Source organism: Nitrospina sp. P1_D6 (assembly GCF_052156615.1).
Taxonomy (GTDB): Bacteria; Nitrospinota; Nitrospinia; order Nitrospinales; family Nitrospinaceae; genus Nitrospina.
On the sequence record NZ_JBQKUN010000003.1, the window covers coordinates 288358 to 344691 of the forward strand.

The following is a 56334-nucleotide window of genomic DNA, read 5'->3' on the forward strand; positions in this document are numbered from 1 at the left end:
GACGGGTCACACGTCACCGGCCCAAACGGATAAGCCATGAGTCCCTCCCACAAAACTCCAAAGCGAACCTTAGTATTGATACCCTGGCGCAGGCCGTGTGGGAGTGATTTGCTATCCCTGTCCCCCCTTAGGCTTTGCTCCTCTGAAAGCTCCGCCCGACTCGTCCCCGGCATTGCGTCAGATGGCCTTCACCACCCCCCACCCTGCCAGCCTGTTCCCTTTCACAGACGAAAAATCGTGGGAACAAGTCTTCGTGAGTATGCGAATTAAACTCCCATTTTCTTTGGAAGTCAACCGAAACCCGTTCCCTCATGAATTTGAAAATGGAGGTTAGAAACTTTACAAATTAAGGAATTACGAACTTAGAAGAACGGATATTAAATTGAACATATTGAAACAAAAGCAACAAACATCCTTTTCCCTTTACTCGACACCACCCCGATGTAGAAATGATCAGAATTCCCGTTGAATTCTTGTAGGAATTTTCTGATAATAAATAGGAGAAGTTCGCAATCACGCCCTGTTTCGTGGTAATCCCAACCCAAAAGGGGGAACTTATGATGCGTTTGCTTGCCACCATATTACTGGGAATGCTGGTCTGCACACCGGCCTGGGCCGGGAAGAAATCCGTTGAGTTGACCGCCTCCATTCCGGCCCACGAATGGAACTCCACCCGTCTCCAGAATGTCTACCAGGGATCGACCCTGAATTTTGAACTGACCAGCGATGAAGAAATCCGGGTGCTGTTGCTCGACAAGGAAGGGTTCCAGAAATACCCGCAAATCGACCGGGCGCTGTTCCAGTCGGTGGCATCCCATGAAATCAAGTTTTCGGTGATCACCCCGAAGAGCGGCGATTACTACCTGGTCGTGGACAACACTGCAGGCGACCTGCAAGTGCATTACCTGGCACGCATTGAGGCACGCACCAATGTCATGGCAGAGAAGAGTCCCCCCTGGGTGATGGCTCACCGTTAGGTTTCCTTCAAAGCCTGTCGCGAGGCAGGTGAGACCGGATTGAGCCCCCCGGACCGTCAGCCGCTATCAAAAAAACAAAACCCCCGCTTTTTAAAGCGGGGGTTTTTTGGTTGGGTCTTCGATCCGGCACCCTTAGGTGTTCCCCTTGATTGAAACAAAAACCGTGCTTCAGCGGGTTTCACCGTCCAAGGGCAGGCGGCCGAACCGCTCTTCGTATTCCGCGATGATTTTGTTCAACAGAACCAGGAGACGTTTGGCGGCAAACGGGTTGAGCACCATGCGGTCGCTGAGCTGAATCGTCACTTCATTGTCCTGCGGCACATTCCAAGTCTGGTTGGTGCCGAAGAAGATGGACACTTCCTCGCGCGTGCTGGATGCGTTGACCACATTGGCATAGGTGGTCTGCATTTTTGAATCGTCCCAGTTCAGCTTCAGGTTCTGACCGCCTTTTTTCTGCGCCGCTTGAGGACCGGTCCCTCCCGGGCTCGCCGCTTTCTTTTCTTCCGCCATACAACCTCCCCATGTTTTCAAGAATGATAACGTATGCCCAAACCAGTCACTGCTCTCAACAAGAAGGGGTTCGCAAACCGGGTGGTCCGCTTTTTTCGCAGGCAAAATTTTTTCGATGCGAAATTGCCGCGATGCAAAAGGTCGCGGCCCCAAAACAAAACAGGGACTGAAGTTTTAATTTAATACCATAAAGGCTGGATTCAATAAATACAAGAGTGGGAAAGGACAACCAGGAAAAGCCGTAAGCAGGCAGGGGCTCGTTCAGGCACCCTCTTCGATCAAGCCCGCTGAAATTCCACACCCAGAAGATTCTGGATGACCTCAAGAATTTCTTCCCTTTGGACAGGCTTTTTGAGCACGGCATGGCTGCCGCCAATTTCAAACATTTTCCGGTAATGGGTGAACGTGTAGGCCGACACCATGACAATTTTGATCTGGTCCTTGCCGAAGCGCTGGTGAATCTGCTCCACCACCTGCAGGCCGTTCATGTCCGGCATGCTGTAATCCAGGAAAATGATGTCCGGCACCCACTTCCGCAACCGGTCCATGGCCTTGCGTCCACTCTCCACAGACTGGGTTTCCACTTCGAGCGCTTCCAGCATTTCCACGAGGATTTGCGTATTGGTCTCATTGTCATCCACGACCAGCGCCTTCACCTGAAACCCGGCAGCCAGCCCGGTGACGGCATGCAGGGTGTCGTCCTTTTGCGGCAAGGGACCCTCTGCCGGCGGCAGGTCAAGGGAATAGTAAAAACACGATCCCTCCCCTTCCATCGAAACCACCTCCAGTTTCCCGCCCATGCCATCTATCAACCGTTTGCAGATGGCGAGTCCCAATCCCGTACCTCCCTTGCCTTTTTCACGGTCCACCTGGCCAAAGGGTTCGAATATCAGTTTCTGGTATTCGGCCGAGATGCCCGGCCCGGAATCCCGGACAGTGAAGTCGAACCGGTTCCCCTCCCCCTGCTCAACCTTCAATTCAACTTCTCCCTGTTCCGTGAATTTGATGGCATTCCCAACCAGGTTGATCAGCACCTGCCGGATTTTTGCCTGGTCCCCGCGCACTCCCACCTTTTCACCGAGGTTCATGCCCGTGACTTTGAGTTTGAGACCCTTTTGCTCGCAAACCCCCACATTCATCCTGACCACTTCCCGGATCATTTCGGCCAGATCGAAATCCTCCGTGTAAATTTCAAGTTTGCCGGCTTCAATCTTGGAAAGGTCCAGAACATCGTTGATGAGGGCCAGCAGATGCTTGCCCGAAAGGTAAATGGCCTGGATTTTTTTCTTTTGAAGGGGGTCCAGCCGGATATCACGCGCCAGGATCTGGGAATAACCCAGCACGGCGTTCAAGGGCGTGCGGATTTCATGGCTCATGGTCGACAGGAAAACGCTTTTGGCTTGATTGGCTTTCTCCGCCTTTTCCTGTTCCCTCTGGTATTCCGCCGTTCGTTCGCGAACCCGGTTTTCCAGTTCCTTGTTATTTTTCAACAATTCCCGGGCCATGCTCTGGAAGGCGCGGGACAACTCCCCCATTTCATCTGCGGATTGAGTGGCCACATTCACATCCCAATCCCCGCTCTCCAGTTTTCGCGCCCCTTCCGTGAGGGCCCGGACCGGGCGGGTGATCGACACCACAAAGATCCCTCCCAGAATCAAAAACAGGGTCAGCGCCAAAGCAAAAATCCATTGCAGCCGTTTTTCCAGATGACGGGAAGGAGCCAGCACTTCCCCGGCATCCATTTCCAAAACCAGCCCCCAGCCCAAACCTTCGGAGTCCTTCAGGCGGCGGGAAGGTGCAAAAGCCACCAGGGTTTGGGCTCCGCCTTCGTCCAGGTACATATACCCCGTCTGCCCTTTCAACAACCGCTCCACCGGAGTCCACGTGGCAAGAGGGGTGCCGAAAAATCCGGCGCCCTCTGCAAGCATCCCTACTGTTTCCTCGTTCGACAGGCTGGTCAAGATTCCCTCTCCATCCCTGTCCACCAGGTAATACTGGAAACTCTTGAAAGTGGAAATGCTCTTATAATGGTCGAGGATTTCACGAAGGGCATTGAGTTTCAGGCCCACCTTCAACACACCCAGCACCTGGTCGTCATCGACAATCCGGGTCGCCACGGATAGAGAAAAGGTCTTGGAACTGGCGTCAAAACCGATTTCATCCATCCAGATGTCCGGGCGATTCAATGAATGCCGGAACCAATCCTCGTCTGCCTGATAAAAATCACTGCTCTTGGGGTGGGCGGCGAAAATGACTCCATGCCGATTGGCGACAAGGATCTCGCCATACAGGCTTTCTTCAAATTTTTTAAGAAAAAAACGGATTTTTCTGGAGAAGACTTTGGAGAGGTCGTTTTTTAAAAGGTCATCGATGTGGGGATGCGGTTGCCCGCTCACCCAGGCCGACTCGATTTCCGCAATCTCGGATTCCGGATCGGAAAGGGCGTCGAAATATTCATTGGACTGCTGCGCCATGGCGACCACCCGTCGGTCATGGGCCAGTCGTTCAACTCCCTCTGTACGAAGTGAAATTTGGCTTTCAAGAAAGTCCAGATAAATCTGGGCCAGCCGGCTGGCTTCCTTGCCCGCCTGGTTGCGAAACGTTTCCTGGGCAAAGCTGAACTGAATGTAAACAACAATGCCCACACCCAGGGCAAACAGAAGAATGAAGGTGTACAGCTTTTGACCCAGTTTCATGGTTCCAGCCTCCTTTGATAAAAGAGCCGGTCGAAACTTTTTGCCAGGCCCGGTACGGGGCTGGATGGCTACCCGGTCAACGGGAAGAGTCCGCCGATGGTCAGGGATCGGGAGCCGATAAGCGGCAGTCTATTTAACTATAAGCCAAGGAAAGTTTGGTTTCACCCCAAATTTTTCAAATGAAACCCGGGGAGGAAAGAGAACAACCATCGGGGCAGATTCCGCCTGGTTTGCCGGGAGCAGAAGACAGGAGGTTCTTAATGATGCGGGGGGATCTTGTCCAGTTCAGCGGTGATGGAGGCTTTGTCACACGCCTCGGCCATGCGCTGCAATCGGGCGGCAAGTTTTTCTTCCTCCAGACCCATATGCGCGATCGCCGGGAGCAGTTTTTCGAAATCATCGAAAAGCCCTTTCGCCAGCGCCTCCCGCATCTCCTCCACCACCACGGTGGGAATGGAGAGTTGGGTGTACTCAATGGCCGGCTCCTCCGGCTCGCTCCCGTTCCCGTTGTCCTGGCAGCCGGCGACAAACTCCACGGACATGATACGACGGATGGCCTCCAGAAGCTCCTCCCGGACCAGCGGTTTGGAGATGACCGTGGTCACCCCGTTATCCAGGAACATTTTCTTTTCGTGATCCAGTGCGGAGGCTGAAACCATGACAATTCGATACCGGTCGGGGCCATGCCTGCGGGAGATCTGGCGAAGCATTTCCAATCCGTCCATTTCCGGCATGCGGTAATCAATAAGAAGAAGGTCGGGGTTCCATTCCTCAAGCACGGCCAGTCCCTCGCGCCCGTTCACGGCGATTCTGACTTCCATGCCGGCGCGCTGGAGTATTTCCTGCATGATGTCCAGATGGTTGGGGTCGTCATCCACAATGAGAGTGCGCAGGGATATTCCGGGTGCCAGGGTGACGTGTTTTTTCAGATCCGCCGGGCCCACCCTCGTTGGGCGCTCGGAGGGGGGCAGCGGCAGTTCGAAAGAAAACTGCGTGGGGCCGCCATTTTTAGATTCCAGCTTCATGTCCCCGCCCATCAGTTCCACCAGTCGCCTGCAGATGGCCAGTCCGAGGCCGACCCCACCCTTTTCCACACCCGCTTTCCCCTGCTCAAATATGCCGAACACGGCATCCTGGTTTTCAGGGGCGATGCCGGGGCCGGTGTCGATCACTTCGAACCGGTAAACGTCCCCCTCCGCCCGGGTTACCCGCAATTCCACGCGGCCCGATTCCGTGAACTTGAAGGCGTTGTCGAGCAGGTTGCTCAATACCTGGTGGATTTTCTGCTCGTCCCCGTACACAGGAAGGGGGCGATCCACATCGCCCGTGACCGCCCATTCCAGTCCCTTGCCGCGACACAAGGCCCCGTAACGGGAGTCCACTTCCCAGACCAGGTCATTGAGATTGAAAGGATGAATATGCAAATCTTCCTTGCGCGCCTCGATCTTGGAAATATCCAGGACATCGTTGATCAATTGCAACAGCCGCGATCCGGAATGGTAAATCCCCTTGATCTTCGCCTTTTGTTTGGAATCGAGTTTGGGGTCGCGGTCCAGGATCTGCGCATACCCGAGCACCGCATTGAGAGGGGTGCGGATCTCATGACTCATGTTGGAGATGAACAGGCTTTTGGCCTGGTTGGCTTTTTCCGCATCCTTTTTCGCAGCGAGAAGTGCTTCGGCCTTGGTCGAAACCTGTTTTTCCAGTTCCTCCAGGTGCAACACCAACTCGTCCGTCATGTTTTTGAAGGACAGGGAGATGTCCTGGATGGGCTCGGTCTCTGCCACCGGGCTTTCACGTACCGAATCGGATGGAACCCTTTCCCGACCGGGACGGACACGGGGCCGGGTGGTTCGCATGAGTTTTTCCGCGGGCTGAACGAAGGCGAAAATAAGAATCCCGCCCACGACCAGCGCAAGCAGAATCAGGACCCCCCATATGCCTCCCAGGCCCATGCGCAAAACGGATATCGGCTCCAGAACTTCTTTCGCGTCCATTTGGAGGATGAGGGACCAGCGGAGTCCGGAAACATTTTCAAAGTTCCGGGACCGCTGGTAGGTGATCAGAGATGTCTGCCCCCCTTTTTCCTGGAAATAATAACCGTTCTCTCCTGCAAGCACCCGCGACACGGGTTCCCACGAGGACAGGTCTTTTCCAAAAGGATGGATCCTTGCCGGACTCCTGCCGCCTGTGATGGAATTGGCCAGACTGCTTAAAATCACCGAGCCCTTGCCATCGACAAGGAAATAGTTGAGGGACTGGATGGATTCCTCTTTTTTAAACTGATCCAGCAGATTGCGGATGATCACAATGTGAAGGCCGGCCTTGATCATTCCCACAAACCGGTTCTCGTCGTCCCTCATGCGTACGGCCAGCGTTGTGGAAAAGGAATCGGTGCTCTCATCGAACGCAATGTCTTCCACATACACGTCGTCTTCCGACTTCAGTGCTTCCTGGTACCAGCTTTCGTCTGCCTGGTAATAATCCGTCGTGCGGGGGGAGGCGGCTATCAGCGCACCATACCGGTTGGTGGCGAAGATTTCGTTGAACACCTCCACGCCGTATTTCTTTTGCAGAAACCGGCGTTTTTCGGTGAAGGTTCGGGACAGGGGATTGTTCAGGAGAGTTTGGACCGTTTCGGTATCCTGTCCGGCCAGCCAGGCCTCGTCCGTCTGGCGGATGAAGGCGTCGCGGTCCGGCAAGGCGTCGAACTCCCGGTTGGATTGCTCGACCATTTCCATAATCGGCAGGCTGTGAGCCAGGATCTGGAGCTCCTCACCACGCATGAAAAGGATGCGGTTGACAGACTCCAGCGTGCTTTCGGTCAAATTCTGAATTTCGCCTGCAATGCGTTCCTTGATAATGGACTGGGAATGATTGAGAAGAAAATAACCGAGCATTCCAACCAGAACGCCCACCAGCGCAATCAGACCAAAGATCTTCCTGGAAGTATTCATTGGCAATGGTTCCCACCCCTTATTCGACGAACACCGGAGATTGCCCAAACGTCTCAAAAAAAAACTGAGGCTTCTTCGTTTTCCGACCACTTTGCTCTCGATCCACCTCCGAACCTTATTTGCATTGGCGGAACCTGTGAACACACGAATCCGTATTCCAAACGGATTTCTGCCTTTTCTCAATTACAAACCTTACCTTTATGTTATCTGAAAACCATCAAATTTTCTCCAAAAATAAGGTAAACAGAATATTTTTTATCTGACAAACCCCCTAATGTACCTTACTTCATAGCAATATAGTTTTGACCCAAAACCCAAAACCAAAAGGACTTCCGCTGATCCGGGAGTTCAATTATTCCGGTACTTTCTGTAAAACGGGTTTCAAGCGAACCGGTCATTTTGCAATGAGGTTTTTCTCAATCGACTTCCCGCCGACCTTCGTTTCGCCCATCATTCAGTTTCGCTTATCCGATATCGTGAAGATGCGGTCTAACCAGGGGACCAGAGGTTCGTCTTTAAATGGAAATTTCCCGGAGAGGGGCCTACTTTTATATAGGTGGAGCCTTTTAAATCAAAGGTTCCTTGTTGTGCGTGCGGGTAACAAATAACAATATCGAGGTTTGCCATGAACTCCAAAAAGCAATTCGACGAATTTTGGGCAACCATTCAAACGCGAATTCACCAGCATCCTGTCATCATTTACAACCCCTACTGCAAATGGTTTCGGCAGGGAACATTCACCCTCGAGGATCTGATTCACCTGTTCACGCAATTCGCCGTTTTTTCAAAATGGTTCCTGCTCGTGCAGATGATGCGCATGATGCACGCACCGGACCTGGAGGCGGAGGCGCACGCACGTTACATCCTGGCCAACGAACTGGGCGTGCACATCAACCCCGACGGCACCACCGAAAACCAGCCGTTCAAAACCCGCTGGGCCCACATCAACTGGTTGCGCGACACCGCCCAACCGCTGGGCCTGAACCCGGAACTGCTGGGAAGCTGGGACACGGCCACGCCTTCCACACGGCGTTTCATCCGCGGCCTGGAGGAAACCTACGGAAGCAAGGACGGGGAAGTCGGACGCGGTGCCAGTTACGCCATCGAAACCTGGGCGGCCTGGGGCATCGGCACCTCCGAGGAGGCCAACAACTTCTGGAAAGAACTGATCGGCGGACTCGAAATCTACAACGAAACCTGTCACGCTTACGGCGACCCCGCCATCCCGCTCGACTTCTTCGAGTTCCATTTCGACAGTGAGAAGGGACACGGCGACAACGTGCTGGAGGAACTGCAGCAGGCATTCCACAAGCCGGATTTTGACAACGAAAAGTTCCTGCTGGCGGGAGAAAAGGCGCTGGACGCGATCTACACATTCTGGATGGGGCTCGACCGCGACCGCCACAACCGGGAAGCCATGCGGAACCATTATCCGCTCGTGGTGGGAGCCTGAAACAGTTAGGACTACCGAAGTAAGCAAAGAAAATCAATCGGCTCGCGGGCGTGCCCCAACGGGCCGGTTTTTTCGACTTTTTGAAGGGCGCCTCACCCGCCCCGCACCGCCAGCCTGCGGCCGTACAGTTCTTCATATTCCGCGAGGCACCCGGCATTGACGATGACGTGCCGGTTGGCCGGAGGGGTGCCGGCAAAAATCCCGCGCACGGCCAGTTCCACCTTCTTGCCATTCATGGTTTTCGGCACCTCCCGCACCTGGAACATTTCGTGCGGCACATGCCGCGGCGATTCTTCGGTCTTGAGGGCATGACGGATACGCGCCTGCAGGGCATCATCGAGTTCCACCCCTTCCGCCAGCACCACGAACAGGAGAAGGCGGATGTCCCCCTCCTCCTCCACGCCGATCACCACGCTGTCCTGCACCTCCGGAAGGTTCTCCACCACACGGTAGATCTCCGCAGTGCCGATGCGCACCCCGCCCGGATTGAGCGTGGCGTCGCTCCGTCCGTACACGATCACGCCGCCTTCCCTGGTGATGCTGATGTAGTCGCCATGCACCCACACGCCGGGCACTTTCTCGAAATACGCACTGCGATAGCGCGACCCGTCCGGGTCGTTCCAGAACGCCACCGGCATGGAAGGCGCGGGCGAGCGACACACCAGTTCTCCCTGTTCACCAACTACGGGTTTGTTCCCGGGGCCGAGCGCCGCCACGTCCATGCCCAGCCCCAGGCACTGGATTTCTTCCTCGCGCACCGGAAGCATGGGGTTCCCCAGCATGAAGCAGGAGATGATGTCGGTGCCCCCGGAGATCGACGACAACTGCACATCTTTTTTGATGGCGCGGTACACGTAACGGAACCCTTCGCGGTCGAGAGGCGATCCGGTGGACAGGATCGCTTTCAGGCTGGAGAGATTTGCCCCTTTTCCCGGCTCCTTGCCCTGTTCCCGGTTGATGGCGAGATACTTCGGACTGGTGCCGAACACAGTGATGCCCGTCTCCTCCACCAACTGCCACAGTAAGTCGAGCGACGGGTACGCAGGCGAGCCTTCGTAGAGGACGATGGTCGCATGACGAGCCAGTGCGGAGACCAGCCAGTTCCACATCATCCAGCCGCAGGTGGTGTAATAAAACACCACGTCGTCGGGACCGATGTCGGTATGAAGCGCGTGCTCTTTATGATGTTGCAACAGCGTGCCGCCGGCCCCGTGCACGATGCCTTTCGGCAGGCCGGTGGTGCCGGAGGAATAAAGGATGAACAGGGGATCGTTGAAGCCCACCGGATCGAACCGCAATTCCACGTCGCCGCCCTCGCGCGCAAACTCCTTCCATAGAACCGTGGACGGAAGATCGAGCTTGGACGGGTCGTAGTCGGGATCGAGGTAGGGCACGACAACCACATCGCGCAGTCCGTTTATCTTCGGCACGAGTTGCCGCAGACGGTCGTCGAGGGAATGCGCCTTGCCGTTGTAAGTGTATCCGTCCACCGTGACCAGCACCTTCGGCTCCACCTGGCCGAAGCGGTCGAGCACGCCCTGCAAACCGAAATCCGGCGAGCACGAGGTCCACACCCCGCCCACCGCCGACGTGCCCAGCATGGCGATCACCGTCTCCACAATGTTCGGCAGGTAACCCGCCACGCGGTCGCCCTGCTCCACTCCCGCGCGGCGCAGCGCCGAGGCGAAACACGCCACCTGGTGGCGGAGTGTGTCGAAGGTCATGTGCGTGGTCGGGCGCGTCTCCGAGCGGCTGATGATGGCCGTTTTGTTTCCCGGACCTTTCAGCAGGTTCGCCGCGTAATTGAGTTCCGCGCCGTCGAACCACACCGCACCGGGCAGGATCTTCGAGGAAAGGGTCTGTTTCGGCGGGCGGGTGAGATCGATCCCCGACTGGCGCAGGTAGTATTCCCAGAACTGTTCGAGGCACTTCACCGACCAGCGGTGCAGGGTGGAATAGGTTTTGATGTTGAGATCGAATTCCCGGTTCACACCTTTCATGAACCGGGCCATGTGGGAATGCTGCACCCGTTGTTTAGAAGGCCGCCAAAGGATCGGGTTCATCACCGTCTCCTTAAAAAAAGTCGGATCAATCGCGTCACACCAGTTCGATCACCATCGCCGTGGCCTCGCCGCCGCCGATGCACAGACTGGCGCATCCACGCTTCTTACCCTGCGTCTGGAGCGCATTGAGCAGTGTAACCAGGATGCGTGCCCCCGTCGCGCCGATAGGATGGCCCAGAGCAATCGATCCCCCATGCACGTTCACCTTCTCCGGGTCGAGACCCAGTTGGTCGTGCACGGCAAGGGACATCGGAGCGAAGGCTTCATTGATTTCGAACAGGTCGATGTCCCGGATCTCCAGCCGCGCCGCCGCAAGCACTTTCCGGATGGCCTCCACCGGCGCCAGCGCGAAGGTGTCCGGCGACTGCGCGTGCGTGGCGTATCCCAAAATGCGCGCCAGCGGTTTGTGGTTGGCTGACGGCTTGCCGACGATCAACGCCGCCGCGCCGTCGCTCAGTTTCGCTCCGTTGGCCTTGGTGATGGTGCCGCCCGGCTTTTCGAACACCGGCGGCATCGAGTCGAACTGGTCCAGATTGTCGAGGTGCGGTTGCTCGTCGTGATCGACGGTCTGCGTATACGTCCGGTGCCATACGGGAACGGTCACCAGTTCCTTCGCCACGATGCCCTTGTCCATCGCCTTGCGCGCGCGGGTGTAACTTTCTTTTGCGTACGCGTCCTGCGCCTCGCGAGTGTAACCGAGACGGTGCGCGAGGATCTGGCTCAACTCACCCATGTGCCGGTTCTCATGCGGGTCCCACAGCCCGTCGTGGATCATGCCGTCCACCATGTGGGCGTTTCCCAGCTTGTGGCCGCGCCGCATGTGCGGCACGAGGAACGGCGCGCGGCTCATGTTCTCCATTCCCCCGGCGACAACAAAATCGGATTGATTCAGCCGGATCGATTGATCCGCCATCATCACCGCCTTCATGCCGGAACCGCACACCTTGTTGACGGTGGTAGCGCCGACGCTGTCCGGGATGCCGGAATGCAATGCCGCCTGCCGCGCCGGGGCCTGGCCCACGCCCGCGGTCAACACGTTGCCGAGGATCACCTCGTCGATGTCCTCACCCTCGAACCCGCCACGTTTGAGGGCTTCGCGGATGGCGAACGCCACCAGTTCCGGTGCGGGCACCGGCGCGAGGGCGCCGTTGAACCGCCCGATGGGCGTGCGCACGGCGCTGTATATGTAGGTGAAGGAGTTTTCCCGGCTCATTGGGGTGACCTTTCAGATGGGCCCGTCATTTTTTGACCGTGGGGCGTTCCATGCGGAACCGGTCGGTGGTCTTGGCATAAAAGTCCGCGCCCATCCGGCCGACGTTGTTGAGCAGTTCGGGAGGGATGCCCTTTTTCCACTCGATGGAGGAAAGGGATTCGGAAAGATAAATTTCACGCACGTCGCCCAGCACCAGCGTGCCCGTGCCCGCGCCGCTTCCCAAAGGCACCGTGCGGTTGAGTTCGCACACCAGTTGCACCGGGCTTTCGGCGATGAACGGCGGTTTGCCTTCCCCGCGCTCGATCACCGCCACCTCGGCTTCCTCGAACTCGCTGACGCCGTAGTCGAACGGCGCGGAGCTCAGGTTCGCCTTGTCCGCCGCCTCGTACGAAACCACACCCACCACGTACTCGCGCGTGGCCCTGATGTTTTTCAGCGTGTCCTTCTCCGATCCGTCGCGGTTGAAGAAAATGGAATTGGAGATCATCGGCGGGTTCATCGAACAGATGTTGAAATAACTGAACGGCGCGAGATTGCGTCTGCCGTCGGCGGAGATGCTGGAAATCCACGCGATGGGACGCGGCTGCACGATGGAATTCATCAGGTGGTACACATCCACCCAGAAATGGTCCGCCGGACGGATGGCGGCATAGCCGTTGTGTTGGGTCATTTGCGGGTCTCCTGCCAGCTTTTGGGATAATCCGGGTCTTCCAGCGCTTCGCCTTCCGCCGTCAATATCATCGGCGCGAAGGTATCGACCATCACCGCCTGCTCCTCGGTCTGTTTCGCCCCGATGGACCCCGCATACGCGCCGGGATGGGGTCCGTGCGGAATGCCTGATGGATGGTAGCTGATCGAGCCGCGCTCGATGCCCTTCCTGCTGGTGAAGTTTCCGGAATGGTAGAACAGCAACTCGTCGCAGTTGACGGACGAATGGTAGAAAGGACACGGCACCGCTTTGGAATCGAAGTCCAGAGGCCGGGGCAGGAAACTCATCACTGCGAATCCCCCGCCCGCAAACGTGAGGTGCGAGGTGGGAGGCAGGTGCACGCGGCCGGTTTTGGGCTGGATGGCGTCGAGGTTGATCGCGTACGGGTACACGTAACCGTCCCAGCCTTCCAGCCGGAAATAGTTCTCGGAATAATGTGTGCGCGTGAATGCGCCCTGCCGCTTGCGCACGATGGACACCGGCTCCTCGTTCTCAAACAGGTCGGAATCCCATTCCGGCAGTTGAAAACTGCGCTCGGAATACGGCGCGTCCATCTTGAACTGCCCCGCGTCGTGGCGGAACTCCGGGGGGATGTCGATGTCGCGTTTGCCCTCCACGTACAGCAGACCGGGAGGGGTGTCGAAGCGGAAGCGGTACGGACACGACCGCGGGATGACGAGGTAGTCGCCCGCGCGCAATCTTATTTTGCCGAACAGGCTTTGCAGTGTGGCTGCTCCCTCGTAAAGGAAGAACAGCTCGTCGGCGTCGTTGTTGGCGAAAAAGGTTTTCTCTTCTTTTGCCGGATGACACAGTCCGTAAGTGAGGTCGTCGTTGAATGCCAGCAGGGTGCGGCCGGTGATGAAATGCTTTTCCGGCTGAACCTGCCAGCCGCGGAAATGCCGTCGCTCCAAAAGCGCCTCGCCGCGCGGTGTGGGGCGCCCCCACGCCGCCTCGGTATAGACCTCGCGCATCGACTCGCCGGTCGGCGGGTGGTGCATGTATAGGATTGAATAAGGCTCTTCAAACCCTTCGCGCGTGAAGCAGTATTCGTTGAGCAGTTTCGATCCCGCGTAGTGCGCGGTGTGGTGCATGGGTGCGATGTTGCCCAGCTGCATGTAACGGAACATGAAGATTCAACCGACCTTGTGGGTCAGCCTCCCTATGTGTTCGATTTCCAGTTCAACCACGTCGCCACTGTTCAAAAAACGGTCGAGTTCCAGTCCGCATCCACCGCCCACGGTACCGCTGGCCAGCACGTCGCCGGGGTACAGCGTCTGGTACTCGCAGGCGAAGACGATGGCCTGCTCGAAAGTGAAATGCGACGAGCCGCTGTTGGCTTCCGTCAGCAATTCCCCGTTCACCCAGGCGCGCATGGTGAGGTTGCGCGGATCGGGAATTTCATCGGGCGTCACCATCCACGGCCCGAGCCCCGTGTTGAAGTCCTTGCCCTTCGCCGGGCCCAGCCCGACTTTCATGACTTCCGCCTGGAGCGCGCGCGCGGAAAAATCGTTGACGATGGTGTACGCGCCGATGCAGTCGGTGGCCTCCTTCTCCGAAACGCCGCGGCATTCCTTTTTGAGGACCACGCCCAGTTCCAGCTCGAAATCCTTTTTCTTCTCACCGGGGGGAAAGGTGACGGTGGTGTTGTGTCCGCTGAAACAGCGCGGCGAACCGTTGTACCACACCGGGTACTGGTACCATTCCGGCACCATCTCCAGTCCGCGCTTGCTCCGGGCGGTCTTGACATGCTGTTCGAACGTGTAGAAATCCATGAACGCCCCGGGTTTTTCCACCGGCGGCAGTAGCGTGACCACTTCCAGCGGCAGGCCGGGTTGTTCCACGATTTTGCGCAACAGGGAATCGCCTGCATGCAGGGCGCTGAGCGCCTCCACGGTATTCATGCCGATCAACGGGAACACGTGGCCTTCATGGAGCAGGCCGTCGTGAGACGGCTGCCCCGGTGCCACATAGCGCAACAGCTTCATGAAACCGACTCCTGCATTTCGATGGCCTCGAACAGGGCGCGGAAGTTGCCCTCACCGAACCCGGGATGTCCGCACCGCTGAATGATTTCGAAGAAAAAGGGACCCGCGTTTTCTTCGTGGTACAGACCGGACGCGTCCTTGAGGAAAATCTGAAGCAGGTAGTCGCCGTTATCGCCGTCCACCAGGATGCCCGCTTTTTTCAGGTCCCTGATCTCTTCCCTGATTTTACCGATGTTCTGTTTGGCGATGCGTTCCGGAAGCATGTCGTAATAGGTATCCGGCGTGTCGAGAAATTCAATGCCGCGGGCCTTCAGCGTCTCCACCGTTTCCAGCAGGTTGTCCACCGCCAGCGCGATGTGCTGGATGCCCGCGCCGTGGTTGCGTTCGACGAAGGTCTGGATCTGCGACTCGTTGAAGTGCGGGTACAGCGGTTCGTTGGTGGCGAACTTCACCTGCGAACCCGGGTCGTACATGACCTGCGACGACAGTCCCGTGCCCTTGCGCCCGGACCGGGTGTCCGGTGTGTGGAACGACACGCTCCAGAATTTTTTGAAGTCCAGCACATGCTCGAAAAAATTATAAACCGGGTACAGCGTACGGGCGTTGATGGTCATGTGGTCGATAATCTTGAAGGGGGACCGCTCCGCCGGGGGATGCGACACCTTCTCGAACATGGGAATGTCTTCCTCGTTGCCCGTGACTTCGAGAAACGTGATTTCCAGAAACCCGATGGGGGTGGCGATGGTCACGAAGCGGTGGCGGCTGTGGCCCGCTTCCACCACCTTTTCCGGATGCACGAAGGTGGCGTGATGCTCTTTCAGGTAATCGACGGCGCGGTCGAGGTCTTCCACCTGCAGGGTGACGTTGCGGATGCCGGGGCAGAGGATTTTGAGGTACTGCGCGGTGTAGCTGTGGTTCGACAGAGGCGTCGAGACCATGAGGCGAACGTCATTGGCGGAAAAATAGATGGCCTTGCTTTTGAACCGCTCCTCCCATTGAGGGGTGGACCGGTGGGTTTCCACGAGGCCCATCTTCTCGATGTAAAAGTTACGGCTGCGGTCGAAAAAGTCGACCACGAATTCCACCGAAAAAACCTTTCGGATGCCTAATTGGGAAGCTGTGTCCATGTTGCGACTCCGTTGGAAGTGAACCCATACAACCTTCTTATGAATATAGGTCCCGGAAAACCGCTTGGCACTTAATATTTAGATGAGGATCCATGCAGGAGGGATTCGCAATTATCCACGGATTAAGAAGCGATTATACAAATCATTTTCAGCATGCCTCTGTACGGGGCGGGGAACTTTCATCGTGGAGGTTTTATCCGGCCGGGGTGACCGTGACAGGGAACGGTTTGTCCATTGAGGATAATATTTGCTATTTGGCTTCAATTGCCCGAACCTGTTTTGAAAGATTCACACCGAATCCTTGCCAGCCGTTGTATGAGATCCTACTTAACGCATCCATTTTGCGCGCCCGCGGCTTTGATCGGGCTCTATGCCCTCACGCGCCTCTATTCCCTTCTGGGCCTGCCGATGGTGTTCGATGAAGCCATTTACCTGCGCTGGGCCGACATCATCCGGAACGATCCTGCTTCCCTGTTTGTCTCTGCGGTGGACGGAAAACCGCCTTTCTTTTTCTGGCTGAACGCAATCACGCTGGGCTGGTTCGACGACCTGCTCGTCTCATCGAGGATGATTTCAGTGGTGGCCGGGGGACTGGCTGTAGCGGGGCTGTGGCGGATCGGTGCGCTCCTTTTCTCCCGCCACACGGCGGGACTGGCCGCGTTCATTTACCTGTCGCTGCCCCTGGTTTTGACTCATGATCGTCTGGGCCTGACCGACGCCCTGCTTGCGACATTCGTCATCTGGACGGTTTATGCCGGGTTGCGCCTGGCCAGAGATGACAGGCCTTCCTGGCGCTGGACATTTGCGCTGGGGATGTTTGCGGGACTGGGGTTCCTCACCAAAACACCGTTGTTGATGTTTCTCGCATTGCCCGTGATGGCGGTTTTTTTGTTCAACCATCCCCGCAACCTCGAACTCTGGATACGGCTTTCGGTGAGCGGTGTGGTTTTCGGACTCCTGGCCCTGCCGTTCCTTCTGCATGAACCCGATTACCTCTTTTCCAATGCAAGCAAGGTCCTGCATCACAAGGTTCCTTTACTGGAAACTCTGGCTGCGGTTCTCACCTTCGACCATCCGCGGCTTCTGCCCCACCTGAGAGAACTGTTTGAGGTGGGGCTGTTGTACATCACGGTTCCGGTTATGATTCTCGCGGTGATGGGAACGGGAGTGTCCCTGCGTACTCAACCCAGAACCGCGGCGTTTCTCCTTCTGTGGCTTTTTCTGCCAACGGCTGTGTTCCTGATTTTGGCCGAAGTGGCCTATCCGCGCTATTTCCTGGTGGGCGTGCCGCCGCTCGCAATCCTGACTGCGGAAGGCCTGCGTTGTCTCATGCGGTATGTCCATGAAACCCTGAAGCCGCGTTCTCCGCTTGTGGCGGGGACGGCCGCCATTGCACTGGGAGTGGCCTGCCTGATTCCGGCCTGGAAGTGGAACATCCACTACCTCACTGAACCGGAAACAGCCGCCTGGACCGAACTCGACCACTGGCAATACGTCCGGTATCCCCAGGGACCCTATGCCGTCACCGATGCGGTCCACTTCCTCAAGAACGAGAGTCGCAACGGACCCATTGCCGTATTCACCACGTTCAAGCTGGGCATTCCAAGCGACGCGCTCTATATGTATCTCAAGGACCAGCCGGGGATCGATCTCTATGAAGCGTGGCGTCCGGTCTCGTTTCCCCACTCGCTGAAGAGCGCGCGGGAATTCGTCACGGTGTCTTCCAAATACCAGCCGAAGAAACGGCGGGTCGTTCCCGTTCAGGAATTGGAAGGCAAACGGCTTTACTTTGTCGGCAGCTTGAGGATGTTTCCGCTGGACCGGGTTGTGGAGAAAAACCCGGAATTGCGGCTGGTGAAGTTGTACGACGATATGGGGCCGTATGAGGTGTTTTCGTTCGCCATTTTCGAATGGCCCGGTGGAGTGTCCTCTGCAATGGCAGAGTTGAATTCCCGTTCCTGATCTCAACCGGCAGGCGGCAAGGGGAGGTGCGGTTCAGGGCTCTGCGCTTACCGCATCAGAAACACAGGGCCGGGTTGGCCTCGGCAAAAAGCGGGTCCGAGCATTGGGGAAGCGGTTTTCGGGGCGTTTCGTTTTTCTGGCCGGATTCCTCCCCGGCGCCCGGTTTGGCATCGGATGGGTCCTCCACCCCCTTGGATTCGAGGTCGGCCACCGGCTCACAGGTGGAACCGGACTCAGGATGGTCCATCTTTGAGGACGCCATCTCCTGGCATTCCGGAGTGGGATCGGTTTCAGACGATTTCGGATCGGCATACAGGGGTGAAACGGCCAGACACAACAGGGCGGTCACCATGACAAAAACCTTCACCTTCCGGGCCGTTGCGGCGTTCATGGTTTTCTCCTGGCGAAAGTGTCCATGATACGGGCTTGAGGTCCTCTGGGAGGACTCATTCGGTTGAAACCGGAGGCGATTCCTGTTTTGAGTTCAAAGCCTCCAGCTTGTATTTTTCGATCAGCGCATCCACCTGGTTGCGGAATGCATCGGACTTGACCAGTTCCTGGCTCCACTCGTTGCCGGCCAGCCCGGCTTCCCGGCTGATGAGGGGCATCTTCTGCTTCCATTCTTCCCAGAACGGGTTTTCGAACATACCTATGAGTTTTTTGATCACCTCATGGGACATGTGGCTGTCGTATACCGGCACCACGCGGTCGATGAGATCCTTCATTTCCTCGTCGCCGACAAGGCCGTAATAATCCTTCCAGAACGCGTCCGGCACTTTGGGATAAGCGGAGGCGATCATGGTCCCGTAGGCATCGAGAACGCCTTCCTTCATGTAGTCCAGTTGCTTGTAGATTCCGGAGACGCGGAGCAGTTTGCGGATATCGCGTTCTTTTTGCGGATCAATTTCCGCCTGCACCGCGCCCAATCCAAAAAAACCCCAAAACGCCACCCCCGCCATGAGTCCGATTCCGTTTTTGATCCAGTGCATAGAGAGTCTCCCGCTTCATTCCAAGTGGAATTTCATTATACGGGATGGGTCACCAGCCGGGCCAAAATAAAAACCCGGCACCCATAAAGGGCGCCGGGCAGATATAGTTACTGCATTTTACCTGAAATTACATGCAAGCCGGATTGAAAGGATCCGAACCATCGCAGGTTGCCGAAGGCTGAGGCTCGGGTTCCGTAGCGGTCGGAGCCGGCTCGGTTGTGGTCGGGGCCGGTTCTTCCACCGGTTCCGGAGTCGGAGCGGGCGGCGGTTCGGTATTTCCAGGTTCACAGGCAGCCAGGCGGGATTTGTGATTCGCCTTGGATTTGGCCTTGTCACTGGCCTTGTCACAGGCTTTGCTCTTGGCGGCTTTCAGTTTGTTCGCCATCCGCTTCCAGGCTTTCTTATGTTTGACCTTCTTTTCTTCAGGGGCGTCGTTCCACATTTTATTTCCCCAGGCCTTCACCTTCACCACCATGTGCTTGAAGGATTTCCAGCTGGCATCGTCACCCCTGTCCGACTTGTGGGCCAGGGCCGTGCCAGTCATTCCAAGGAAACTGACGAAAAACGCGATCATCATGCTTGCGATGATTTTTTTCATTTGGGGTTCCTCCGTTTTCTTTTTGAAATCTGGTTTACCCTTACTCTACAAATTGATTTCCTTTACCCCTGTTTATTCCAGATTCGTGCCAAAATTCGACAAGTTCGGCATCCCCCATTCGCTCCTGTTATTTTTCAATTGTTTTAGGTTAATAAGGCCAAAAACGGCACAACTTTTATCGGCATCCCGTAACAACCTCTGACAAAATTTGTCAGATTTTTATGATTTTTTGCACGGATCCCGGCCCATTTGGCCTTCCTAGCCTGGAAAACGGGTTCCGATGGCGTTTTCCCAAACAAAATCCACGGCCTCGCCGCTTGCCAAACCGCAAAGGGGGAACATATTGAAGGGTATGCATACACAGGATTCCACCTGTTGCCCGGCAAGGGAGAGGGGCCAGGGCGGAGAAACCAACCCACCACACTCAGGAGGGAGTTGGGTTATGAATACAAAAACAAATTGGATTGCAGGGATCGTAATGGCCGCATGCCTGCTGGTTCCCGGGCTGGCGGCGGCTCAGGAAAGCAGCACCACGCCGGCTACAGTCAAAATGACGGTGATCAAACCCGGAGAAGCGCAACGATGCAAAACGGACTTCATCGTGGAAAACATGGCGGGAGAGACAGCCGATCTCAAGGTGGTGCTGGGACACAAGGTCTATGTCGATGAATTGCTGAACCCGCAGGAACGCCGCGCATTCAGCCTGCCGGGAACCTTGCTGACGGCAAAATTTCATGGCCACGATATCCCGAAAAACGAGGATGAGGCAGTCATTATCAATCTCGGGCCGAAATCTGACATCCGGCTTCGCTGCATTCAACTGCCGGAGAATCCCAAGCCTAAAAAGGATGAGCTGGCCGTATTTAAATAAACCGGCGCTCCGCAATTCCGGGTGAGCAGGAAAATCCTTTCCCGAAACCTGTTCGTCCCGGCCCTGGAAACAAGGGCCGGGACCGGGTTTCTTTGTCATACATCCACTGCATTTTGAGGGTATTTTTTAAGCAGGTCCTCGAATACCCGGTCGCGCACCGGTTCCATTCCCCAGCCAAAGCGGTCTTCCGCTACCAATAATGATTCCTCTTCCGACTCCGGATCGCGTTTGAGGGCAAAACGGATGCCCGGGTAGTTGGCGTAGGAACGCCTGACTCCGGACGATGGAAAGTTGGCTTTCTCAAAGGAAAGCACCCGATCCCAGCTCAACCACTCTCCGGTACGCGGGTTTTTCACCTGCAGGACATCTCCTTTTCGCCGCAGCCCGCGGATGGAACACAGGTGAAACAGCCTGGAAAAGATCTGGTGGGAAAGACCGAAGGCGGCAATGACCAGAAATACCAGCGCCCATAACTTGTCACCCGCAGCCCAGAGAATGCCACTCATCAATCCCGTCACCAGCGAGGCCAGAACGACGCCCATATGGAACAGGTTGAAGGTGGCGAGCAGGATAGTCAGAAAACTGTAGCCTGGGTAGCGGTTCAGGAACATGGGTATGGAGGGTGTGATTTTTTGAAGTAGACCGTCCCGGCAGGGCCCGTTGTTTTATTCTTGCAGAAAACACAGGAAAGGTCTAATGGCTTTTCCCCGGAAGGAAGGGGACCTTCTTAACAGCACCGGGGAAACGAATCAGGAAGAAGGTGCCTTTCCGGACAACCACTCGAAGTATTCACCAAACTGCGAAAGTCGATGCATCCCAGGCATGCCTTCTGGGGCCCCCGCTCCCCCAACGATCAGTTCCACGCTTGGGGACAAGCCTTTTCTCAATTCAGTGAGTTGCGATTCCACTTCGCTTTGGGGCATCCATGAAGATACGCTGACAGCCAGAAGGAGGGCTCCGGATTTTCGAGTGGCATCTTTGATATCCTGCACAGGCGTGTCGGCTCCCAGGTACAGAATCTTGAAACGGGTGAGCGCGGTGATGACCGCGCACATCAACAGTCCCAGACGGTGTGTCTCCCCGGGCAGGGTGGTGAGCACCACAATGGATCCCTCCTTGCGGTCATTGAGCGTGCGCCATTTGTCCGCAAGAAAATCCGATAACCTTTCCGACGCGAAGTGCTCCTGGGAAACAGTGAGCTCTCCCATGGCCCAGCCCTGACCCAGACGTTTCAGGAAAGGACCCGCATAATCGAGTACGAATGACAAGGGACCCTGCCGCCCCCACTCTTCGTGCAAACTCTGGGTGAGGCTGGCTTCGTCGTAAAGATGCACGGCCCGGATCCATTTTTCGACAATGAGGTTCCTGCTTGCCTGCCCGGACGTCGCATTCTCCATAGCCGGAGAAACCCTGGAAGCCCTGCCGGGCCCGACCCCAAGTAAGGCCTGCAGTTCTTCCAGGGAAGCTCCCACCACTCGTCCGGCACGGAATCCGGAATCCAATGCCTGCGCCACCGCCCTCAGCCGGGGAACTTCATCCCGCGGATAACGGCGGTGCCCCGAAGGAAGGCGGTGCGCCTGGGGCGTCCCGTACCGCTTTTCCCAGATGCGGAGGGTGTGGGTGCTGATCCCTGTCAGTCGCGACAGTTCTCCGATCGGTATCCATTGGGCAATTTCGCTCATGGCATTCATTTTTCCAGTTCCTTCCTTGTCCTTCAACAATGCACGCGCACGGTCGAATTCTTGCTCTCGTTCCGAACCTGGGCAACGTCATCCATGTTCACGGTTTTTCCCAACTGCTTGGCAAAAGACAGGCTTTTCCTCATCGAATACAACCGCTTTCCGTTGCCTGTGATGGCATCGGTGCTGAACCTCTCGATACCAAGATCAACCCGCACCGTCGCTCCCGTCTCTGAATCGTTTTCAATCACAAAATCATTCTGGCAGCTGGTGACCCAGCCGGGCTTGAGAAGCACGGTGCTGTTGGGTCCATGCATCCATTCGTAACCACCGGTTTTCGTTTCGCTGGCGGGGGCTTTCACCGAAGGGGCAAGAATCAGGGCGCACATTATCATGATCGCAAAACTTTTTCTAATCGTATTCATGGCTGTTCTCCTCTTATCAAAATTGGTTGAATTCATGCTGCTTTCCTGCCATGCGGACCGGTCAGAACCGGTCCGCGTTGTTGGATACCGGACGCTCGGCGACCACCCTGCCCTGCAGTTTCCGGTGCACCAACAACCCACCGGAAGTGCGCATGGCCATGTAGGGCAGGTTCATGATGTCCGCCTGGAACGCATCCCCGATGCGAATGCCATACTCACCCAAAAGGGTGTGCTCGAACTCACTCAATCCAACGAAGGCCGGGCCGGATGTGCTGTTGAGACGATCCATTATTTTTTCGTGGGTGGTGTTGCCGAAAGTCCACTCAATGTGGCGAACGGCATGATCATGTCCGGCATGGCTCTTCCTTGCATTCTTCATCATGAAGGCAGCCCCTTCCAATTCACGAACCGGGATGGTCTCGGTTGCGGCGATGCGGCTCATGTCGGCAATATCCAATATGCGGAGACCCATCGTGGTCCGCTCCACGTTCAACACGTGCCCGTTGTAATGACTTTTGAAACGGTTGTTCACCTTGATCCCGTAGTGATCGAACTTTCGTTGCTCGAACTTGGAGAGACCCAGCGTTCCCAGAGACTTCGCGGCCTGAAAACTGCGGTCGATTTTGGCCTGTATGGTTTTGGAAAATTCCCACTTCACCGGAATCGTGGAATGGTTGTGCACCGTAGAGGCCCAGGCGGTGCCGGACATGGAAAGAACGAGGGAAAAAAGGGCTGCTGTTTTTTTTATCTGGTGGAAGCGTTTCATGGTGTACCTCCTGATTCAAAATCCCGTTTACCTGTCTTAATCGATTCACACGTTTTGATTATTTGTCTAATCTCAATATTAGACAAATAATTAGTTTTGTCAATATTTATTTAAACAAAAACAAAAATTTTGTCTAAATAAATTACAAACAATTGATTTAAATATAATTATTTTTGAAAAATAAGGAGGAAACCGGGATTTTTCACGTAAACGGCGGGCTTGTTCAAAAAGAATCAGTTAAAAACTTAGACAAATACCTGGGATGGAAAAACCGTAGAGGTAGAGGAGGAGGTGGAGAAGTTCAAGGGGAATGGAAGAAATGAGGTCAGGATTCTTCCGCGGGGGTCAAGGCGGAGGCCTGGGCGACGTCCTGAAACAATTTGAGAGCCTTTTCGCGCTGGAGGGCATGCTCCACAATCGGGTCCGGGTAGTCCTTACCCAGGCGGCATCCGGCTCTTTCCTTTTCGGAATCAGGTGCGTCGTGTGGCCAGTGGATGTGGGTGTTGGAGAACGCGGCCAGTTCCGGCACGTTTTCACGGATGAAGCGTCCTTCCGGGTCGAAGTTCTGGGATTGGGTGACAGGATTGAAAATGCGAAACCACGGCTGGGCGTCGCAACCGGTGGAGGCGCACCACTGCCAGCCGCCGTTGTTGGAAGCGAGTTCGAAATCGAGCAGATTTCTTGCGAACCAGGCTTCGCCCTTACGCCAGTCAACGAGCAGGTCCTTGACCAGAAACGACGCCACCACCATGCGCAGGCGATTGTGCATCCACCCGGTCCGGGCGAAGTGCCGCATCGCCGCATCGATCAAAGGATAACCCGTCTCTCCCGCGCACCATTTTTTGAAATGGGATTCTTTTCCCGGCCAACGGATGCTGTCGTATTCGGGACGGAATGCGCCGCGAACCACATAGGAATAGCGGTCGAGTATGGTCTGGTAAAAATCACGCCAGATCAATTCCGACAACCATGTTCGCGCGCCCTCATTTTTTCTGCCCATGGCATTGCGCACGAGCTCCCGAATGGATATGGTGCCGAAACGCAGGTGCACGGAAAGGCCTGATGTTCCGTGCTTCACGGCGGGGAAGTCGCGGTCTTTGTGATATCGGTGGATGTGTTTCTGAAATTTCCTCCAGGCGGCGCGGGCTCCCTCCTCCCCCGGTTGAATCCACAGGTCCTTCTCCTTGAAACCAAGGGATTCGAGGTCCCAGGGTTCGATCCATTCCTTGAAAACTTTTGCCGGTGCCAACCGTTTCAGGTTTGCCTTTTCCTCCGCCACCTGTTCCGGGCGCAGTGTCCCCAGCCAGGCATTCTTATACGGGGTGAATACCTTGAACGGCTCCCCCTGCCGCGTTGCGATGTCCGGATATTCGAACACAACCTGATCCATATAAGAATGAAACGCCACATCCCAGATCTTGAGTTTCTGTTCGACTATGCGGTCGCGTTTTCTGGCGTAAGGATCATAGTCGCGGTTGGTGAACACCGCATCGACTTTCAATTCCTGGGCAAGACGGGGAATGTCCAGCACCGGATCGCCGTGGCACACCAGCAGGTCGGACCCTTTTTTAACCAGCCGCGCCTGCATTTCTTTCAAGGAATGATGAATGAAGGTGACCCGCCGGTCATCCTTGTCTTCCAGTTTGCGCAGGATGTTGGTATCGAACACAAACACGACGATCACTTCGCGGGACTGACGGGTGGCAGCTGTAAGCGCGGTGTGATCCCGAATACGAAGGTCACGCCGGACCCAGCATAAGGCTCTTTGGTAAACGGCCATCATTGGATTTCCGAATTTTTCACAATCTTCCCATTGTATCCCGTGAAGACCGGGTTTGTGGGGATAATTTGAAGGGAAGCGCCCGCTCAGGCTCAATTTCTGGAAATGAGGTAGTCCCGCCCGGCCGCAAGGGGTCTGGATATCGTGGACGTGGTGCCGTCGTTCCAGCGGATTTCCACCCGGCTGACGGAATCGTGCGCGCCCAGTCCGAAATGTGCGAACGCCGCGTCAAACGAGTGAAACCCGCCCCCGGCACGGATTTCCCGCATCTGGTGGCGGCCGCCTTCCGGCCCGTAATGGAGGGTGATGCGGCAACCGATGCAGTTGCGGTTGCCCTGCCCATCCTCGAGGCGGAAGCTGATGCTGTTCTTTTCGTCCTCGCCGTTGATGTGAACTTTGAAAGGCCCGTACAGCGTATTGACCACCAGATCCAGGTCGCCGTCGCGGTCGAAATCGAGGTAGGTGTAAGTGGAGCTGTGGTCGAAGTCCTGCAGTCCGAACTCCTCCTCCGCCGGGAGAAAGGTTTTGCCCTGCTGGTTGTGGAAGAAATTATTGGACGTGTATTCCTGCGTGATCAACACGCCGTTTACCACGTAAAGATCCTGCCACTCGTCGTTGTCGAGGTCCACCCAGCGCGCGTTCCAGCTCCATTCCGCCGTGGTCACGCCCATCGCCTCAGAAACATCTTCCAGGGTCTGGTCCTCTTTCCCTTTCAGCATGACGTTGGACATACTGCGGAAACGAATCTCTTCGTCGCGGTTGTACTGTTTCCAGTCTGCCTCAAAATACAAATCGCACATCTTGTACCCCAGCACGTGGCCGGGATCGATCTTGTCGCAGAGCGCGGGATCGTCGTTGCGAGTGGCAAGGAGGGCCATGCGCGTCACCATGCAGTCGCCGATGTCGCGCCGGTTGCCAAGCACACTGCACCGTTGGTGTATGTCCTGTTTTTCCGGATTGAGCAGGGTGACGAGTTGCATCAGGGTGTCGCACTCCCGGCGGCCCAGCACCTGCGTGCCTCCATCGCAGAAGGTTCTGCCGCGTTCCTGCATGAACGTTCCGAAAATGTTCGACACCACATCGATGCCCCGGCTCATGCCGATGTTCGCAAGGTACAGGTCCGGCAACAGGTCGTTGTCGATGTCCCCGGTATCCATGCTCATCGTGTTTTCGGTGGTGATGGGGATGACACCGTCCTGCCGTCTGATCTTGCGAAACGCCCCGCCGCCTTCCCCGAAGTAATACGTATCCGCCACACGGTAGTCGTTGCCCACCGTTAGGTCCTGCACCGCGTCTCCGTTCAGATCGGTGAACAGCACGGTGTGGGTCTGACCCGGGATACCGGGAAGAGGTTTCACTTCAAACTTCAGGTTGTCGTTCAGCACCAGTTGATTGCCCGCGTTGGTCACGGGGGTGCGGGTGAGGATGCCCAGATGGTAATTGCCGTTGGCAATGTCGAGAAATCCGTCCCCGTTCACATCGGCGAATGCCAGGGCGCTGGTCAGCACCGTGTCCCCGTTGGGGACACGCAGCACCTGCGGCACGTTGCCGCGCTTTCCAGGATTCAGCCACAGGTAATTGCCCTCGTCAAAGGTGGTGACGAACACGTCCAGCCATCCATCGTTGTCCATGTCCACCGCCGCCACACTGATCGCTTCTTTCCCCGCGATCACCCCCAGCGGCACATCCAGTTTTTCAAACCGCCGTCCATCCAAATTCTGATAAACCTCAAAGCCGTTGTTGGTGGCCGCCACCACGTCCACCCAGCCGTCGCGGTTGAGGTCGCCGGAAGCCACGCCCCGGCCGAAATAAAAGGGATCGATAAAATTGCGCGGCGTCAGTTCATTGGAATACGTAATGCCCATCTCCGGTCCCGGAACCGAGCGGAACATCTTTCCGGTATCGTGGCCATTGCGCCGGGCGTGCGGAGTGAACTCCACCCGAAGTCCGTCCTGCTCAAAAAGCAATTCGGAAGAACGTGGATTGGTGGGGACAAACTCCATCCGTTCAGGTCGGGGACCACCGGCCTGGAGCGAGGCCGAAATTTTCACCACAGGCTCATTCGGGGTGCTGGCGACGAACGCGTCATACTGCTCCAGCCACTGGATATGGCGGTAGGAGGAAAATTTGTCTGCCGCCAGGCCAACGCCCATGCCGACGGCGGCGACAATGACGAACAGCTTCACCGCCACCCACGTCGAAAACGTGCGCGACACCACCATGGCCGAATACACGCTGAATGTCCCCAGCGTGAACAGCAGGGTCATCACGAATCCGTCCGCCAGCTTCGACATCATCATCGCCTGCGTCAGCATGATGTCAAACGCAATCGGCAAAGGCAGAAACGTTCCCAGCACCGCGAGCACGCTCAGGTTGCGGATATCCGGCTGCAGGCCGATGAAGCGGTCGAGAGTGATGAGGTGGCTCAACACCGCACCCATCAGCCCGGCGAGGAGCATCAGCGGAAACGTCCGCACAAAGATGTATTTAAAGGAGCGGAAAAAATCCTTCACTGCGCCGACCAACGCCTGTCCCCAGCTTTCCTTCTGCACCACTTCCACATCGCAGGTGTCGAACACCGGGTTCGGCTTCTTATCGTTCACCTGTTTTCTTATGGGCGCGTCCTTGGAGATGAAAGGCACGATGAGCAACACCAGCAGAAACGTTGCGCCGATTTTCAACACCGCCATGTAAAACGGAAAAATGGAAAACAACATGGTGAGCACGACGATGTTCAACGTGGGCGAGCTGAACATCACTGCCAGCGCCGTTTCCATGCGGCTCCCTGCGTCGTAGATGCCCTTGGCGATCGGCGCGACGCAGTTCACGCACACGCCGAGCGGAGTTCCCACCAGCATGCCCAGCAGGCTGTTGCGGAAGCGGTTGGGCGAGGGTTTCTTCGGCAGGTAGGACAACAGCGCCAGAAACCCGCCCGCCAGCACCAGGCCGAAACTCATGCCCTTCCAGTTCGTCTCGTACCAGTTGAGCGTGGTGTAAAGAATGCGCGTCGTCAGGTCCGCTCCCGGCGGAACATGAAAGTGCGCCTCGTGCGACAACTTGTCCTCGAAGGCCTCGGTGCCGGACATGGCGGCTTTGCTGCTGAGAGCCGGGTACCGCGACATCAGCCAGAAGCCCACCGCCACGCACAGGCAGAATACGGCTACAAAAACGACGCGACGATTGCGGATCATTGGAATTTCGGGTTGAGATGAATGCTCATATACCCCCGGCAAACCCGCCTTCGCGGGATTGCGGTTTTTGAGAAAGGAATGACGCAGCATTGTATCCAAAAAGAGCTGAAATTCCTACTCATGGAAGGAAAAATACTGGACCCGTTTTCCCACAGGATCAAATTTTTCAAATTCTTTTGAATAACCGTTGGCTTCCAACCGGCGGCGCATTAAAATAAAAGGGTTGGATGGATTCACAAGATCCTGTTGAAGTGAAAACCGAACGCTGTCGATTTGTGGGGGGTGATGCTATGCCGATCAAGTTCACACACGTCGATCTGAGGGAGGAAGACACCACCGAGTCGTTTTTCTCCCACCAATTCCTGAGCGCCCGGATCAAAACCGGGTACGAGTCCAACGAGGGGTTCGATCCCATTTTCACCGATGGACGCAGTGACGAGTGGCTGGAGACCAACTGGAAAGAGGTCAAGGACAACGACCTGAGGTACGAGGAAGACGTCAACCAGTACATCACGCTGACGCTTTCCGAACTGGCCAATCCCCGGTCGCTCGCCTGCTTGAACGAGTACCTCATCGATATCAATTCCGACGCGGGACGCATTGCCGTGTCGCTGAACAGCAAATCGAACCGTTTCACCCTGTTTCGCGTGAACGCGGACTTTCTTCTGCTGAACCTGGGTCTGTTCCGGTCCGACCTGTACCGGGACAGCGACGCTTACCTGGACAAGGGCGGTTCCTATTATTTTTCCGCCGCCACCAGCCTGAAGTCGCTGCAGGGGGGCCGCACCGGCCTGTCCGATGTCATGGAAAAGCTTTCCATCAACTTCGGCAAGTACGTGGAAATCCTACGCCAGATGAAGCAGGACGCCGACAATTACCTGAGTTTTCATACGAAGATTCCGGAAGCGGAGATGAAGCAGCTGGAACATCTGCTGACACTGGAAGTTAAGAAAAGGAACAATCCCGGACCCGGATAAACCGGGATACGGGATACGGCTTACCGCAAACGTACGGACCCGGCGGATTCGCCGGGTTCCACCTGCCGCTTCGCCGGACGGCATCACCACCCAACCCGCAATCAAGGCATCCCTCCAAGTGACGGGAACCGGAACGCGGCTCCCGGAGACGGCACACCCCAAACATGACCCTTCTGCAAACGACAGGACGCTTCACCCTCGACTTCATCCAGAAACTGGGAGTGCGGTTGATTTTTCTAATGCAGGTGGTGGGCTGGGCATTCCGTCCGCCGTTCAAACTGCGCGAGATCGTCAAACAGACCAATTTCATCGGCGTCAAATCCCTGTTCGTCATCCTGCTCACCGCCGTCTTCACCGGCATGGTACTCGGCATGCAGGGCTATTACTCGCTCCGCAAATTTGGGTCGGAAGGCCTGCTCGGCTCCGCTGTAGCCTTGACCATCATCCGCGAGCTCGGTCCCGTGCTTGCCGCGCTCATGGTCACAGGCAGGGCCGGCAGTGCCATCGCCGCGGAAATCGGCATCATGCGCATCTCCGAACAGCTGGACGCACTGGACACCATGGCGCTCAGCCCGCTCAAGTACGTGGTCATGCCAAAGGTCGTCGCGGCGCTCATCGCCATTCCCCTGCTCACCGCCATCTTCGACGTGGTCGGCATCTTCGGCGGTTATATGGTGGGGGTGCACATGTTCGACGTCAGCGCGGGGTCGTTCATCAGCGGCATGGAACTCAGCGTGGAATGGAAGGACGTGTACAGCGGCATCGTCAAATCCATCTGTTTCGCCCTCCTCATGGTGTGGATCTGCTGTTTCGAAGGGTATTATGTGGAACGCTACAGCGGCCACGGTGCGGAGGGCGTGAGCCAGGCCACCACGCACGCGGTGGTGCTGTCTTCCGTCAATATCCTCGTCTGGGATTACGTCATCACTTCCTTCATGATTTGAGCCCATGATTCGAATTCACAACCTGAAAAAACAATTCGGCACGCAGGAGGTACTGAGAGGGGTGAACCTCGAAATCCCGGAAGGACAGATCACCGCCGTCATCGGCCGAAGCGGTACGGGCAAGAGCGTTCTGCTCAAACACATCATCGGCCTGCTCAAACCGGACGCCGGCACGGTAACGGTGAACGGCGACGACATCACGAAAGCCGACGGCCACCACCTCAATGAACTGCGCAAGAAATTCGGGATGCTGTTTCAGAACGCGGCCCTGCTGGACTCGATGAGCGTGTACGACAACGTCGCCTTTCCTCTGCGCGAAAAAACGAAGATGAAGGAAGCGGAAATCCGGGAACGTGTCGACAAAGGCCTGGCCAACGTCGGCATCGTCGGCATGAACCACAAGTTCCCCGCGGAACTGAGCGGCGGCATGAAAAAACGGGTGGGGCTCGCCCGCGCGCTGGTCACGCAACCGGAAATCATCCTGTTCGACGAACCCACCACCGGCCTCGACCCCATCATGAAAAAAGCCATCCACCAGTTGATCTTCGACACCCAGCGGCAGTTCGGATTCACCGCAATCATGGTGAGCCACGACATCCCGGAGGTGTTCGACTTCGTGGACCGTGTGGCCATGCTGTTCGACGGCGTCATTCACGAAACAGGCACACCGGACGAGATGAAACAATCTGAGAACGCCGCCGTGCGGCAGTTTCTGAACGGGGACCTCGACGGCCCCATCCAGATCAATTAACAACTGACAACCCCGGCTCAAATCGGGTATTCTTACAATCGAATGGAAGGTAATCGGGAGACTTCTTTAAATGAATAGCCGCCGTATTGAAATCGTCGTGGGCCTGTTCGTGGTGGCGGGCATCCTCAGCCTCGGATGGCTGTCGTTCAAGCTCGGCAAGAAAGAAATTCTCGGCACCGACCACTACTCGGTGTACGCCGACTTCGAAACCGTGTCCGGGCTGCGTCAGAACGGTGAAATCGAAATCGCCGGCGTGGTCATCGGCAACATCGGCAACATCGGCCTGCACAAGGGCATGGCACGGGTGGAACTCAAAATCCGCAATGACATCACCTTGCCGGAAGACACCATCGTTTCGGTGAAAACCCGCGGCCTGATCGGCGACAAGATTTTGAGCCTGTCCATGGGCGGCTCGGAAGAAACCGTACCGCCGGGAGGCGTATTGTTTGAAACCGAACCCGCCCTCGATCTCGAAAGCCTGATCAGCAAGGCGGTTTTCGGCGACGTTTGATCATTCCATTTCCACGGAATCCGTTTATGAAAAATTCATTGGTTTGCAAACGGTCTCTTGGGGCCCTGGCCTTGGTACTGACCCTCAGCCTGGTTTCCAGCGCCTGGGCTTCTGCGGTGACCGACGGGCTTAAATCCACCATCGACCGGGTCATCAACGTTGTCACCGACGACAAGTACAAAAACGACCCGCAGGCGCGGCGTGCCAAACTGCGCGGCATCATCAATCCCAAGTTCGATTACATCGAGATGGGCAAACGCTCGCTGGCCAGAAACTGGCGCGACCTGAGCCCGCAGGAGCGCAAGGATTTCATCGACCTGTTCGGCCAGCTTCTGGAAAACTCCTACGCCAAAAAAATCGAATCCTACCAGAATGAAGAAATCCTGTACGTCGATGAGGTCATCAAGGGCAAGTACGCGATGGTCAAAACCGAGATCAAACGGAAAAACGATGTCATCGGCGTTGATTACAAGTTGATCCAGAACGGAAGTGACTGGCAGGTGTACGATTTCATCGTCGAGGGCGTGAGCCTCATCCGCAACTACCGGTCGCAGTTCAACAAGATCATCAAAAAAGACTCGTTTCCCGTGCTCATGAACAAGCTGAGCAAAAAAGTGAAGGACCTGGAAGCGGGAACCGACAACGACAAGGACGAACTCTGATTCACCCCGCCCTCCCCTCCCCGGCTGACGCATGATTGCAAGTTCCGCTCCGACACGCATCGACCTTTCAGGCGGCACGCTGGACCTGTGGCCCCTGCACCTGTTCTTCGGCAACCCGCCGACCCTGAATGCTGCCATCAACCTTTACGCGCGGGTGGAGATCCGTTCCCGCCGTGACCGCAAACTGATCATCGAGTCGCGCGACCTCAACCACCGCGCCACCTTCTCCAGTCTCAAACACCTGCCCGACAAAAAGCATCCACTGGAACTGATTCTGCGCCTGGTCAAATTTTATGCACCGAAGAAGGGTCTGGAGATCGTCACGCACTGCGCCGCGCCTGCAGGCTCCGGCATCGGCGGCTCGTCTGCGCTCAACATCGCGCTCAACGGCGCACTCAACCGCTTCACCGGCCGGGGTTACCGGCGCGATCAGATGATCGAGATCGCCAAGAACATAGAAACTCAGGTCATCAACGTACCCGCAGGAACCCAGGACTACTTCGCCGCCATGTACGGCGGCCTGCAGGCAGTGCAACCGTATTACGACCGGCTGGCGTCGAATCCCATTCCCTTTGAATTGGAGGATGCCACACGGCGTTTCGTGTTGTGCTTCACCGGCAAACCCCGAAACTCCGGAATCAACAACTGGACGGTGTACAAGGAATCGATCAACGGCAAGGCATCGGTCAAGAACAACCTGCAACGCATCGCCGACATCGCGCGTGAGATGGAATCGGTCCTCAAAAACAAAAACTGGAACCGCTTCGCCAAATTGTTTGCGGAGGAATGGAAAGCCCGCAAAGCCCTGGCGCCGGGCATCTGCACCAGGGAAATGGAAACGATGATCCGCGCCGCGGGCAAGGCAGGCGCGCTGGCCGCCAAGGTGTGCGGAGCGGGCGGCGGCGGGTGCGTGGCGTTCTTCGTTCCGCCGCAGAAGAAACACGCCGTTCAGGCGGTGTTGCAACAACAGAATGCGCGGGTTCTGGATTTCCGTTTCGTCAAACGGGGGCTGGTGGTGAAATCCGGCTGAAGCTCAACCCCCGTTCCAGCCGGGCACCAGCGTGCGCGGGGTGGTGCCGTCCAGCGCATCAAACACGTTGTCCACCACCAGGTTCGCCATCACTTCGCGCGTGGCGTGGCTGGCGCTGCCGATGTGCGGCGGGATGAGGATGTTGTCCAGCTCCGTCATGCCTTCGGTGAGCTCCGGTTCGTTCTCGAACACATCGAGCGCCGCCCCTGCAATCGTTCCCTTCTTCAGCGCCTCGACCAGGGCCCGGTCATCCATCACCTTGCCGCGCGCGGTGTTGATGAGGTATGCCGTCGGCTTCATCATGGCGATCTGCTCGGCGCGGATCATGTACCGCGTCTCTTCCGTCAACGGCACATGGAGCGTCACGAAATCCGATTCCCTGAGCAGCCGCTCGAGTGGCACCCAGGTCGCATTCAGGCGTTGCTCCTCTTCTTCCGGCAGGCGGTTTCTCTGACAGTAAAGCACCTTCATGTCGAATCCCAACGCACGGCGTGCCACGGCGCGTCCTATTTCCCCACAGCCGATCACCCCCAGTGTTTTGCCGTACACATCATGACCGAGAAACAGCTTGGCCTGCCATCCCGTAAAGTGGCCCTCGCGTGTGTACCGGTCGGCGGGCACGATGGCACGGGCGATCCCCAGCATCAGCGCCCAGGTGAGGTCCGCCGTCGTCTCGTGCAGGACCCCCGGGGTGTTGGTCACCCAGATTTTGTTCTGCCGCGCCCGGGCGACGTCGATGTTGTTGAAACCCGCACCGTAGTTGGCGACCAGTTTCAATTTATTTCCGGCCCCCAGCACTTCGCTGTCGATCCGGTCGGACAGGTAGGTGACCATGGCATCGCTCTCGGCGGCACGCTGTTTCAAATCGGAGACGGGCAAGGATGCCCCTGAATCGTTATAAACCACCTGGCAACGCTGGCGCAGCCGTTCGAGTGCGGTTTCGGAAAAGATGTTGGTGACGGTGACAACGGGTTTCATGATTTCCTTCAGTTCAAAGTTCGCAATGCAGGAAAGTTTTTCAATGATAGGGAAATTTTCCACCTCCCGCCACCCCAAAGCGGCATCGCCGCACGAGCCTCTTCTCTCCCCGGTTTTTCAGCGTGAACCGGGCCGGGGGTTGGGGTAAAATCATCCTATGTTGAAAGTGACCGAAATATTCAAAAGCGTACAGGGGGAATCGACCCGCGCGGGGCTTCCCTGCCTGTTCGTCCGGTTGACGGGATGCAACCTGCGTTGCCGCTGGTGCGACACGGAATACGCCTTTTACGGCGGCAAGTCCATGAGCGTGGACGAAATCATCCACGCGCTCACCCCGCATGAGATTTCGCTGGTGGAAATCACCGGAGGCGAGCCGCTCCTGCAGGATGAAGTTTTCGGCCTGATGCAGACGCTCCTCGACCGCAACTACACGGTGATGCTGGAGACCGGCGGATCGCTTTCTCTCGAACGCGTGCCCGCGGCGGTGATCAAGATCGTCGATCTAAAATGTCCGGGAAGCGGCGAGGTGATGCAGAACCGCTACGACAACCTCGACCGTCTGCAACCGCACGACGAGGTGAAGTTCGTCATCGCCGACCGCACCGATTACGAATGGAGCCGCGACACGCTGAAAAAGTACGCCATCGATCAAAAAGTGCAGGTGTTGTTTTCACCCGTTTACGACAAATTGCCTTTAAAGGACCTGACCGAATGGGTGCTGGAAGACGGCCTGCCCATACGCGTCCAGACACAACTGCACAAATGGATCTGGGGCAAGGACGCCATCGGCGTCTGACTCCATTCATCCTTTCCAGTCACCGTCCTCCGGTTGGAACGTTACCGGGGGTTTCCGGATTTCATGAAAACGCCCTCTTCCGCAAAAACCATCCAGCGCGCTTTGCTCAAGTGGTTCGATACCGACCAGCGCGCCATGCCGTGGCGCGAAACCAGGGACCCGTACCGCATCTGGGTCTCGGAGATCATGCTCCAACAGACGCAGGTGAAAACGGTGATCCCTTATTACGAACGCTGGGTGAAAACGTTTCCCACAGTTGAGAAACTGGCGCGCGCCCGCGAGAACACGGTGCTGAAACACTGGGAAGGACTCGGGTACTACTCCCGCGCGCGCAACCTGCACAAGGCTGCCAGGCAGATCGTACGGGAACACAGCGGCAACGTACCCGATACGCTGGAGGGCATCCTGTCCCTTCCCGGCATCGGCCGTTACACCGCAGGCGCGGTGTTGAGCATCGCCTACGATCAGCCTGTCCCCGTGCTCGACGGAAACGTCAAGCGCGTGCTCTCACGCCTGTTTGGTCTCATGGAAAACGGCGCAACGAAACAATCCGAAAACATCCTGTGGGAACATGCCGAATCCCTGCTCCCGCAAAAACGCCCCGGCGACTTCAACCAGTCGCTGATGGAGCTGGGTGCCACGCTCTGCCTGCCGCAGAACCCCATGTGCCTGCTGTGTCCTGTCGTTCGACATTGCGAGGCCCACCGGCAGGGCGAACCGGAAAAATTTCCGCCACCCAAACAGCGCGCCGCAACAAAAAAAATCGAAGTGAGTGCCGCCATCATCCAAAGAAAAGGCAAGGTGTTCATCCAGCAGCGTCCACGTGAGGGCCTCATGGGGGGGTTGTGGGAATTTCCGGGCGGCAAGCGGGAACCGCATGAAGATACCGAAACCTGCCTGGTGCGGGAAATCCGCGAGGAACTCGGCGTGAATGTGGCCATCCGCGAAAAGGTGATGACCATCCGTCACGCCTACACGCGGTTCCGCGTGACCCTGCACGTTTTCGACTGCACGGTGGAATCCGGCCGGCTGCGTCCCACGCACTGCGAACAATGGCGCTGGGTGCCGCTGAACAAGCTGGACAGGTACACATTTCCCGCCGCCAACGTGAAAATCGTGAATCACCTCATGCAGAACGGCGGGACAAACGCCAACCCCAAAAGGTCACTCTAAACGTGAAAACCATAATCAAACTCACCCCGGCGACGAAAGCCATCCTGGTCGGCGCACTCGGCAACTTCGTATTGTCTGTGATGAAAATCATCGCCGGCATTGTGGGACGCAGTACCGCGCTCGTCGCTGACGGTGTGCATTCCTTGTCCGACCTCCTGACCGATACGGTGGTGCTGTTCACGTACCGCATCAGCCAGATTCCCGCAGACGACAACCACCCCTACGGGCACGGCAAGGTGGAGAACATCGGCTCCACCATCATTGGCATTGTGATCATTACCGTCGGGGGCGGCTTGATTTACGAATCGTGGAAATCCATCCAGGCCGAAACGCAACAGGTGCCGACACTGGTTGCGGCCATCGTCGCCGGATTGACCATCATTATCAAGGAAGGGCTGTACCAGTACACCCATCTCATGGGGGAAAAGGAGAGCAGTCCGTCGGTCGTCGCCAAGGCATGGGATCATCGTGCCGACGCGGGATTGTCCCTCGCCACACTGGTGGGTATTTCCGGCGCCATGATGGGTTACCCGATTCTGGACCCGATTGCCGCGGCCGTCGTCGCCATCGGCATCCTGCATGTGGGATACGTCATTGTGCGGGATGGCATTCAGGATTTAATGGATGCGGGGATGAGCGAGTCCAAGGCGCTGGAGATCACACAGTTCATCAACAGCGTCCCCGGTGTCATTCGTTCGCACGACCTGCGTTCGCGCAAGATCGGGGGCGATTTCCTGTTGGACGTCCACATCCAGGTGGACCGGGAAGCGTCGGTCACGGAGGGTCACCAGGTCGCCGAAGCGGTGCGGCGGCGGTTGATCCGCGAGGAACCCGACATCCAGGATGTGATGGTCCACGTCGATACCGAAGACGACACCAACTTCGAGCCGATCTACCGGGTGAACCGAGGCGATTTGATCCGTCTCGCCGATCCCGTGATCGCCGGAACCCCCGGGGTCGCCGAGAGAACGCGCATCCGCACGCATTTTCACTATGGCCGGATCATTCTGGAAGTGTATGTCAGGCTGGAAGCGGCGCTGAACCGGGAGCAGGAAATTCAAACCGTGAAGGGACTGAAGGAGCGGCTCTCAGCATTGGACCACGTGAACGAGGTGCGCGTGTACCTCGAAACCGAATGAATCATGGGCTAAACGACAGGAAAGGAACTTCATGCCAATCTGCATGACGGCACGTTACCAGGTGGAACCGGAAATGGTCGAGGACATCAAACATACGGTAAAGGAGTTTGTGAAGTACATCCGTATCAACGAACCCACCACCCTGTTCTACATGGCAAACCAGGAGATGGGGCACCCGACGCGGTTTCTTCACGTGATGATCTTCGAGGATGAAAAAGCGGTGGAACGGCATCAACGATCCCCGGCCACCAAGCGGTTCGTGGACGTGGTTTACCCCGCCGCACTGGAACCGCTCGAGTTCAGCCAATTTTATATACTGGGATACAAGGCGTCCTATGAGGGAACCGGAGAACCGTAATCCGGTTTACTTTTTCACCTTGAACTCCTTCAGGTTTTCGCGGGACCACTTGATGGAAAGCTTCGGCCGGTTTTTGTAGGCTTTTTTCTGGAAAGCCGAGCCGAAGATGAGGGGCAGGGACACGCTCGGTTCAACAAAGGCCATGCAGTGGTTGGCTTCCTTGTTGATCTTGCCCCAGGACTGTGCCTCCGCCAGGGTACTGCCGCTCAACCCTCCCCAGTGCGGCGAATCCGTAGTCATCTGGATCGCGTATTTGTGCCCGCCGGTGTTTTTGCCGAAAATGTAGCTCATCACGATGGAATCGTTGATGTAGTTTTTCGGCACGCCCCCCGCCACGTAGAACGCCGAGGTGCGTTTCGATTTGCACACGATCTGTGTGATCTCGTAGTTGTCGCGGATGGAGTCGATGGTGATCGGCTTCCTGCCTTCCTGTTTTGCCACGTAATAGTGCTCCGTCAACCCGATCCCTATGCTGGAATCGTTGATGGCGGGACAGAAGATGGGCACGCCTTTTTTGCGGGCGGTAACGAGAATCGACTCCGGATCGTCGATGGATTTCGAAAGGTAATGCAGGAACTCGCGGCTGGAGTAGGAGCGGGGTTTCAACGTGTCGGCAAAGGCACCAATCAAGGAATCGTATTGCGCAAACTTTTCCTCATCGACATACGTGTCATAGATACGATTGATCAACAGGTCTCGCAGAACCCGGTCGTCCGCATGCGGGCTTCCGCGGTAATGGCCGGAGCCCTGGGCCGCGTAAAAATCCTGGTACAAAACTGCACCGGTGGACACCACCACATCGACCATATTGTAATGAATGAGATCGCGAATGACCTTCCTCAATCCCGCCGCAATCAGCGGGCCCGCCAGCCCGAGCATGATGGTCGGGCGCTCCTTGTCGGTCAGCATGCGTTCAAAAACGCTGGCGCACATACCCACGTTCCGGGCCTGGATCGACGAGCCTTTGAACGCGTCCACCAGGTCGGCCACGCTCTTGATCTGCGTGTAATCGATGGGCGAAATTTTGGTTTTCAGGAGGTTTTTTTTGAGCTTTTTTTCTTCGGAATCGAGGGGATGAAGACTTTTCAGAAAATCTTTGTAGGCCATTTCTACTCCGGTTGCTTGCTGATGAAATGGAAATCATAGCCTTCCATTCCTTCAAAATCAAGCCCGGAGAAGAAATGGCAATACCCCACACCACCGGAACACCGCGTCAAATGCGGGAGCACAGGTCGTTGGCGTGGTTTTTCGTATCCACCTGGTCGATCGCTTCCGCAATTTTTCCGTTTTCATCGATGACGTAGGTGATGCGCGAAGCATACTGATCGTCCTTGCTTTTGATGGCCTGGTAGGCGAGGGAAATTTCGCGGCCAACGTCACACAAGAGCGGATACGGGAAATTGAATTTTTCAGCGAAAGCCTTGTTGTCGGCTTCGTTGTCCAGGCTGACGCCCAGGATCACCGTGTTCTTTTGCTTGAACTGGTCGAACGCATCCCGGAATCCCTGCCCCTCCATGGTGCAGCCCGGCGTGTCCGCTTTCGGAAAAAACCACAGGATCACTTTCTGCCCCCGCAAATCTTTCAGGGTCACCCGGTTTCCGTTATGATCGTTGACCAGAAAATCCGGCGCTTCGGTTCCAACTTGCAACATCTGTCTCCTCCTTCCGAGAATACGGTCCCACAGTGTCTGGATGATGAATTTGACAAGCGACCATTTGATCATTTCAGGATAGGATGCAGATCCGGTGCCTTGAGGTTTAAAAACTTCACGGACCGCGGGGACCGTCCTTTTCATTCCCGGATCCGGGTTTCAGTCCACGACCCAGAAACGCCGTCAAATCAATGCCATAATAACGAAGCGCGGCCAGCACGAGAGCGCAGGCGGCGGCCTCGTCCAAATTCCCCACAAGAGGCAGGTTGTCCGGAATCAATTCAAAAATTCCAGCGGTGGGGTTGATGAGGTAAAGCAGCCCAAGCAGTCCCGCTGCGGCGACGAGAATGCGTTTGGTCAAATTCCGCTCCTCCATCCTCGTCACCCTTTCAAGAGAAGCTCAGCGATTTTTTCTCCCAACGCCAGGTCCTCCGACCGGGTGATCTTGATGTTGTACTCCGACCCGGCAATGATTTTCAGAGGGCGGCCCAGCCGCTCGATGAGCGATCCTTCGTCGGTACCGTAATAACCATCCGCAGCGGCGTTTTCGTATGCTTCTTTTAGCAGCGCGTAGCGAAACGTCTGCGGTGTCTGCATTCGCCACAATCCATTGCGGTCCACGGTGCCCTCGACGAACTGTTCCTTGTCCACTTTCTTAATCGTGTCGCTGACAGGAATCGCAACGATCGCGGCACCGTCTTCCCGTGCCGCGTCAATGGAAGCTTCGATGTGTTCCGGTTGAATGAAAGGCCGCACACCGTCATGCACGACCACGATATCCGTATCCGCGTCCAGCGCATGAAAACCGTTACAGACCGAATCCTGCCGTTGTTTGCCTCCAACCACCACATTCTTTATCTTGGTGGAAACCGACTTCGCCAGTTCGCGCACCATGTCAAGATCGCTCGCCGGAACCGCCAGCACGACTTCATTCACCACGCCGCACCGTTCAAACGCTTCGAGTGTGTGCTGCAAAATGGGTTTTCCGCAAAGTGTCAAAAACTGTTTGGGAACGTTCGTCCCCATGCGCACACCCTGCCCGGCGGCGGGAATGACGGCAGCCACTTTCATGATGGTTCCTGTCGCAAGTAAATGAATGGGACGGCGTTCACTATAAAATCGTTTCCAGTGCTTCGGCAAGGGTTTTCACCCACACCACGTCGAGGGAGGGAGACGTGCCGCCCGGCGATTTGCGCGAACTGTGCGGCACCACGCAACGGGAAAACCCGAGACTGGCGGCCTCCAGCAGGCGGGGCTCCAGTTGAACCACCGAGCGCACTTCGCCGGTGAGACCGACTTCGCCCACCACCACCACACCCGGATCGACAGGCCGGTTCTGAAAACTGCTGGCGATGGCGACGGCAATGCCCAGGTCCACCGCTGGCTCCGATACCTTGATGCCGCCTGCAAGGTTGACGAAAATATCTTCGCCCGCGAGGTTCAGGCCCAGCCGCTTTTCCATGATCGCCACCAAAAGCGTCATGCGGTTGGGATCGACCCCGGTCGCCATGCGGCGCGGCATGCCGATGGAGGATGACCCGCTGACCAGGGCCTGCACTTCGACCAGCAGGGGCCGCGTGCCTTCCATGGTGGCGACAATGACCGAACCGGTGGTGTCCTGCGGCCGCTCGGCCAGAAAAATTTCCGACGGGTTGCCGACCGGCGTCAGTCCTTCCTGCGACATTTCGAACACGCCCATCTCCGGCGTCGCGCCGAACCGGTTTTTTATCGCGCGCAGGATGCGGTACGAATGGCCACGCTCGCCTTCGAAGTACAGCACCGCATCGACGATGTGTTCGAGCGACTTGGGACCGGCGATGGCACCTTCCTTCGTGATGTGGCCGATGATGACCACCGGGAGCGAGCGCGTCTTGCATTCCTGAAACACCTTGAACGCCACCTCGCGCACCTGGCCGATGCTCCCCGGGGCGGATTGCAGGTCTACCGTGTAAAACGTCTGGATGGAATCGAGCACCAGGACATCCGGTTTCGCCTGATCAATCAGGCGCAAAACCTCCTCGATACAGATCTCAGCACCGATGATGAGGTCGTCATCCAGACAACCCAGGCGCTGGGCGCGAAGCTTGATCTGTTCCGGCGACTCCTCGCCGGAAACGTACAACACTTTTTTTCCAGAGCGGGCCACGCGCCACATGCTTTGCAGAACCAGGGTGGACTTGCCGATACCCGGGTCGCCACCGATCAACACAAGCGACCCCGGGACCAGCCCGCCCCCCAGGGTACGGTCGAACTCTTCAATGCCTGTGGGAAGACGTGAGGAAGGAGCTTCCAGCACCTGCGTGATGGGTTGCAGGGACGGTGTTTCTTTTTTGGCGCGGGGAGTGCGTCTGGAGTCGGCCGCGGGTGGGGACACCTCTTCCACCAGCGTGTTCCAGTCTTCGCACGCGGGACACTTTCCCATCCACTTGGGAACGCGGTGTCCGCAGGACTGGCATACAAATGCCGTCAGGGTCTTCGCCATGATGAATTCGTTCCCGGTTCAGCGGCAGGTTTTGTTTGATCCCTCATTTTCACTCGATCATTTATTCAGGATTTTCAAAATGTCGTCACCGCGCGCAATGGCCACGTTGCCCTTGCGCCGCAAGTCTTCCAGACGGTCGCGGAACTCCTTGTGCGTCTCTGTGAGCGAACCGGTAACGGTCTGGATATTCTGGTTGATCTTGTTCTGGTTGCCGAGGACCTGCGCCAGCTTGTCCTGCTCCTGCGCGATGGTTTTCAATATCTCAACCAACCTTGAAATTTTCTCATTGCTCAAGTTGTCTTCAGTGCGCCCGGCATCGATCTTTTGTGACACCGCATCCATCTTATCGTTGATCTGGGCGGTGCTGGTAAGCACACCCTTGGTGGTGTCCACCAGCTTGGAAAACTTGTCATTCGTCTGCTGGCCCAGAGTCCGGACCTGGTCCAGCTTCTGGTTCGCCGTATCGATTTGTTGTTTTGCGGCGGCGTTTTGCGAATCGAGCGATTGCAGTCCCGCCGCGAGTTTGTTCATCTTCTCATCCGAAACCAGCAGGTTGCTCTGAATCACTTCCTGCTGCTTGAGCAACTGCTGGTTCATGACGCGCAAAGCCTCCTGCGCCTGCGCGGTTTCGGTGAGGCGTTTGTCCACGATTTCCTTCAACTTTTTCATGGTCTCGCGGGTCAACTCAATGTCCTGCTTATTTCCCTGCTGGCGCGCGGAGACCTCATCCAGCTTGACCAGTTCCAACTGCTGTTGCTTGAGGCTGTCGGAGAGGATGTCGATGAGCTTTTGGTTTTTTTCCTGGTTTCCTGTCTGCACGGTTTCCAGGCGCACCACACCGGCGAGAATGTTTTCATCATGTTTGTTGAGCGTCTGGAACCCGCTGGTCATGACCTGGTTGTTCTGTTTTTGCAGGCTGGCCATCTCCGTCACCGCCGAAACGGCGCGGCCGATACGCTGTTCCTGCGCCTGTCCGATCCGGTCCATGTCCTGCGCCAGCCCTTTCTGCAATCCATGAAAATTTGCCTCAAGATTTTTCATGAAGGCCTGCTGATCGGCTTTCTGCTGTTCCGCCTGCCGGTTCAGGGCTTCGATCTGCCCCGCGAACTGGCTTTTCAGGTCACCGGTCAGTTTTGCTTCCAGACTGTTCATCTGGGTTTTAACGCGGGTGATGTCGTCATCCAGTTTCACATTGGCTTTTTGATTGATCACCTGGTTCTGCTCGATGGACCCCTGCAAAGAAGCCAGGCTGCTGTTCAGCAGTTCGACCTGACGGGCAATCCGGTTGTGCCGTTTGAGCGTGATATCATTGAGCCTGTTCATTTGGTCCACCAACTGACTCTGGGCCTTTTTAACCGCCGCCAGTTCCGGGAACAGGTTTTCCACCAGCCGGGTATTCAGTTTTTTGAGTTCCGCGTGGATTTGTTCATCCGAGGCATCGCCTCCACCGAACAATTGCGCAAATCCGTTGCTGCCAAACAGAAACAAAACAAAAATAGCGGTTAAGAAAAAAATCAGAGGCTTGGTTTTCATGGTTTCTTCCCGCGAAAAGATTGGGTTGAAAGTGGATCAACTTTGTAGAAAAAGTCGATGACAGGCTTTGAAAAGTCGAAGACAAAAAAAATCGACCGCAACAAGTATACCCTGTTGCGGCCGATCCCTTGAAGAGCTAATTTTCCAACTGCTGAATCGTCAACCTCATTCAGAAATCAGAAAATGCGCGCGGCGGTTGCGCCACCAGCAATTCTCACTGCTTTCAAAGCAGAACGGTTTTTCTTCACCGTAGCTGATGGTGTGCAGGCGGCTTTCATCCACACCCTGGGAAGCCAGGAACTTCTTGGTGGCCAAAGCCCGGCGCTCGCCGAGACCCAGGTTGTAGTTGTTGGTGCCGCGCTCGTCGCAGTGCCCCTGAATTTCCACTTTGGCATTGGGGTTCTGCTTGAGCCATTGCACGTTGGCGCGCAGGCGGTCCTTGCTTTTTTCATCGAGGTCAAAGCTGTCAAAGGCGAAGTAAACGTCTTCGATCTGCGCCGTAGGTTCGAATGCAAGCAGGCGTGCCTCCTCGATCTTTTCCGGCTCCTCCGGCTGCTCAAACACCTTGGCGGTGTCCTCGATGACCGGATTTTCCTGAGGTTCGGCGACAAACGTGTCGTTGCTCATGTCCATTTGTTCGACCTTCGTGGTTTCCTCTTCCTTCGGCGCCTCTACCTGGAAATCAGGAATGGTCGTCGATTCCACCGGTTCTTCCACAGGTTGTTCTGCAGATTCCGTAATGAAGGCTCCACTTTCCTCAGTATCCTGAATCTGGATATCGAAACCCTCTTCCGGCTGGGTTTCCGGTTCCGGAGTGGGTTCCGGCTCCACCGACACGGTTTCGACGGGCTCCTCAGGAGGGTTTTCCACTTCAGGAGCGAGCTTCTTCGCACACCCTGTAACTCCTACCGCCAAAATAAAAATGGCAATGCCACAAATCAAACGCATTTTTTTTGCCTTGAGTAAATTGTTCATAATTTTTCAACCTCTTGTTAACGACTCCCTCATGTTGATGTAGCTATATTATAAAACCGATTCTTGAATTTTTTAACTATGCCGTATTTACAGGGAAAATAACTCTAAGCATTGTAATCAATTTTTTCCCAAAAACCAAATCGAGTTTTTAAATAAATTTTTTAAAAACAACCAGTTAAAGGAACAACGCCGTGGCAGTTCCTTAATTCACCATTTTTCAATTGGAAATCCCTGTAGCTGATTTGACCCGCAGAAAACCCGGTTCTTCCCTATTCGGAGCAACCCGGAGAAGGGTCAATTGTTTTCTCCCTGTAAATACCGTCTGGGATAAGGGGACCAGGTTGGGCTGTAACTGCCCTGGGGCAGGTGCGTCAGCTGGCGGCTGGGTTTTCCGTTGAATCCCTTGATATGAACCGAAGAATACCTCCCGTGCGCCACACGGTAAGCCAGAAAGCGGCCATCAGGAGACCAGGAGGGTTCTTCCTTATTACTCGGTCCCTGAGTAAAAAGTGCCGTTTTTCCTGTTTCTGGAAAGAACAACCGGATCTGATGGTAATCCCCCACCCGGGAAGTGTAGGCAATTTTATCGCCATCCGGCGACCATGCGGGGTTGTCGTTGTACCAGGAATCAAAGGTAATGCGGCGCACGCCCTGTTGATCCCCGTCCTCGGCGTCCATGATGTAAATCTGCGGACGTCCCGCTCCCGCGCGGTCGGATGTGAACGCAATACGTTTTCCGTCCGGCGACCAGGTGGGTGAGGTGTCTATATTAAAGTGTCGGGTCAGCCGCGTCAACTCGTTCCACCGGCTGAGCGTGTAGATTTCAGAGTTCTCGTCCTTGCTGAGCGACAGCGCAATGCGCGACCCGTCCGGCGACCACGCCGGCGCGGAATTGAGGCCGGGAATGTCCAGAAGCGTGCGGCGTTTCTCCCCGTTGGTGGACATGAGGACCATATTCGGATTGCGGTCACGGTACGAGGTGAAGACGATCGTGCGGCGGTCCGGCGACCAGTTCGGCGACAGCACCACCGACTGTTCGTCCGAAATCTGTTTCAGGTTCTCGCCGTCGAAATCAACCGCATACAATTCCTTGCCGAAATCGCTGGTGGCGAGGAAACCGATTTGCGTCTCCGCCACGCCGCGTTTGCCGGTCAGCTGGTCCATCAACTCGTCGGCAAACCTCTGCATGATGGTGCGCACATACTGCCGACCACCCTGGTAACGTTTTCCCATCAGGTAACGGTTGTGCACCACGTCGTACAGACGGAAGACAAACTGCACGCCTCCGTTCAGTCCTTCAGTGCGGTATTGTGTCTTCACCAGCCACTGCGTGCCGATGCGGCTCCATTCGAGGAACAGGGGACGCGACTGCCCGCCCTCGGTTGCCGCCAGTTCCGCAAACACTTCGGTTTCCATGGGCCGGAAAAGCTCGAACAGTCGCAGGTTGGTTTGCAGAATCTCCCGCGCCTCCCTGGCAAGATCCGCATCCTGCCCCGGTTCGGTTTCATAAAACGGAGGGACGGCGATTTCAATTTCCGTCGCCGTTTCCTTATACAGGTCGAGCTCCACGTCCAACTCGGCCAATGCCGGCAGGGGAAGCAGGAACAGCCCGAAACACACAATTATCGTGAAGGCGAATCGCATATTATTTTTTCGCAATGTATTTGAAGTTGATGGTGATATGCAGGTTGGGCTCTTTCAGGGCGGAAGGAAATTTCGGGAACGGGGCCGAATCCTTGATCGCCATGAGCGCCAATTTATCCAACTGCGAATCGCCGGAACTGGCCACCAGTTCCGGCTGATCGATGTTGCCTGCACGGTAAATATAAAAGGAAACCTTCACCTCATTGTGCCCCGCACCGAGGGGGTTTCTCCAGTTTCTGTAAATCTGCTGGTGCACGCGCCCGACGTACTGGGAAAGCGGGTCCGCCGCCTGCGCCTGCCCGACCGGTCCCTGATACACAAACGTCTGCTTGCTGCCCGCGCCGGTTGCCTTGCCCTTAACGCCCTTGCCCAGCGTGTCGGACTTGACCGCCCAGATGCGGCTCTTGAATTTTACCGGCTGGGACCGGGTGCTTTCACCCAGGTCAAAACTGACTTCAACCTCATGCTGTTTGTCGAGCGACGCGATCTTGTCCAGAACCTGCTGGGTCGATTCCATCTGCTGGACAATAAGCGTTTCAAACTCCTGCGTGCTGGTTTTCTTCTGGATGACCACGGGTTTGCTGGATTTTTTGAGTTCCTGCAACTCCTCCAGTTTCTCCAGCAACTCCCGCCGGTCCGCCACCGTCGTATCCGGGGTGCCGCTTTGAATTTTGCGTTTGGCCAGCATGGCGAATTCCAGTTCCTCCAGGCTCAGGTCTTCCTTCCTGGGAACGGGATTGGGCTTCGGCATTTCAATGGGAACGTGCTTCTCCATCTGCAGGGTGTCGAATCCTTTCAACGCCTCGGTCACGCGCGAGGGCCCCGGTTTCTTTTTCTCACCCGGAGACTCCGCAGGCGTTTTCAACGCATCGAGCTCGCGCAGGGAATCTTCCAGCAATGTCGGCGATGACTTTTTATTCGTGGGCTGCTTGACCGTCGGCGGCAGTTTGGCCATCTGTTCCAGTTCCTCCAGGGTGGACAAGGACTGCCCCGGTTTGGTTTTCGGCGTGGGCGTGCCGGTGAACGGCAGGTCTTCCAGCTTTACGCTTTTATCCCCCGAGGTGAACTTGCTTTTGGGCTGGGGAACCGGATTCGGTGCCTCTTTGGTGCCCGACGTTTTTTTGGTGAGCGGCTTCTGCGTCACCGGGGTCTCCACCGCACTCTCCTGGGATGGCGACACGGCCTTCTGCTGCTGGCCCTCCTCCGGCAGGTCGCCGGGTTGCGATCCGGGAATGGCGGGAACTTCGACGAGGTCCACGGTGAACACCGGGCGGATTTTCTCCTGCACCCACTCGGACTTCGGCATGAACAGCACGAGGGTCAGCATCAGGCAGTGCACGAACACGCTGATGACGAGCATCTGGTTGAAGTTGTAAAACTGCGAAGAATGCAAACTCATTCTCCCGGCTCGGTCATCATGCCGATGTTTTTCACGCCGGCGCGGCGGATGGTGGCCATGACCTTCACCACGTAGCCGTAGTCCAGGTTGCGGTCGGCACGGAAATACACCGATCCCTTTTCGTTGTTTTCAAGGTAGCGTTGCAGTTTCTCGCCCAACTGCACCAGCGTCACCAGTTCTTCCTTGTCGTAATACACCTTCTTGTTACTACGGATCGAGATGGTCGGCACGTCCTTCACCTCTACCGTCTCGGTGCTTTCTTCCGGCAGGTCCACATCCATGCCGTGCTGCATGAGCGGAGCGGTGATCATGAAAATGACCAGCAGAACCAGCATGACGTCCACGAACGGGGTGACGTTGATGTCCGCCATCAGGCGGGGGTCTTTGCGGTAATCCATAATGCGTTTCCTGGGGGATCAGTAATCGACGGGTTTGCGGAGGAAGTCCTTTTCGGACATGAACAGGAAGTCGCGGGAGAAGTCGTCCATGCGCGCGGTGAAGCCGCGGATCTTGGCATTCAGGTAGTTGTAGAACACGACCGCCGGAATCGCCGCAAACAAACCCGCCGCCGTAGCGATCAACGCCTCGGCGATGCCCGGCGCGACGCCGCCGATGCTGGCGGAACCCTTCACGCCGATCATGCGGAACGAATGCATGATGCCCCACACGGTGCCGAACAGGCCGATGAACGGCGTCGTGCTCCCGGTGGTGGCCAGAAAATCCAGGCGGTGCGCCAGCCTTTCGATTTCGTGGTTGATCGCCTTGGTCAACGACAGGCCGATGCCTTTGAGGTCCTGCTCGGAGAGCGCCACCTCCCGAGCCATTCCGGCTTCGCGCCCCTGTTCGTTGTTGCCGCTGTACCGGTACAGCTCCGAATAGCCGGTCAGAAACACCCGGGCCACCGGGCTGTACTTCAGCTTCTGCGAGAAATTGTAGATGTTCACCAGGCTGGAACTCTGGCTGAACACGCGCAGGAAACTCTGGTCCTCCTGCTTGGCTTTACGGTAAGCGATGAACTTCGTCAGGATGATGGCCCAGGACACGATGCTGAATATGAGAAGCAGTACCAGAACCGCTTTCGCCATGGTGCTGGAACGGGAAACCATTTCAAAGATGCTGAGGGGCATGGTCGATGGATTGAGCGTTTCCATGAAAGAAAAATCCTATGAGTGATGAATGGAACGTGCTTGCGAACTTCCGGGCAGGGACGCCTTAATTTATTTAAAATCAATCACCTATTAAAAAAACGCCTTTAGTTTACCGCATTCAGGAGGCGCAATTCAATCGGGGGAATCTGCAAAAAAACAAGGGCGGGAAATTCAGCGGCTTTGTTTCCCCCACTGGGGGGAGGAACTTTGTATTCAGTAACAGAGGTGAGAAAGAAGCGAAAAGAGAAGAAACGTGGAGGGGTCGAGCCGGTTTCAGCCTTTGACGCGTTCCTGGTAGGCGCCGGTGGAGGTGGACACGCGCACGACTTCGCCGATGTCCACAAACTGCGGCACGGTGACAACCAGCCCTGTCTCCAGGGTCGCGGGTTTGCCGGAACCGGATACCGTCGCGCCCCGTAATTGCGGCTCGGTATCGACCACTTTCAACTCGACCGTCTCCGGCGGCTGGACGCCGATCGGACGGCCGTCATGAAATTCCACGGTCACGCGGCTGTTGGGAAGCAGGTACAGCTTCACGTCGCCCAGCACGTCGGCCTCGATGAAAATCTGCTCAAAGGTTTCGCTGTTCATGAAGCAGTAGCCGCTGGTCGCATCCTCGTACAGAAACTCCATCTCCGACTGCTCGAGCGTGGCGCGCTCGATTTCCTCGTCGGCGCGGAACTTGACCTCGGTCTGGGTGCCGTCTTTCAAACTGCGCAGTTTGGCCTGCATGAAGGCGCGCTTGTTGCCGGGGGTGCGGTGCTCGGCCTTCATCACCCGGTACAGGTCCTTGTTGTAAACGATCACGTGACCGGCACGGATGGAGTTGCCGCTGATGTAGTTTGCCATCTAAAAAATCTCCTGAATGCACAACGATTGCCAAAACCGTCCCGCACCGCGTTCTTACGGACCGCAAGCCGACTGGTTTGATGGATGTTTACGGGACCTGGAAGAGTGGGATTCGAGCCGAATCGAGGCACGATCATACCACAAAATGGATAAAGGGTGCCAGATTCCCCGCCGGCGCGCCGGGGTGCGTCGCCAAACCGGCGAAATTGTGGCACAATCCGGTCCATGGACTGCCCTCTCTGCACGTCTCCTACCCGGGAGTTTGCCCACAACCTGCAACGCGAATACCGCCTGTGCAAAACCTGCCACCTGATTTCCGTGCCGTCCGAATCGCATCCCTCCCGCGAGGAAGAGGAGATGCGTTACCGCGAACACGAAAACAGCCTCGACAATCCCGGCTACGTCGCCATGTTCATGGACAAGATCCGCCATATCAAGGAACACTGCCCGCAGGCGAAAACCGCACTCGATTACGGATGCGGTTACGAACCGGTGCTCGCCGCCCTGCTTGAACGCGAGGGCTATCGCGCTGAAAAATACGATTCCATTTTCTTCCCGGACCTGCCTGGTGACAGGCGCTTCGATGTGGTTGTCTCCACCGAAACTTTTGAGCATTTTCACAATCCGGCGCGCGAGATGGAGCGCATCGGCGGCCTGTTGGAACCCGCGGGGTTTCTCGCGGTGATGACGCGCTTTTATACGGAAATGAGCCCGCAGCCGAACGCGTCGTCGTTTCTCAACTGGTACTACCAGCGCGATCCCACCCACGTCTGTTTTTACCGGCTGGAAACGTTCGACTGGATCGGCCGCACCTGCGGTTTCCAACGGGTGTTCGACAATGGCAAGGATTTCGTCATTCTGCAGCGCAGGGAACGGAGTGGCGTTTAATTTATCCGTTCCCTCTTGAAAAAATCTTAAAATCAGGGATCATCTAGTTCGAAACATCTTTATCCACTCCTTCAACCAAAGAAAGCATCATGGCTGGCGAATATATCTTTTCCATTTCCCAACTGCGCAAAACCTACGGCGCCAAAACGGTATTCGAGGACATCAATCTATTTTTCTATCACGGCGCGAAGATCGGCATCGTCGGCGAGAACGGCACCGGAAAATCCACCCTGCTGCGCATCATGGCAGGCGAGGACCAGGAATTCGAGGGCAAGGCGCAACCGCTGAAAGGCACGAAGGTCGGCATCCTGCACCAGGAACCGCAACTCGATCCGGACAAGACCGTGCGCGAGGTGGTGGAGGAGGCATTCGAGCCGATCCAGAAACTCATCAACGAGTTCAATGAAGTCAGCGCCAGCATGGCCGAAGCCCTGCCGGAAGAAGAGATGGAACGCGCCATGGAGCGCATGGGCAAGTTGCAGGATGAAATCGACGCGGTGGACGGCTGGGAACTGGACCGGCAGATCGAGGTGGCGATGGACGCGCTCGTCCTGCCGCCCGACGACCAGAAAACCGGCACGCTCTCCGGTGGGGAAAAACGCCGCGTCGCGCTGTGCCGACTGCTCCTACTCAAGCCCGACATCATCCTGATGGACGAGCCCACCAACCACCTCGACGCGGAAACCGTCGCCTGGCTGGAAGACACGTTGAAGGAATACCCCGGCAACGTCATCGTTTCCACCCACGACCGCTACTTTCTCGACAACATCACCAAGTGGATTCTGGAGTTGCAGGGCGGACGAGGCATTCCGTTCGAAGGCAACTATTCTTCGTGGCTCCAGCAGAAGGCGTCGCGCCTGGCGCAGAAGGAGAAGTCCGAGTCCAGCCTGCGCAAACGGCTGGAGAAGGAACTGGAATGGATCAACACCAATCCCGGTGCGCGCCGCACGAAAAACAAAAGCCGCATCAAGGAATTCGAAAAACTGTCGCAGAAGAAATCGGACAATGGCGACAACAGCCTGGACATCCAGATCGCGCCCGGTCCGCAGTTGGGCGACAAGGTGATCGAGGCGCGCGGCCTCAGCAAAGGATACGGCGACACGCCCCTGATCGAGGACCTCACGTTTTCCATTCCGCGCGGCGGCATCGTCGGCGTCATCGGTCCCAACGGCACCGGCAAGACCACCCTGTTCCGCATGATCGTCGGGGAAGAACAACCCGATGGTGGCTCACTGGAGGTGGGACCGAGCGTGCAGTTGTCGTACGTCGATCAGCACCGCGACGAACTCGATGACAATAAAACCGTGTTCGAGGAGATCACCGGCGGCACCGACCAGATCGAGGTCGGCGACCGCGTCATGAACTCCCGCGCCTACGTCGCGCGTTTCAATTTCCGCGGCGGGGACCAGCAGAAAAAGGTCGGCAACCTGTCGGGAGGCGAGCGCAACCGCCTGCACCTGGCGAAACTGCTACGGCGCGGCGGCAACGTACTCCTGCTTGACGAACCGACCAACGACCTCGACGTCACCACCCTGGGCAACCTGGAAAACGCCATCCTCGATTTTCCCGGCTGCGTGGTGGTGATCAGTCATGACCGTTTTTTCCTGGACCGCATCTGCACACACCTGCTCGTGTTCGAGGGCAACAGCAAGGTGCGCTGGTTCGAGGGCAACTTCGAGGCCTACCAGGAAACGCGCCGGCAGGAGTTGGGGGGACGCGAGGAGAACCGCCGGTCGAAGTACAAGAAACTCACCCTGCATTGAGGAGACGCGCCATGCGGAACCGGACGGTCATCGCCTGCGGCCTGCTCCTGGCGGGCTGGCTCATGATGCCCGGCCCGGCGGGCGCGGACGATTTTCTCGACACCCCCAAATCCGACGCCAACATCAAGCCGTTTGTTTTTCCCAAGTCGATGAAGGTGATCCAGAGTTGCACGGCAGCGGAGTTCTGCCTGCATCACACGCCGGAGGTGACCCGCGGGCAAAAAGCGTATGCGGATGATCTCGGTCTGGACCCCGTGGGCGTGGACCGGGTGTTTGCCGACAAGGCTCCGGTCAAACGCACGCTGATGAAGATCGATCCCGCACGCCTCGCGCCGCTCACCCTGGGCGACGACCTGCACCGGCCCGTCAACCGCGGTACGCTTCTGAAGCTGGGCGAACAGTACGATGAAGACATCCTGCTGGTTTACCGCGCCGGGTTTGCGTGGCATCCGGACAACCCGCAGATCCTCCTGCAGGGCCTGCTTTACCTTGCGAAGCAGAAAAAAGTGCTGGCCCTCTCCGACGTTTCGCACGGCGTGGAATACGGTCTGCCGCACCCGGAAGAAACGCTGGGCGGCATTTACTTTTCTTTACTGGAGCAGATGGAAGACGAAGCCCGCCGCATCCTGCACGCGCACAAATACGAAAAGCGCCGCTCAAACTACTGACACTTCACTGACCCGCGAAGGTGCGCAGGTAAAGAACCAGCTGCCAGATTTCAGTCTCCGAGAGGTTCCGGTGGGCGGGCATGGACGTGCCCGGCGAGCCGTTCCGGATGACCCAGAACAACTGCCCGTCGGGAAGGCCTTGCATGGTAGCACCACAGGTGAAATTGCGCGCCGGGGGCGTGCTTTCGAAATCCGGGTCGCCCAACCCATCCCCCCGCTCACCGTGACAGGTTTTGCAGGTGAGGGGTTTGGCCGTTCGCTGATACAGCGCCTCGCCCTGCGCCAGGTTTTCGCCGGTCGCCTCAAGAGGATTGGTGCGTTTGTAGAACGCCGACGGTGCGCGCGGGGTGCTGCGTTTTTGCGGACAGACGCCCGACGATGAGACCTGAGTGACCTGAGCCTCCTGCTTCTCCTCCATGAATTCCGGCATCTCCACTTCCGTGGTACCGCCGCAGGCGGACAACGCCGCCATCCAGCATCCCAACCCCATCCCTATCCATTTCTTCATGATTCGAATTCCATTTTCAAAAGGGAGGGCCTTTCTATACCGAACCCTATCCGTGGAAAGGCCCTCGTTGCCGCTCGCGTTTCAATTTCCCTTGAACGTTTCGCGGAGGTAGGCGATGACATCCGCCACGCCCTGGTCGCCCAGGGTCAACCCCCAGTAAGGCATGTACGGCGACTTGCCCACCGACTTGCCTCCGTAGTAAATAACATTGTACAGGTAGTCCTCCGGATAGACGTTCAAAGGCAACTCCGAATGCACCGCGGGTTTGGGATCCAGTCCGGAAGCCGCCGGCCCGTCGCCTTTGCCTTCCGCACCGTGGCACTGCGCGCAGTATTCCTTGTAGATCGTCGCCCCGCGTTCAGCGCTGGCGTTCTGGAAATGCTCGCTCTTCCACGGCTCGTAAAACTGAAAGTCGGAATCGCCCTCCGTCGCGAGGAATCCGGTGATGTAATACAGGCCCAGTCCGCTGACATCGGCGACAAACTCGCCGCTGTGCGGCACGAAGTCCGGCGGATTGGAATTGAAACGGTAAATCCAGTCCTTGTTCAGACGCTTGCCGGGATTGAAAAACGAGGCACTCTGGGGTCCGCCGAGCTTTTCATCGTCCTCCATGATCTGGTGGCATCCCGTGCAGGAGTGTTTTTTGAACAGTTCGCGCCCGAACTGGGCGTGAAGCTCGGTGAATTGGGACAGGTCGATGGCGTCCTTCTTGACGCGCGGGTCCTGCAGATGCTTTTCGAAATAATCCGCCATCGCTACCGCCTGCTCTTTGGTGAGGGCGGGGTGATTGACCGGAGTTTGCGAGATGTCCCACCGGTAATTTTTCTGATAGACGTTGTCTTCCTGGCCCATCAGCCAGCGGACCAGCCACGGGCGCTGGAACTTGACGCCCGCCCACATGAGGTCAGGAGCCCGCAACTCGAAGCGGGATTTGGCCTCGCCTTCAAACCGGTGGCAATTGGAACAACTGTGGTCGATCAGATTTCTGGCGACCGACTCATCCGCCGCGCTCGCAGGCGGAGCCGGCAGGAACAGCAATAACAGGAAAGCGGAGATGGCGAGGCGGAAACAAATGCGGAATACAGGCAGACAATTCATAAGGCAGCTCCTTTCAAAAACCGCAAACCTTCCACATTGCAGGAACCCATGTTCCTGCAATGTGGAAGAATTTGAAGGACGGATCGTGTGACCAGCCCGGTAGGCGGTTGTGAATGGACCCTGTCTGCCTGCTGAAATCCGGGCCTTACTTTGACAACTGGCGGATGTAGAGGATCAGCTTCCACACCTCGTTCTCATCCATGAACGGGTAAGGCGGCATACCGGTGGGCGTGCCGTTTTTGATGATCCAGTACATCTGCCCGTCGGTGATCTCCTGCATGGTTTCCCCGCAGGTGAAATTGCGCGGCAAAGCTTGAAGTCCGTTGGCCATCATGCCCATGCCGTTGCCCGAAGGACCGTGGCACACCTTGCAGGCGGTGGGTTCCGCCGTCCATTGGTAAAGGGACTCGCCCTTCTCGATGTTTTCCTTGGTCGGTTCCAATGGATTCTTCAGGTTGTACACCGTCTTCGGAGCCTGAGGCGCGGTGCGGGTCTGCGGACAGATGCCTTTGCCCCCGCGGCCCATTCCGTGGTGCAGACCGTGTCGTTCGTGATCCCCGCCATGCGGACTGCCCTGGTGCATGGCGAGCTGGATTGTTTCGTTGTCTCCGGAGCCCGGAGTGTCTGCGTACGAAAACTGCGGTCCCGTCGCAAAACCTGCAATGAACAGGGACAAGGAAAGAGCCCTCATCCAGAAAGTACGTTGGTTCATGGTTCCCCTTGTTCGTTGGTTGAATCTACTTTTGAAAAGTTTCGTATATATAAAATCAACTGCCAGATTTGATCCACATCCAGCGATCCAAACGCCGGCATGACGGTTCCCGGTGAACCGTTGCGGATCACCCAGAACAGTTGACCGTCCGGCAAATCCTGCATGGTTTGAAAACAGGTGAAGTTTCGCGGCTTCGGATGCACCGCCTTGAACATGATACCCAGTCCGTTTCCCGAAAGCCCGTGACACACCCGGCAGGCATGCGGCTCGGCATCGAAATGGAACAGCGTTTTGCCTGCCAGGATATTGGTCTCCGTCGGCTCCAGCGGATTTTCCAGCTCCAGGTATTCCTGCGGTGCCGTGGGCGTCTGGCGGGTTTGCGGGCAGATTCCCGAATGCCCGGGCAAATCCGTCAAACCCGGCGGGGCGGCGGGGACCAGCAACAAAGCTGTGAACACCAGTTCGAGAACCTGCATGGCACTCCCTTCTCCGCCCGCACCCAAAGGCGAACAAACTCCGTTAATTTTCCGGCGGCAGCTCCGGCACCACCACTTCGATGGGTTCGCCTTCGAGCGCCTTCATGAACTCCACCAGGTCGTTGACTTCCTGCTTGCTCAGTCCCAGCGGGGTGATGAAAGGACTTTTGTTTTCATCGACATCCCCGCCGCGGTTGTAAAACTCGATTACGTCCTTGAGTGTCTTCTCGCTTCCATCGTGCATGTAGGGTCCCGTTCGGCTGACATGACGCAGGCCGGGCGTTTTGAACGCGCCCTTGTCAGAATCGTCCTTGGTGACGCCATAGCGCCCCATATCGTTCCCCTTCACTCCGATGTTGTGGAAATTACTGTCGGTGAAAGCGGGTCCGTTGTGGCAGATGGAACACTTGGCCTTGCCGAAAAAAAGGTTCATGCCGTTGATCGCCGACTTCGACATCGCGCTTTTATCCCCATTGTTGTACTTATCGTAGGGAGAATTCTTCGAAACCACCGAACGTTCGAACGTGGCAATGGCCTTGGCGATGTTGTCAAACGTCAGGCCGCCCTTGCCGAACACCGTTTCGAACCGTTTTACGTAACCCGGAATGGCTTTCAACTTTTTCACCAGCTCATTCGGGTTCTGGTTCATCTCGATCGGATTCGGGATGGGTCCCTTCGCCTGTTCTTCCAGCGAGGGCGCACGACCATCCCAGAACTGTGCGTCGAAGTAACCGCTGTTGATGATGGTCGGCACATGCCGGGGCCCTTTGCGATTGAAGTCGTGACCGATGGGCGTGGGCAGGCCGTCGCCCCAGCCGAGACCGGGATTGTGGCAACTCGCACAACTGATGAAATTACTACTCGAAAGCCGGGGGTCGAAGTACAGCATCTTGCCCAGTTCTTCCTTCTCCTTCGACCACGGATTGTCCTTCGGATGGGTCATCTTGGGAAGGGGTTCGTAAAACGACTCCTCAGCATGCACGACAAGCGGCTGGGCGGCCCACAAAAGAGCCACCGCCAGCAGAACAGCGTTGGGCACAACTTTCATCTCTCAGCTCCTCCTGGATCGTACCTCCGCACTAGGCGGAAATCGTCACCAGATCGCGGTTAACGGGGTGATTCAGCGGGAATGCTCCAAGTCCTCCGAGTAAATTGATGATACCTGTCCGACCGGCCTTCTGCAACAGGCTGCAGGCGATGGTGGACCGGTAACCCCCGGCGCAATGAACCAGTGTGTCTCCGTCGCGAGGCACCTCATCCATCCGTTCCT

Annotated in this window: 55 protein-coding genes (2 of these 55 cut by a window edge); 17 read left to right on the forward strand and 38 right to left on the reverse strand. The window is 56.7% G+C overall.

Going from position 1 to position 56334, the window contains the following annotated elements; all coding sequences use genetic code 11:
- A protein-coding gene (locus ACTRXA_RS07470; protein ID WP_442426580.1) for an LEPR-XLL domain-containing protein crosses the window boundary here: on the reverse strand, positions 1–38 show its start. 18034 nt of this gene lie to the left of the window's left edge; 38 of the gene's 18072 nt are visible here — the first part of the coding sequence; the start codon lies at positions 36–38; its stop codon lies beyond the left edge, outside the window.
- A 519-nt stretch (positions 39–557) separates the two neighbouring features.
- Here ACTRXA_RS07470 and ACTRXA_RS07475 point away from each other — a divergent pair.
- Complete coding sequence (locus ACTRXA_RS07475) at positions 558–977, forward strand: hypothetical protein (RefSeq protein WP_442426581.1); 420 nt, start codon at positions 558–560, stop codon at positions 975–977.
- Positions 978–1145: 168 nt separating this feature from the next.
- Here the strand turns inward: ACTRXA_RS07475 and ACTRXA_RS07480 are convergent, their stop codons facing one another.
- The 3 genes from ACTRXA_RS07480 to ACTRXA_RS07490 all read right to left on the reverse strand — a co-directional run bounded on the left by ACTRXA_RS07480 (position 1146) and on the right by ACTRXA_RS07490 (position 7140).
- Positions 1146–1487, reverse strand: coding sequence for a DUF3467 domain-containing protein (locus ACTRXA_RS07480; protein ID WP_005008434.1), 342 nt, complete (start codon positions 1485–1487; stop codon positions 1146–1148).
- 278 nt (positions 1488–1765) lie between these two features.
- The gene (locus tag ACTRXA_RS07485; RefSeq protein ID WP_442426582.1) at positions 1766–4183 is read right to left on the reverse strand and encodes an ATP-binding protein; all 2418 of its coding nucleotides are present in this window, start codon (positions 4181–4183) and stop codon (positions 1766–1768) included.
- A gap of 257 nt (positions 4184–4440) precedes the next feature.
- Positions 4441–7140, reverse strand: a complete 2700-nt coding sequence (locus tag ACTRXA_RS07490; RefSeq protein ID WP_442426583.1) for an ATP-binding protein — start codon at positions 7138–7140, stop codon at positions 4441–4443.
- 625 nt (positions 7141–7765) lie between these two features.
- Between ACTRXA_RS07490 and ACTRXA_RS07495 the strand changes: the two genes are divergently transcribed.
- Complete coding sequence (locus ACTRXA_RS07495) at positions 7766–8593, forward strand: hypothetical protein (protein WP_442426584.1); 828 nt, start codon at positions 7766–7768, stop codon at positions 8591–8593.
- Positions 8594–8685: 92 nt separating this feature from the next.
- Here the strand turns inward: ACTRXA_RS07495 and ACTRXA_RS07500 are convergent, their stop codons facing one another.
- The 6 genes from ACTRXA_RS07500 to ACTRXA_RS07525 are packed head-to-tail and all read right to left on the reverse strand — an operon-like array spanning position 8686 to position 15690.
- Positions 8686–10656 (reverse strand): acetoacetate--CoA ligase, encoded by a 1971-nt coding sequence (locus ACTRXA_RS07500; protein ID WP_442426585.1) that lies wholly within the window; start codon positions 10654–10656, stop codon positions 8686–8688.
- Between the two features lie 34 nt (positions 10657–10690).
- On the reverse strand, positions 10691–11869 hold the full coding sequence (locus ACTRXA_RS07505; protein ID WP_442426586.1) for a thiolase family protein: 1179 nt from the start codon (positions 11867–11869) through the stop codon (positions 10691–10693).
- 25 nt (positions 11870–11894) lie between these two features.
- Positions 11895–12539, reverse strand: coding sequence for a flavin reductase family protein (locus ACTRXA_RS07510; protein WP_442426587.1), 645 nt, complete (start codon positions 12537–12539; stop codon positions 11895–11897).
- The gene (locus ACTRXA_RS07515; RefSeq protein ID WP_442426588.1) at positions 12536–13705 is read right to left on the reverse strand and encodes a homogentisate 1,2-dioxygenase; all 1170 of its coding nucleotides are present in this window, start codon (positions 13703–13705) and stop codon (positions 12536–12538) included. The genes ACTRXA_RS07510 and ACTRXA_RS07515 overlap by 4 nt, the downstream gene beginning before the upstream one ends.
- Positions 13706–13711: 6 nt before the next feature.
- Positions 13712–14563, reverse strand: coding sequence for a fumarylacetoacetate hydrolase family protein (locus tag ACTRXA_RS07520; protein WP_442426589.1), 852 nt, complete (start codon positions 14561–14563; stop codon positions 13712–13714).
- A complete protein-coding gene (locus ACTRXA_RS07525; protein ID WP_442426590.1) occupies positions 14560–15690 on the reverse strand; it encodes a VOC family protein in 1131 nt (376 codons plus the stop codon). Before ACTRXA_RS07525 ends, ACTRXA_RS07520 begins: the two co-directional genes overlap by 4 nt.
- A 315-nt stretch (positions 15691–16005) precedes the next feature.
- On the opposite strand from ACTRXA_RS07525, the gene ACTRXA_RS07530 reads away from it, so the two are divergent.
- Positions 16006–17652 carry an ArnT family glycosyltransferase gene (locus ACTRXA_RS07530; RefSeq protein ID WP_442426591.1) on the forward strand — a complete coding sequence of 549 codons (1647 nt, stop codon included), beginning with the start codon at positions 16006–16008 and terminating at the stop codon, positions 17650–17652.
- Between the two features lie 55 nt (positions 17653–17707).
- On the opposite strand, the gene ACTRXA_RS07535 is transcribed toward ACTRXA_RS07530, so the two are convergent.
- The 3 genes from ACTRXA_RS07535 to ACTRXA_RS07545 form a co-directional block, all read right to left on the reverse strand.
- On the reverse strand, positions 17708–18043 hold the full coding sequence (locus ACTRXA_RS07535; RefSeq protein ID WP_442426592.1) for a hypothetical protein: 336 nt from the start codon (positions 18041–18043) through the stop codon (positions 17708–17710).
- Positions 18044–18098: 55 nt separating this feature from the next.
- Positions 18099–18641 (reverse strand): DUF2059 domain-containing protein, encoded by a 543-nt coding sequence (locus tag ACTRXA_RS07540; protein WP_442426593.1) that lies wholly within the window; start codon positions 18639–18641, stop codon positions 18099–18101.
- 127 nt (positions 18642–18768) lie between these two features.
- Positions 18769–19239, reverse strand: a complete 471-nt coding sequence (locus ACTRXA_RS07545) for a hypothetical protein (RefSeq protein ID WP_442426594.1) — start codon at positions 19237–19239, stop codon at positions 18769–18771.
- A gap of 442 nt (positions 19240–19681) precedes the next feature.
- Here ACTRXA_RS07545 and ACTRXA_RS07550 point away from each other — a divergent pair, with 442 nt between their 5' ends.
- Positions 19682–20110, forward strand: a complete 429-nt coding sequence (locus ACTRXA_RS07550; RefSeq protein ID WP_442426595.1) for a hypothetical protein — start codon at positions 19682–19684, stop codon at positions 20108–20110.
- A 95-nt stretch (positions 20111–20205) separates the two neighbouring features.
- On the opposite strand, the gene ACTRXA_RS07555 is transcribed toward ACTRXA_RS07550, so the two are convergent.
- From ACTRXA_RS07555 to ACTRXA_RS07580, 6 genes are all read right to left on the reverse strand, one after another.
- Entirely contained in the window at positions 20206–20721 is a 516-nt protein-coding gene (locus ACTRXA_RS07555) for a hypothetical protein (RefSeq protein WP_442426596.1), read from the reverse strand.
- Positions 20722–20859: 138 nt separating this feature from the next.
- Positions 20860–21792 (reverse strand): MerR family transcriptional regulator, encoded by a 933-nt coding sequence (locus tag ACTRXA_RS07560; RefSeq protein ID WP_442426597.1) that lies wholly within the window; start codon positions 21790–21792, stop codon positions 20860–20862.
- A gap of 32 nt (positions 21793–21824) precedes the next feature.
- Entirely contained in the window at positions 21825–22214 is a 390-nt protein-coding gene (locus ACTRXA_RS07565) for a hypothetical protein (protein WP_442426598.1), read from the reverse strand.
- 61 nt (positions 22215–22275) lie between these two features.
- Positions 22276–22980 carry a hypothetical protein gene (locus ACTRXA_RS07570; RefSeq protein WP_442426599.1) on the reverse strand — a complete coding sequence of 235 codons (705 nt, stop codon included), beginning with the start codon at positions 22978–22980 and terminating at the stop codon, positions 22276–22278.
- A gap of 325 nt (positions 22981–23305) precedes the next feature.
- Positions 23306–24763: a cryptochrome/photolyase family protein gene (locus ACTRXA_RS07575; RefSeq protein WP_442426600.1), complete on the reverse strand. Its 1458-nt coding sequence runs from the start codon at positions 24761–24763 to the stop codon at positions 23306–23308.
- Between the two features lie 89 nt (positions 24764–24852).
- Complete coding sequence (locus tag ACTRXA_RS07580) at positions 24853–27951, reverse strand: FG-GAP-like repeat-containing protein (RefSeq protein WP_442426601.1); 3099 nt, start codon at positions 27949–27951, stop codon at positions 24853–24855.
- Between the two features lie 290 nt (positions 27952–28241).
- Between ACTRXA_RS07580 and ACTRXA_RS07585 the strand changes: the two genes are divergently transcribed.
- The 6 genes from ACTRXA_RS07585 (at position 28242) to ACTRXA_RS07610 (ending at position 32826) form a co-directional block, all read left to right on the forward strand.
- Positions 28242–28928, forward strand: a complete 687-nt coding sequence (locus ACTRXA_RS07585; protein ID WP_442426602.1) for a hypothetical protein — start codon at positions 28242–28244, stop codon at positions 28926–28928.
- 164 nt (positions 28929–29092) lie between these two features.
- Positions 29093–29872, forward strand: a complete 780-nt coding sequence (locus tag ACTRXA_RS07590; RefSeq protein ID WP_442426603.1) for an MlaE family ABC transporter permease — start codon at positions 29093–29095, stop codon at positions 29870–29872.
- A gap of 4 nt (positions 29873–29876) precedes the next feature.
- A complete protein-coding gene (locus ACTRXA_RS07595; protein WP_442426604.1) occupies positions 29877–30623 on the forward strand; it encodes an ABC transporter ATP-binding protein in 747 nt (248 codons plus the stop codon).
- Positions 30624–30693: 70 nt separating this feature from the next.
- Positions 30694–31134: an outer membrane lipid asymmetry maintenance protein MlaD gene (gene mlaD / locus ACTRXA_RS07600; RefSeq protein WP_442426605.1), complete on the forward strand. Its 441-nt coding sequence runs from the start codon at positions 30694–30696 to the stop codon at positions 31132–31134.
- Between the two features lie 26 nt (positions 31135–31160).
- Complete coding sequence (locus tag ACTRXA_RS07605) at positions 31161–31796, forward strand: MlaC/ttg2D family ABC transporter substrate-binding protein (RefSeq protein WP_442426606.1); 636 nt, start codon at positions 31161–31163, stop codon at positions 31794–31796.
- Positions 31797–31827: 31 nt separating this feature from the next.
- Complete coding sequence (locus ACTRXA_RS07610) at positions 31828–32826, forward strand: GHMP family kinase ATP-binding protein (RefSeq protein WP_442426607.1); 999 nt, start codon at positions 31828–31830, stop codon at positions 32824–32826.
- Between the two features lie 3 nt (positions 32827–32829).
- Here ACTRXA_RS07610 and ACTRXA_RS07615 read toward each other — a convergent pair whose 3' ends face one another.
- Positions 32830–33804 (reverse strand): 2-hydroxyacid dehydrogenase, encoded by a 975-nt coding sequence (locus ACTRXA_RS07615; RefSeq protein ID WP_442426608.1) that lies wholly within the window; start codon positions 33802–33804, stop codon positions 32830–32832.
- A 157-nt stretch (positions 33805–33961) separates the two neighbouring features.
- On the opposite strand from ACTRXA_RS07615, the gene ACTRXA_RS07620 reads away from it, so the two are divergent.
- From ACTRXA_RS07620 to ACTRXA_RS07635, 4 genes are all read left to right on the forward strand, one after another.
- Positions 33962–34600: a radical SAM protein gene (locus tag ACTRXA_RS07620; protein ID WP_442426609.1), complete on the forward strand. Its 639-nt coding sequence runs from the start codon at positions 33962–33964 to the stop codon at positions 34598–34600.
- Positions 34601–34663: 63 nt separating this feature from the next.
- Positions 34664–35773, forward strand: a complete 1110-nt coding sequence (gene mutY / locus ACTRXA_RS07625; RefSeq protein WP_442426610.1) for an A/G-specific adenine glycosylase — start codon at positions 34664–34666, stop codon at positions 35771–35773.
- Between the two features lie 2 nt (positions 35774–35775).
- Positions 35776–36912: a cation diffusion facilitator family transporter gene (locus ACTRXA_RS07630; protein ID WP_442426611.1), complete on the forward strand. Its 1137-nt coding sequence runs from the start codon at positions 35776–35778 to the stop codon at positions 36910–36912.
- 31 nt (positions 36913–36943) lie between these two features.
- Positions 36944–37270, forward strand: coding sequence for a putative quinol monooxygenase (locus ACTRXA_RS07635; RefSeq protein ID WP_442426612.1), 327 nt, complete (start codon positions 36944–36946; stop codon positions 37268–37270).
- Positions 37271–37276: 6 nt separating this feature from the next.
- On the opposite strand, the gene ACTRXA_RS07640 is transcribed toward ACTRXA_RS07635, so the two are convergent.
- The 12 genes from ACTRXA_RS07640 to efp form a co-directional block, all read right to left on the reverse strand.
- Positions 37277–38377, reverse strand: coding sequence for a deoxyhypusine synthase family protein (locus ACTRXA_RS07640; protein WP_442426613.1), 1101 nt, complete (start codon positions 38375–38377; stop codon positions 37277–37279).
- Positions 38378–38483: 106 nt separating this feature from the next.
- Positions 38484–38921 (reverse strand): peroxiredoxin, encoded by a 438-nt coding sequence (locus ACTRXA_RS07645; protein WP_442426614.1) that lies wholly within the window; start codon positions 38919–38921, stop codon positions 38484–38486.
- Positions 38922–39036: 115 nt separating this feature from the next.
- Positions 39037–39282 carry a DUF1232 domain-containing protein gene (locus ACTRXA_RS07650; RefSeq protein WP_442426615.1) on the reverse strand — a complete coding sequence of 82 codons (246 nt, stop codon included), beginning with the start codon at positions 39280–39282 and terminating at the stop codon, positions 39037–39039.
- 20 nt (positions 39283–39302) lie between these two features.
- A complete protein-coding gene (gene ispD, locus ACTRXA_RS07655) occupies positions 39303–39992 on the reverse strand; it encodes a 2-C-methyl-D-erythritol 4-phosphate cytidylyltransferase (RefSeq protein ID WP_442426616.1) in 690 nt (229 codons plus the stop codon).
- 40 nt (positions 39993–40032) lie between these two features.
- Positions 40033–41403: a DNA repair protein RadA gene (gene radA / locus ACTRXA_RS07660; RefSeq protein ID WP_442426617.1), complete on the reverse strand. Its 1371-nt coding sequence runs from the start codon at positions 41401–41403 to the stop codon at positions 40033–40035.
- Between the two features lie 57 nt (positions 41404–41460).
- Entirely contained in the window at positions 41461–42936 is a 1476-nt protein-coding gene (locus tag ACTRXA_RS07665; RefSeq protein ID WP_442426618.1) for a hypothetical protein, read from the reverse strand.
- Positions 42937–43101: 165 nt separating this feature from the next.
- Positions 43102–43911: a peptidoglycan-associated lipoprotein Pal gene (gene pal, locus ACTRXA_RS07670; RefSeq protein ID WP_442426619.1), complete on the reverse strand. Its 810-nt coding sequence runs from the start codon at positions 43909–43911 to the stop codon at positions 43102–43104.
- Positions 43912–44205: 294 nt separating this feature from the next.
- Positions 44206–45555, reverse strand: coding sequence for a hypothetical protein (locus ACTRXA_RS07675; RefSeq protein WP_442426620.1), 1350 nt, complete (start codon positions 45553–45555; stop codon positions 44206–44208).
- A 1-nt stretch (position 45556) separates the two neighbouring features.
- Positions 45557–46954, reverse strand: a complete 1398-nt coding sequence (locus tag ACTRXA_RS07680; RefSeq protein WP_442426621.1) for an energy transducer TonB — start codon at positions 46952–46954, stop codon at positions 45557–45559.
- Positions 46951–47352 carry an ExbD/TolR family protein gene (locus ACTRXA_RS07685; RefSeq protein ID WP_237099306.1) on the reverse strand — a complete coding sequence of 134 codons (402 nt, stop codon included), beginning with the start codon at positions 47350–47352 and terminating at the stop codon, positions 46951–46953. The genes ACTRXA_RS07680 and ACTRXA_RS07685 overlap by 4 nt, the downstream gene beginning before the upstream one ends.
- 18 nt (positions 47353–47370) lie before the next feature.
- Entirely contained in the window at positions 47371–48105 is a 735-nt protein-coding gene (gene tolQ, locus ACTRXA_RS07690; RefSeq protein ID WP_442426622.1) for a protein TolQ, read from the reverse strand.
- Positions 48106–48375: 270 nt separating this feature from the next.
- Positions 48376–48951 (reverse strand): elongation factor P, encoded by a 576-nt coding sequence (efp, locus tag ACTRXA_RS07695; RefSeq protein ID WP_442426623.1) that lies wholly within the window; start codon positions 48949–48951, stop codon positions 48376–48378.
- Between the two features lie 225 nt (positions 48952–49176).
- Here efp and ACTRXA_RS07700 point away from each other — a divergent pair, with 225 nt between their 5' ends.
- From ACTRXA_RS07700 to ACTRXA_RS07710, 3 genes are all read left to right on the forward strand, one after another.
- Complete coding sequence (locus tag ACTRXA_RS07700; protein WP_442426624.1) at positions 49177–49839, forward strand: class I SAM-dependent methyltransferase; 663 nt, start codon at positions 49177–49179, stop codon at positions 49837–49839.
- 89 nt (positions 49840–49928) lie between these two features.
- The gene (gene ettA, locus ACTRXA_RS07705) at positions 49929–51602 is read left to right on the forward strand and encodes an energy-dependent translational throttle protein EttA (RefSeq protein ID WP_442426625.1); all 1674 of its coding nucleotides are present in this window, start codon (positions 49929–49931) and stop codon (positions 51600–51602) included.
- Between the two features lie 11 nt (positions 51603–51613).
- Positions 51614–52270, forward strand: coding sequence for a hypothetical protein (locus tag ACTRXA_RS07710; protein ID WP_442426626.1), 657 nt, complete (start codon positions 51614–51616; stop codon positions 52268–52270).
- A 4-nt stretch (positions 52271–52274) separates the two neighbouring features.
- On the opposite strand, the gene ACTRXA_RS07715 is transcribed toward ACTRXA_RS07710, so the two are convergent.
- The 6 genes from ACTRXA_RS07715 to ACTRXA_RS07740 form a co-directional block, all read right to left on the reverse strand.
- Positions 52275–52778, reverse strand: a complete 504-nt coding sequence (locus ACTRXA_RS07715; RefSeq protein ID WP_442426627.1) for a c-type cytochrome — start codon at positions 52776–52778, stop codon at positions 52275–52277.
- A gap of 81 nt (positions 52779–52859) precedes the next feature.
- Positions 52860–53876 (reverse strand): c-type cytochrome, encoded by a 1017-nt coding sequence (locus ACTRXA_RS07720; RefSeq protein ID WP_442426628.1) that lies wholly within the window; start codon positions 53874–53876, stop codon positions 52860–52862.
- 145 nt (positions 53877–54021) lie between these two features.
- Positions 54022–54588, reverse strand: coding sequence for a c-type cytochrome (locus ACTRXA_RS07725; RefSeq protein WP_442426629.1), 567 nt, complete (start codon positions 54586–54588; stop codon positions 54022–54024).
- On the reverse strand, positions 54585–55064 hold the full coding sequence (locus tag ACTRXA_RS07730; protein WP_442426630.1) for a c-type cytochrome: 480 nt from the start codon (positions 55062–55064) through the stop codon (positions 54585–54587). The genes ACTRXA_RS07725 and ACTRXA_RS07730 overlap by 4 nt, the downstream gene beginning before the upstream one ends.
- A gap of 43 nt (positions 55065–55107) precedes the next feature.
- Positions 55108–56112 (reverse strand): cytochrome-c peroxidase, encoded by a 1005-nt coding sequence (locus ACTRXA_RS07735; protein WP_442426631.1) that lies wholly within the window; start codon positions 56110–56112, stop codon positions 55108–55110.
- Between the two features lie 31 nt (positions 56113–56143).
- Positions 56144–56334 carry the 3' end of an MBL fold metallo-hydrolase gene (locus tag ACTRXA_RS07740; protein ID WP_442426632.1) on the reverse strand. Its footprint extends 1222 nt past the window's final position, so the window shows 191 of its 1413 coding nt (coding positions 1223–1413); its start codon lies off the right edge, out of view; its stop codon occupies positions 56144–56146.

Excerpts from the sequence above, each read along its gene's own strand:
- ACTRXA_RS07475 (WP_442426581.1), top strand. The coding sequence starts at position 558 with ATGATGCGTTTGCTTGCCACCATATTACTGGGAATGCTGGTCTGCACA.
- ACTRXA_RS07480 (WP_005008434.1), bottom strand. The coding sequence starts at position 1,487 with ATGGCGGAAGAAAAGAAAGCGGCGAGCCCGGGAGGGACCGGTCCTCAA.
- ACTRXA_RS07485 (WP_442426582.1), bottom strand. The coding sequence starts at position 4,183 with ATGAAACTGGGTCAAAAGCTGTACACCTTCATTCTTCTGTTTGCCCTG.
- ACTRXA_RS07490 (WP_442426583.1), bottom strand. The coding sequence starts at position 7,140 with ATGAATACTTCCAGGAAGATCTTTGGTCTGATTGCGCTGGTGGGCGTT.
- ACTRXA_RS07495 (WP_442426584.1), top strand. The coding sequence starts at position 7,766 with ATGAACTCCAAAAAGCAATTCGACGAATTTTGGGCAACCATTCAAACG.
- ACTRXA_RS07500 (WP_442426585.1), bottom strand. The coding sequence starts at position 10,656 with ATGAACCCGATCCTTTGGCGGCCTTCTAAACAACGGGTGCAGCATTCC.
- ACTRXA_RS07505 (WP_442426586.1), bottom strand. The coding sequence starts at position 11,869 with ATGAGCCGGGAAAACTCCTTCACCTACATATACAGCGCCGTGCGCACG.
- ACTRXA_RS07510 (WP_442426587.1), bottom strand. The coding sequence starts at position 12,539 with ATGACCCAACACAACGGCTATGCCGCCATCCGTCCGGCGGACCATTTC.
- ACTRXA_RS07515 (WP_442426588.1), bottom strand. The coding sequence starts at position 13,705 with ATGTTCCGTTACATGCAGCTGGGCAACATCGCACCCATGCACCACACC.
- ACTRXA_RS07520 (WP_442426589.1), bottom strand. The coding sequence starts at position 14,563 with ATGAAGCTGTTGCGCTATGTGGCACCGGGGCAGCCGTCTCACGACGGC.
- ACTRXA_RS07525 (WP_442426590.1), bottom strand. The coding sequence starts at position 15,690 with ATGGACACAGCTTCCCAATTAGGCATCCGAAAGGTTTTTTCGGTGGAA.
- ACTRXA_RS07530 (WP_442426591.1), top strand. The coding sequence starts at position 16,006 with ATGAGATCCTACTTAACGCATCCATTTTGCGCGCCCGCGGCTTTGATC.
- ACTRXA_RS07535 (WP_442426592.1), bottom strand. The coding sequence starts at position 18,043 with ATGAACGCCGCAACGGCCCGGAAGGTGAAGGTTTTTGTCATGGTGACC.
- ACTRXA_RS07540 (WP_442426593.1), bottom strand. The coding sequence starts at position 18,641 with ATGCACTGGATCAAAAACGGAATCGGACTCATGGCGGGGGTGGCGTTT.
- ACTRXA_RS07545 (WP_442426594.1), bottom strand. The coding sequence starts at position 19,239 with ATGAAAAAAATCATCGCAAGCATGATGATCGCGTTTTTCGTCAGTTTC.
- ACTRXA_RS07550 (WP_442426595.1), top strand. The coding sequence starts at position 19,682 with ATGAATACAAAAACAAATTGGATTGCAGGGATCGTAATGGCCGCATGC.
- ACTRXA_RS07555 (WP_442426596.1), bottom strand. The coding sequence starts at position 20,721 with ATGTTCCTGAACCGCTACCCAGGCTACAGTTTTCTGACTATCCTGCTC.
- ACTRXA_RS07560 (WP_442426597.1), bottom strand. The coding sequence starts at position 21,792 with ATGAGCGAAATTGCCCAATGGATACCGATCGGAGAACTGTCGCGACTG.
- ACTRXA_RS07565 (WP_442426598.1), bottom strand. The coding sequence starts at position 22,214 with ATGAATACGATTAGAAAAAGTTTTGCGATCATGATAATGTGCGCCCTG.
- ACTRXA_RS07570 (WP_442426599.1), bottom strand. The coding sequence starts at position 22,980 with ATGAAACGCTTCCACCAGATAAAAAAAACAGCAGCCCTTTTTTCCCTC.
- ACTRXA_RS07575 (WP_442426600.1), bottom strand. The coding sequence starts at position 24,763 with ATGATGGCCGTTTACCAAAGAGCCTTATGCTGGGTCCGGCGTGACCTT.
- ACTRXA_RS07580 (WP_442426601.1), bottom strand. The coding sequence starts at position 27,951 with ATGATCCGCAATCGTCGCGTCGTTTTTGTAGCCGTATTCTGCCTGTGC.
- ACTRXA_RS07585 (WP_442426602.1), top strand. The coding sequence starts at position 28,242 with ATGCCGATCAAGTTCACACACGTCGATCTGAGGGAGGAAGACACCACC.
- ACTRXA_RS07590 (WP_442426603.1), top strand. The coding sequence starts at position 29,093 with ATGACCCTTCTGCAAACGACAGGACGCTTCACCCTCGACTTCATCCAG.
- ACTRXA_RS07595 (WP_442426604.1), top strand. The coding sequence starts at position 29,877 with ATGATTCGAATTCACAACCTGAAAAAACAATTCGGCACGCAGGAGGTA.
- mlaD (WP_442426605.1), top strand. The coding sequence starts at position 30,694 with ATGAATAGCCGCCGTATTGAAATCGTCGTGGGCCTGTTCGTGGTGGCG.
- ACTRXA_RS07605 (WP_442426606.1), top strand. The coding sequence starts at position 31,161 with ATGAAAAATTCATTGGTTTGCAAACGGTCTCTTGGGGCCCTGGCCTTG.
- ACTRXA_RS07610 (WP_442426607.1), top strand. The coding sequence starts at position 31,828 with ATGATTGCAAGTTCCGCTCCGACACGCATCGACCTTTCAGGCGGCACG.
- ACTRXA_RS07615 (WP_442426608.1), bottom strand. The coding sequence starts at position 33,804 with ATGAAACCCGTTGTCACCGTCACCAACATCTTTTCCGAAACCGCACTC.
- ACTRXA_RS07620 (WP_442426609.1), top strand. The coding sequence starts at position 33,962 with ATGTTGAAAGTGACCGAAATATTCAAAAGCGTACAGGGGGAATCGACC.
- mutY (WP_442426610.1), top strand. The coding sequence starts at position 34,664 with ATGAAAACGCCCTCTTCCGCAAAAACCATCCAGCGCGCTTTGCTCAAG.
- ACTRXA_RS07635 (WP_442426612.1), top strand. The coding sequence starts at position 36,944 with ATGCCAATCTGCATGACGGCACGTTACCAGGTGGAACCGGAAATGGTC.
- ACTRXA_RS07640 (WP_442426613.1), bottom strand. The coding sequence starts at position 38,377 with ATGGCCTACAAAGATTTTCTGAAAAGTCTTCATCCCCTCGATTCCGAA.
- ACTRXA_RS07645 (WP_442426614.1), bottom strand. The coding sequence starts at position 38,921 with ATGTTGCAAGTTGGAACCGAAGCGCCGGATTTTCTGGTCAACGATCAT.
- ispD (WP_442426616.1), bottom strand. The coding sequence starts at position 39,992 with ATGAAAGTGGCTGCCGTCATTCCCGCCGCCGGGCAGGGTGTGCGCATG.
- radA (WP_442426617.1), bottom strand. The coding sequence starts at position 41,403 with ATGGCGAAGACCCTGACGGCATTTGTATGCCAGTCCTGCGGACACCGC.
- ACTRXA_RS07665 (WP_442426618.1), bottom strand. The coding sequence starts at position 42,936 with ATGAAAACCAAGCCTCTGATTTTTTTCTTAACCGCTATTTTTGTTTTG.
- pal (WP_442426619.1), bottom strand. The coding sequence starts at position 43,911 with ATGAACAATTTACTCAAGGCAAAAAAAATGCGTTTGATTTGTGGCATT.
- ACTRXA_RS07675 (WP_442426620.1), bottom strand. The coding sequence starts at position 45,555 with ATGCGATTCGCCTTCACGATAATTGTGTGTTTCGGGCTGTTCCTGCTT.
- ACTRXA_RS07680 (WP_442426621.1), bottom strand. The coding sequence starts at position 46,954 with ATGAGTTTGCATTCTTCGCAGTTTTACAACTTCAACCAGATGCTCGTC.
- ACTRXA_RS07685 (WP_237099306.1), bottom strand. The coding sequence starts at position 47,352 with ATGGATTACCGCAAAGACCCCCGCCTGATGGCGGACATCAACGTCACC.
- tolQ (WP_442426622.1), bottom strand. The coding sequence starts at position 48,105 with ATGGAAACGCTCAATCCATCGACCATGCCCCTCAGCATCTTTGAAATG.
- efp (WP_442426623.1), bottom strand. The coding sequence starts at position 48,951 with ATGGCAAACTACATCAGCGGCAACTCCATCCGTGCCGGTCACGTGATC.
- ACTRXA_RS07700 (WP_442426624.1), top strand. The coding sequence starts at position 49,177 with ATGGACTGCCCTCTCTGCACGTCTCCTACCCGGGAGTTTGCCCACAAC.
- ettA (WP_442426625.1), top strand. The coding sequence starts at position 49,929 with ATGGCTGGCGAATATATCTTTTCCATTTCCCAACTGCGCAAAACCTAC.
- ACTRXA_RS07710 (WP_442426626.1), top strand. The coding sequence starts at position 51,614 with ATGCGGAACCGGACGGTCATCGCCTGCGGCCTGCTCCTGGCGGGCTGG.
- ACTRXA_RS07715 (WP_442426627.1), bottom strand. The coding sequence starts at position 52,778 with ATGAAGAAATGGATAGGGATGGGGTTGGGATGCTGGATGGCGGCGTTG.
- ACTRXA_RS07720 (WP_442426628.1), bottom strand. The coding sequence starts at position 53,876 with ATGAATTGTCTGCCTGTATTCCGCATTTGTTTCCGCCTCGCCATCTCC.
- ACTRXA_RS07725 (WP_442426629.1), bottom strand. The coding sequence starts at position 54,588 with ATGAACCAACGTACTTTCTGGATGAGGGCTCTTTCCTTGTCCCTGTTC.
- ACTRXA_RS07730 (WP_442426630.1), bottom strand. The coding sequence starts at position 55,064 with ATGCAGGTTCTCGAACTGGTGTTCACAGCTTTGTTGCTGGTCCCCGCC.
- ACTRXA_RS07735 (WP_442426631.1), bottom strand. The coding sequence starts at position 56,112 with ATGAAAGTTGTGCCCAACGCTGTTCTGCTGGCGGTGGCTCTTTTGTGG.